This is a genomic window from Snodgrassella sp. B3088 (genome assembly GCF_026535815.1).
Lineage (GTDB): Bacteria > Pseudomonadota > Gammaproteobacteria > Burkholderiales > Neisseriaceae > Snodgrassella > Snodgrassella alvi_E.
In genome coordinates, this window is record NZ_JAFNPG010000007.1 from 234,764 (window position 1) to 282,683 (window position 47,920).

The 47,920-nt window shown below is 43.8% G+C and carries 46 protein-coding genes, 1 tRNA gene and 1 riboswitch; of the genes, 32 read left to right on the forward strand and 15 right to left on the reverse strand.

The window, feature by feature from the left end:
- The first annotated feature begins 73 nt into the window (after positions 1–73).
- The 4 genes from J3U75_RS05770 (at position 74) to J3U75_RS05785 (ending at position 6,118) form a co-directional block, all read left to right on the forward strand.
- Positions 74–2,476, forward strand: a complete 2,403-nt coding sequence (locus tag J3U75_RS05770) for a YadA family autotransporter adhesin (protein WP_267391036.1) — start codon at positions 74–76, stop codon at positions 2,474–2,476.
- A 97-nt stretch (positions 2,477–2,573) separates the two neighbouring features.
- A complete protein-coding gene (locus J3U75_RS05775) occupies positions 2,574–3,719 on the forward strand; it encodes a DUF2827 domain-containing protein (protein ID WP_267390981.1) in 1,146 nt (381 codons plus the stop codon).
- 3 nt (positions 3,720–3,722) lie between these two features.
- Entirely contained in the window at positions 3,723–4,853 is a 1,131-nt protein-coding gene (locus J3U75_RS05780; protein ID WP_100141028.1) for a DUF2827 domain-containing protein, read from the forward strand.
- A gap of 77 nt (positions 4,854–4,930) precedes the next feature.
- On the forward strand, positions 4,931–6,118 hold the full coding sequence (locus J3U75_RS05785) for a DUF2827 domain-containing protein (RefSeq protein WP_267390982.1): 1,188 nt from the start codon (positions 4,931–4,933) through the stop codon (positions 6,116–6,118).
- Between the two features lie 6 nt (positions 6,119–6,124).
- Here the strand turns inward: J3U75_RS05785 and J3U75_RS05790 are convergent, their stop codons facing one another.
- Positions 6,125–7,057: a D-2-hydroxyacid dehydrogenase gene (locus J3U75_RS05790; protein ID WP_267390983.1), complete on the reverse strand. Its 933-nt coding sequence runs from the start codon at positions 7,055–7,057 to the stop codon at positions 6,125–6,127.
- A 100-nt stretch (positions 7,058–7,157) separates the two neighbouring features.
- Here J3U75_RS05790 and J3U75_RS05795 point away from each other — a divergent pair, with 100 nt between their 5' ends.
- Positions 7,158–7,484, forward strand: a complete 327-nt coding sequence (locus J3U75_RS05795; protein ID WP_100151477.1) for an FKBP-type peptidyl-prolyl cis-trans isomerase — start codon at positions 7,158–7,160, stop codon at positions 7,482–7,484.
- Positions 7,485–7,562: 78 nt separating this feature from the next.
- Complete coding sequence (gene mnmE, locus J3U75_RS05800; protein ID WP_416384692.1) at positions 7,563–8,936, forward strand: tRNA uridine-5-carboxymethylaminomethyl(34) synthesis GTPase MnmE; 1,374 nt, start codon at positions 7,563–7,565, stop codon at positions 8,934–8,936.
- A 73-nt stretch (positions 8,937–9,009) separates the two neighbouring features.
- On the opposite strand, the gene J3U75_RS05805 is transcribed toward mnmE, so the two are convergent.
- Positions 9,010–9,219, reverse strand: a complete 210-nt coding sequence (locus J3U75_RS05805; RefSeq protein WP_267390984.1) for a DUF1653 domain-containing protein — start codon at positions 9,217–9,219, stop codon at positions 9,010–9,012.
- Between the two features lie 132 nt (positions 9,220–9,351).
- Between J3U75_RS05805 and cysI the strand changes: the two genes are divergently transcribed.
- Positions 9,352–11,121, forward strand: coding sequence for an assimilatory sulfite reductase (NADPH) hemoprotein subunit (gene cysI, locus J3U75_RS05810; RefSeq protein ID WP_267390986.1), 1,770 nt, complete (start codon positions 9,352–9,354; stop codon positions 11,119–11,121).
- Between the two features lie 99 nt (positions 11,122–11,220).
- On the opposite strand, the gene J3U75_RS05815 is transcribed toward cysI, so the two are convergent.
- On the reverse strand, positions 11,221–12,240 hold the full coding sequence (locus tag J3U75_RS05815) for a sulfate ABC transporter substrate-binding protein (RefSeq protein ID WP_267390988.1): 1,020 nt from the start codon (positions 12,238–12,240) through the stop codon (positions 11,221–11,223).
- Between the two features lie 202 nt (positions 12,241–12,442).
- Between J3U75_RS05815 and J3U75_RS05820 the strand changes: the two genes are divergently transcribed.
- Positions 12,443–13,738, forward strand: coding sequence for an MFS transporter (locus J3U75_RS05820; protein WP_267390989.1), 1,296 nt, complete (start codon positions 12,443–12,445; stop codon positions 13,736–13,738).
- A 90-nt stretch (positions 13,739–13,828) separates the two neighbouring features.
- Here J3U75_RS05820 and secB read toward each other — a convergent pair whose 3' ends face one another.
- Together secB and grxC are read right to left on the reverse strand one after the other, a co-directional pair.
- Positions 13,829–14,293 (reverse strand): protein-export chaperone SecB, encoded by a 465-nt coding sequence (secB, locus tag J3U75_RS05825; protein WP_267390990.1) that lies wholly within the window; start codon positions 14,291–14,293, stop codon positions 13,829–13,831.
- 85 nt (positions 14,294–14,378) lie between these two features.
- The gene (grxC, locus tag J3U75_RS05830; RefSeq protein WP_100141223.1) at positions 14,379–14,636 is read right to left on the reverse strand and encodes a glutaredoxin 3; all 258 of its coding nucleotides are present in this window, start codon (positions 14,634–14,636) and stop codon (positions 14,379–14,381) included.
- A 144-nt stretch (positions 14,637–14,780) separates the two neighbouring features.
- Between grxC and ftsE the strand changes: the two genes are divergently transcribed.
- Both ftsE and ftsX read left to right on the forward strand, forming a co-directional pair.
- Entirely contained in the window at positions 14,781–15,434 is a 654-nt protein-coding gene (ftsE, locus tag J3U75_RS05835) for a cell division ATP-binding protein FtsE (protein ID WP_100141019.1), read from the forward strand.
- A complete protein-coding gene (gene ftsX / locus J3U75_RS05840; RefSeq protein WP_267390991.1) occupies positions 15,431–16,342 on the forward strand; it encodes a permease-like cell division protein FtsX in 912 nt (303 codons plus the stop codon). Before ftsE ends, ftsX begins: the two co-directional genes overlap by 4 nt.
- 330 nt (positions 16,343–16,672) lie before the next feature.
- Here the strand turns inward: ftsX and aroG are convergent, their stop codons facing one another.
- Positions 16,673–17,728, reverse strand: a complete 1,056-nt coding sequence (gene aroG, locus J3U75_RS05845) for a 3-deoxy-7-phosphoheptulonate synthase AroG (RefSeq protein ID WP_267390992.1) — start codon at positions 17,726–17,728, stop codon at positions 16,673–16,675.
- 269 nt (positions 17,729–17,997) lie between these two features.
- A riboswitch (PreQ1 riboswitch) is annotated at positions 17,998–18,042 on the forward strand.
- Between the two features lie 6 nt (positions 18,043–18,048).
- Between aroG and queF the strand changes: the two genes are divergently transcribed.
- The 5 genes from queF to purB all read left to right on the forward strand — a co-directional run bounded on the left by queF (position 18,049) and on the right by purB (position 22,820).
- Complete coding sequence (gene queF, locus J3U75_RS05850) at positions 18,049–18,519, forward strand: preQ(1) synthase (protein WP_267390993.1); 471 nt, start codon at positions 18,049–18,051, stop codon at positions 18,517–18,519.
- 93 nt (positions 18,520–18,612) lie between these two features.
- Entirely contained in the window at positions 18,613–19,272 is a 660-nt protein-coding gene (locus J3U75_RS05855; RefSeq protein ID WP_100141015.1) for a 7-cyano-7-deazaguanine/7-aminomethyl-7-deazaguanine transporter, read from the forward strand.
- 129 nt (positions 19,273–19,401) lie between these two features.
- A protein-coding gene (gene prfB / locus J3U75_RS05860; protein WP_267390995.1) for a peptide chain release factor 2 occupies positions 19,402–20,506 on the forward strand; the annotation gives its coding sequence in 2 pieces (ribosomal slippage) (positions 19,402–19,482 and positions 19,484–20,506; 1,104 coding nt in all).
- Positions 20,507–20,567: 61 nt separating this feature from the next.
- Complete coding sequence (locus J3U75_RS05865; protein ID WP_267390996.1) at positions 20,568–21,380, forward strand: glycosyltransferase family 2 protein; 813 nt, start codon at positions 20,568–20,570, stop codon at positions 21,378–21,380.
- Between the two features lie 69 nt (positions 21,381–21,449).
- Complete coding sequence (gene purB / locus J3U75_RS05870) at positions 21,450–22,820, forward strand: adenylosuccinate lyase (protein WP_267390998.1); 1,371 nt, start codon at positions 21,450–21,452, stop codon at positions 22,818–22,820.
- A 149-nt stretch (positions 22,821–22,969) separates the two neighbouring features.
- Here the strand turns inward: purB and J3U75_RS05875 are convergent, their stop codons facing one another.
- From J3U75_RS05875 to J3U75_RS05900, 5 genes are all read right to left on the reverse strand, one after another.
- Positions 22,970–23,359 carry a VOC family protein gene (locus J3U75_RS05875; RefSeq protein WP_267391000.1) on the reverse strand — a complete coding sequence of 130 codons (390 nt, stop codon included), beginning with the start codon at positions 23,357–23,359 and terminating at the stop codon, positions 22,970–22,972.
- Between the two features lie 341 nt (positions 23,360–23,700).
- On the reverse strand, positions 23,701–24,990 hold the full coding sequence (hisD, locus tag J3U75_RS05880; protein WP_267391002.1) for a histidinol dehydrogenase: 1,290 nt from the start codon (positions 24,988–24,990) through the stop codon (positions 23,701–23,703).
- 48 nt (positions 24,991–25,038) lie between these two features.
- Positions 25,039–26,526, reverse strand: a complete 1,488-nt coding sequence (locus tag J3U75_RS11400; RefSeq protein WP_180297423.1) for an NYN domain-containing protein — start codon at positions 26,524–26,526, stop codon at positions 25,039–25,041.
- Positions 26,527–26,556: 30 nt separating this feature from the next.
- A complete protein-coding gene (gene hisG, locus J3U75_RS05895) occupies positions 26,557–27,210 on the reverse strand; it encodes an ATP phosphoribosyltransferase (protein ID WP_100141009.1) in 654 nt (217 codons plus the stop codon).
- 99 nt (positions 27,211–27,309) lie between these two features.
- A complete protein-coding gene (locus J3U75_RS05900) occupies positions 27,310–27,960 on the reverse strand; it encodes an SCO family protein (RefSeq protein ID WP_267391005.1) in 651 nt (216 codons plus the stop codon).
- Positions 27,961–28,165: 205 nt separating this feature from the next.
- Here J3U75_RS05900 and J3U75_RS05905 point away from each other — a divergent pair.
- From J3U75_RS05905 to nfsB, 3 genes are all read left to right on the forward strand, one after another.
- Positions 28,166–28,250: transfer RNA gene (locus tag J3U75_RS05905), tRNA-Leu, on the forward strand.
- A gap of 273 nt (positions 28,251–28,523) precedes the next feature.
- Positions 28,524–29,462: a nuclease-related domain-containing protein gene (locus tag J3U75_RS05910; protein ID WP_267391007.1), complete on the forward strand. Its 939-nt coding sequence runs from the start codon at positions 28,524–28,526 to the stop codon at positions 29,460–29,462.
- 270 nt (positions 29,463–29,732) lie between these two features.
- Complete coding sequence (nfsB, locus tag J3U75_RS05915) at positions 29,733–30,377, forward strand: oxygen-insensitive NAD(P)H nitroreductase (protein ID WP_100151464.1); 645 nt, start codon at positions 29,733–29,735, stop codon at positions 30,375–30,377.
- A gap of 189 nt (positions 30,378–30,566) precedes the next feature.
- On the opposite strand, the gene J3U75_RS05920 is transcribed toward nfsB, so the two are convergent.
- Positions 30,567–31,169: a 5-formyltetrahydrofolate cyclo-ligase gene (locus J3U75_RS05920; protein WP_267391010.1), complete on the reverse strand. Its 603-nt coding sequence runs from the start codon at positions 31,167–31,169 to the stop codon at positions 30,567–30,569.
- Between the two features lie 200 nt (positions 31,170–31,369).
- Between J3U75_RS05920 and rpsB the strand changes: the two genes are divergently transcribed.
- The 13 genes from rpsB to lpxA all read left to right on the forward strand — a co-directional run bounded on the left by rpsB (position 31,370) and on the right by lpxA (position 44,162).
- A complete protein-coding gene (rpsB, locus tag J3U75_RS05925) occupies positions 31,370–32,119 on the forward strand; it encodes a 30S ribosomal protein S2 (RefSeq protein WP_100141004.1) in 750 nt (249 codons plus the stop codon).
- A gap of 114 nt (positions 32,120–32,233) precedes the next feature.
- On the forward strand, positions 32,234–33,106 hold the full coding sequence (gene tsf, locus J3U75_RS05930) for a translation elongation factor Ts (protein ID WP_100141003.1): 873 nt from the start codon (positions 32,234–32,236) through the stop codon (positions 33,104–33,106).
- Between the two features lie 171 nt (positions 33,107–33,277).
- Positions 33,278–33,997, forward strand: a complete 720-nt coding sequence (gene pyrH / locus J3U75_RS05935) for a UMP kinase (RefSeq protein ID WP_100141002.1) — start codon at positions 33,278–33,280, stop codon at positions 33,995–33,997.
- A 130-nt stretch (positions 33,998–34,127) separates the two neighbouring features.
- Entirely contained in the window at positions 34,128–34,685 is a 558-nt protein-coding gene (gene frr, locus J3U75_RS05940; protein WP_267391012.1) for a ribosome recycling factor, read from the forward strand.
- Positions 34,686–34,713: 28 nt separating this feature from the next.
- Positions 34,714–35,463 carry an isoprenyl transferase gene (locus J3U75_RS05945; protein WP_267391013.1) on the forward strand — a complete coding sequence of 250 codons (750 nt, stop codon included), beginning with the start codon at positions 34,714–34,716 and terminating at the stop codon, positions 35,461–35,463.
- Between the two features lie 3 nt (positions 35,464–35,466).
- A complete protein-coding gene (locus tag J3U75_RS05950) occupies positions 35,467–36,276 on the forward strand; it encodes a phosphatidate cytidylyltransferase (protein ID WP_267391014.1) in 810 nt (269 codons plus the stop codon).
- 7 nt (positions 36,277–36,283) lie between these two features.
- Positions 36,284–37,486 (forward strand): 1-deoxy-D-xylulose-5-phosphate reductoisomerase, encoded by a 1,203-nt coding sequence (gene ispC / locus J3U75_RS05955; protein ID WP_267391016.1) that lies wholly within the window; start codon positions 36,284–36,286, stop codon positions 37,484–37,486.
- A 14-nt stretch (positions 37,487–37,500) separates the two neighbouring features.
- Complete coding sequence (gene rseP / locus J3U75_RS05960) at positions 37,501–38,841, forward strand: RIP metalloprotease RseP (protein WP_267391017.1); 1,341 nt, start codon at positions 37,501–37,503, stop codon at positions 38,839–38,841.
- A gap of 3 nt (positions 38,842–38,844) precedes the next feature.
- Positions 38,845–41,220 (forward strand): outer membrane protein assembly factor BamA, encoded by a 2,376-nt coding sequence (bamA, locus tag J3U75_RS05965; RefSeq protein WP_267391018.1) that lies wholly within the window; start codon positions 38,845–38,847, stop codon positions 41,218–41,220.
- 24 nt (positions 41,221–41,244) lie between these two features.
- Entirely contained in the window at positions 41,245–41,745 is a 501-nt protein-coding gene (locus J3U75_RS05970; RefSeq protein ID WP_267391019.1) for an OmpH family outer membrane protein, read from the forward strand.
- An 8-nt stretch (positions 41,746–41,753) separates the two neighbouring features.
- On the forward strand, positions 41,754–42,815 hold the full coding sequence (gene lpxD, locus J3U75_RS05975; protein WP_267391020.1) for a UDP-3-O-(3-hydroxymyristoyl)glucosamine N-acyltransferase: 1,062 nt from the start codon (positions 41,754–41,756) through the stop codon (positions 42,813–42,815).
- A 4-nt stretch (positions 42,816–42,819) separates the two neighbouring features.
- Positions 42,820–43,278 (forward strand): 3-hydroxyacyl-ACP dehydratase FabZ, encoded by a 459-nt coding sequence (gene fabZ, locus J3U75_RS05980; protein WP_267391021.1) that lies wholly within the window; start codon positions 42,820–42,822, stop codon positions 43,276–43,278.
- Between the two features lie 107 nt (positions 43,279–43,385).
- Positions 43,386–44,162, forward strand: coding sequence for an acyl-ACP--UDP-N-acetylglucosamine O-acyltransferase (gene lpxA, locus J3U75_RS05985; RefSeq protein ID WP_267391022.1), 777 nt, complete (start codon positions 43,386–43,388; stop codon positions 44,160–44,162).
- A gap of 471 nt (positions 44,163–44,633) precedes the next feature.
- On the opposite strand, the gene J3U75_RS05990 is transcribed toward lpxA, so the two are convergent.
- The 3 genes from J3U75_RS05990 to J3U75_RS06000 all read right to left on the reverse strand — a co-directional run bounded on the left by J3U75_RS05990 (position 44,634) and on the right by J3U75_RS06000 (position 46,566).
- The gene (locus J3U75_RS05990; protein ID WP_100156581.1) at positions 44,634–45,047 is read right to left on the reverse strand and encodes an ExbD/TolR family protein; all 414 of its coding nucleotides are present in this window, start codon (positions 45,045–45,047) and stop codon (positions 44,634–44,636) included.
- A 3-nt stretch (positions 45,048–45,050) separates the two neighbouring features.
- Entirely contained in the window at positions 45,051–45,716 is a 666-nt protein-coding gene (locus J3U75_RS05995) for a MotA/TolQ/ExbB proton channel family protein (RefSeq protein WP_100140989.1), read from the reverse strand.
- Positions 45,717–45,798: 82 nt separating this feature from the next.
- Complete coding sequence (locus J3U75_RS06000) at positions 45,799–46,566, reverse strand: energy transducer TonB (protein WP_267391024.1); 768 nt, start codon at positions 46,564–46,566, stop codon at positions 45,799–45,801.
- 261 nt (positions 46,567–46,827) lie between these two features.
- Between J3U75_RS06000 and J3U75_RS06005 the strand changes: the two genes are divergently transcribed.
- On the forward strand, positions 46,828–47,628 hold the full coding sequence (locus J3U75_RS06005; protein ID WP_267391026.1) for a DUF3472 domain-containing protein: 801 nt from the start codon (positions 46,828–46,830) through the stop codon (positions 47,626–47,628).
- The last annotated feature ends 292 nt before the right edge of the window (positions 47,629–47,920 follow it).

The window sequence follows — 47,920 nt, forward strand, 5'->3', positions numbered from 1 at the left end:
TACCCTGCAGCAAAATGCTCTGCAATGGAATGGTAGTGCTTATGATGCCGGTAGAAATGGTGCGCCTCAGCTTATTACCAATGTAGCGGCTGGCCGTGTTTCAGTGGATTCTACTGATGTAGTTAATGGTGGTCAGTTGTTCAGTCTGTCTAGCTCCACTTCAACCGGACTAAGCAGCCTGTCTACTAATCTGAATGAGGTGACAAAAAATCAGCTGGGTAGCCTATCTACTATTGTTAATGACAGTCTCAGTACGGTAACGAAAAATGTAAGCAGTCTGTCAACTGGTTTAATTGAAACCAATAGTAATGTGACTGCATTACAGCAGAATGCTTTGCTGAGAAATAGGATAAGTGGTAATTTCGATGCCAGCCGTGAGGGTAAGGATCAAAGACTGACCGGTATTGCAGCTGGAGACATCAATATTACTTCAAGTGATGCTATCAACGGTACTCAGATGTACAGCCTGTCTACTCTGACGCAGGCAGGACTGAGTAGTACTAGTACCGGACTAAGCAGCTTGAGCAGTGCCTCATCAGCAGCTTTGACTAATGTTAATAACAAAGTGGATACGCTGACCAGCACCACTCAATTAGGACTGGCTAGCGCCAGCACAGGCTTAACCAGCCTGAGCAGCAGTACTTCAACCGGTCTGACTAGTCTGGCATCCAGTCTGAGTAGCACAAATCAGAACCTGACCACCCTGCAGCAAAATGCCTTGCAGTGGAATAGCACACTGGGTGCTTATGATGCTGGTCATGGTAGCGGTACAGCTCAGCGTATTACCAATGTAGCAGCTGGTAGCGTGACAGTAGATTCTACCGATGCGGTAAACGGTAGCCAGCTGTATGCATTGTCTGGTTCTACTTCCACTGGTCTGAGCAGTCTGTCGACTGTAGTTTCATCAACTGTGATTTCAGGTATCAATAGTATCAGTAGCTCTATGTCTACCGGATATGAGAGTCTGTCACGCAGTATGAGTACAACAAGCGATAGCCTGAACAAACTAACTTCTAGCACGAGTACAGCTTTAAGCAGTCTGTCTACCAGCTATGATCTGACTCAGAAAGATGTGAAACAGCTGAAGGATAAGAGCTTGCAATGGGATGAGGATAAAGGTGGATTTGATGCTGGAAAGACAAATAGTCTGACCCGAGCTGCTACTTATGGCAAGGTTATCAATTTAGCTGATGGCTCGGTTGATCAGGGCTCACATGATGCAATTAATGGTGGACAGCTATACTTACTGAAAAATGATGTGACCAGCCTTTCTACAGGTACCAGCACTAGCTTGTCTTCATTAAACAGTGCTTTAAGTGAGTTATCCACAGGTAATATTATTACTAACATTACCAACCTGACTCAAAATGCCTTACTGTGGAATGGTAGTGCATATGATGCTAGTCATGGCAGTGCTACGGCACAACATATTACCAATGTGGCTGACGGTAATATGGCCAAAGGGTCTTTAGATGCTATTAATGCTGGTCAGCTGTGGGCTGTAAGACAAGATTATAATAATTTGTCTACAATGGTTAATAGCCTGCCAACCAGTAATGTTTCTGATGATTCGCTGAATAGTCTGTCTACATCAGTTAGCACAATTGTTGCTAGCCAGATTGCATCGATAGCTTCGGCTCTTGGTACTTCACGAAATTCAGCAGGAAGTATCAATCCACCTAAGTATGATATTTCCACACCTACAGGTGGTAATGTATCAGCAGATAATGTCGCTGATGCACTGCAAAATCTGGAGAATTATGGTACGAAATATGTGAAGATCAACTCTGCTAAAGCTGGATCAATTGCTCAAGGCGCTAATTCAATTGCAGTGGGCGGAGCAGCAATGGCCAGTGGTACATCAGCGATTGCGATTGGTGATTCAGCCAGTGCTCCCGCAGCTAATGGTGTGGCTCTGGGTAGCAATGCTCAGGTGAAACAGACCGGAGGTATAGCACTAGGAGCTGGATCAGTTGCGAGTGTTGCTGCCGGACAAGAAGGATATATTCCAGTAACCGCAACGTCGCAGCAGGCAGCGGCAATCCGTGCCACAAGAAGTACGGAAGGAGCGGTATCTGTGGGTGATGCATCTAAAGGTGTATACCGTCAGATAACCGGTGTGGCAGCAGGTACTGCTGACACTGATGCTGTGAATGTAGCTCAGCTTAAAGGTGTGGATAATCAGGTTACCAGAGTTAATGAATATGTTAATCAGTTGAATGATAATATTCATCATGTTGAGCGCAGAGCTTATTCAGGTACAGCCATGGCCATGGCGCTCTCTGGGGCTTATTTGCCTTCACTGAGTTCTGGTGAGCAGACTGTCGGTATTGGGGTAGGTGCATATCGTAGCTATGGTGCCGTTGGTGTAAACTATAAGGCAGCCAGCAAAAACGGCAAAGTTACGTGGGGTGCAGGTGTTTCCACTACTGGTAAAGAAGTTGCTTTCAATTCAGTACTTGGCTTTAAGTGGTAATTAATCCTGACTAAACAGACTTCTGGACTTCCGTGTGAAGTCCGGAAGTCTTATTTATTCATCATTGACAGTATTTTTAATAAGAATACGGGATAATATGCGCATCGGTATTTCTGTTATTACTCATGCCAACCAGAACATCTGGGAAAATGGTATGGGTCAGAATGTTATATTTTTGGTTCAAAGCCTGAAGGCTATACCTTTTGTTAAATCAGTGGATTTAATTAATGTTGGTGGTCAGCCCCGTATGGCTGAACAAATTGATTTGAATCTGTTTGATCTGCGATTGATGTCAGAACAGGAAGCTATAGATGCTTTTGATGTCATTATTGAACTGGCTGGTGCGCTATCTCCACAATGGTTAGCCTTGCAGCGTGCTCGTGGTAAAAAGGTGGTGTTTTATTGTGTTGGCCAGCCTTATGTGGGATTATCAGAATATAATGTGTTTGAAAAACCAACTAGTTTTCCGCCAGTAGATCGTTGTGATGAAGTATGGCTTTTGCCAAAAGACAAAGCTTATATTCCCATGCTGCGGACAATGTATCGTTGCCCGATATACATTACGCCTCATTTATGGGATCCAATGTTTGTTTCCAGACGCAAACAGGAAATCAGTGAACAAGGTCTTAATTACGGCTGGCATAGCAATGTGCATGATGAGGTAAAAACACCTCTGCGTGTGGCTATATTTGAGCCCAATATTTCAGTTGTTAAAACTTCTTCTATTCCCATGTTAGCTTGTGATGAAGCTTATCGTCACGAACCGCAATCAATTGAAATGATGCATGTGCTTAACACTTTGCACATGAAAGATCATTTAACCATGCTACATCTGGCCAATTCTCTGAATCTTGTTAAAGATCATAAGGCATGTTTTTATGGCCGTCACGATATAGTCGGTTTTATGGCGCAACACGCCAATGCTGTGATTTCACATCAATGGTGTAATGACCACAATAATCTTTATATGGACGTACTGTATGGAGATTATCCATTGATTCATAATACTCCATGGTTAAAAGAGTTCGGTGCTGGATATTATTATCCAGATTTTGATGCACTTGAAGGTGGTAGACAAATAATCCAGGCTTGGCTACATCATGAAGAAAATTTGAGTAGTCAGCGTCAAGCTTCACAGGCACTTTTTAAAGCAACGGATCCTTTATCAGATGCCAATATTAAAGCCCATGTACAACTATTATCTAATTTGTGTGCTGATCGTCCAGAATTATTAAGAGGTTAACCCATGTCGTCCGTGTCTTCACTTCGTGTAGGTGTTTCGATTTATGTACGTAAAGGAGCTCAGTCGCTTTGGGAAAATGGAATTTTCCAGAATTGTCTGTTTCTGGCAATGTTGTTAAAAAAATCTCCAATTGTCAGTAACGTGGTTCTGGTAGCTGGATCAGGTGATGGTGATATGCAGGATGCTATGAATTTTCTGCAGGATTCACCAGTACCGGTAATTGATATGGCCACTGGTTTGAATGAGTTGGATGTCATGATAGAGATGAGTGCCCAGCTTTCCAAAGAATGGATGATAGAGTTCAAAGCCAAAGGTGGAAAAGTAGTCAGTATGCGCGTAGGTAATGATTATGTAATTGATATTGAGCGTATGCTGTTTGATAAACCGCCTGCCTTGCTGATTACCGGTGCGCCGTACGATGAAGTATGGACATTGCCAGAGTATGAAAAAACCTGTAAGCCATATTTTGCCAGTACATTTCGCACGCCGGTAAAGATCATGCCGCATTTATGGAGTCCGGTTATTCTTAATCGTGCTTGTGAAAAATTGCCAGAAGGCGAGCAGTTTGAATACCAGCCAGGCCGCAATCGCTGGCGTATTGGTATGTTTGAGCCAAATATGTGTATGGTGAAAACCAGTTATATTCCTATGCTGGTATGTGAAAATGCACATCGGCTGAACCCCAATTTCATCGAACATATCTATGCGTGCAATACTATGAATTTGAAGGATCAGACAGCTTTTAATCTGTTTGCTCAAAGTCTGGATATTGTCCGCCATGGCTTGACTTCGTTTGAAGGTCGCTACCCGATCTGGCAGGTGGTATCTATCTATTGTGATGCAATTGTTTGCCATCAGTGGGAAAATGCTCAGAATTATATTTACTATGAGGCCTTATATGGTGGCTACCCGCTAATTCATAATTCGCATTTGATTGGTGACTGTGGCTATCGTTATCACGATTTTGATTGTGAAGAGGGTGGCAAAGTATTGGCAGAAGCCTATAAAATGCATGATGAAAATTTGAGTACTTACCGCGAGCGTGCAAAAGTTTTTCTGGCTACACTAGATCCTGAGGCAGAAAGTAATGTCCGCTGTTATACTGATGCTCTTGAGTCATTGTTTAAAGCCTAGATTTTACTAATTTTGCTTACACTTTAGTATAATGTATACATAAAACCTGCCAGCAATCAAACATTTCTAATGAAATTATGAACTTATCTAATACTCCGAATTTAATTTCCAGCCATGGACAGGACGCTGCACCAGCACGTTTGCGTATTGGCATTACCATTGGTCTGAGTCACCCAAAAGAAACATTGTGGAATAATGGTATCAAGCAGAACGCAGTTTTTCTTGCTGACGCACTGAAAAATTGTCCTAATGTTGATTCTGTGGTGTTGGTAAACACAACTGATGTACCAATTACATCAAGTTTGCCATGGGATTTGGAGATATGGCCAACTAAGAGCTTCTTAGAGGCCAAAGATCAGATAGATGTTTTGATTGAGCTGGGTGGGCAAATTGGTGCTGAGCAGACGGCCTATATCAAAGACAGAGGAGTACGTTTAATATCTTACTGCTGTGGCTTTGAATATATCCATATGATGGAGTCGGTTTTATTCTCTCGTAATATGGGTGGCGGTAATCTATTTATCAACCAGCGTTATGATGATATTTGGATGATTCCGCAGGTAGCCAATTGCAGCAAGGCATATTTTGAAGTATTCCGACGTCATGATGCGCGTGTGGTGCCATTTGTCTGGAGCCCGGTATTTCTGATTCAGAAAACCGCTGCAATGCCATTTCAGGGCTTATGGCAGGTGCCGGTATCTCGTAAGGGCTGGCGCCTGTCTGTAATGGAACCGAATATCGATGTTGTGAAGTTCTGTTTATATCCGATTTTGATTGCGGAAATGGCTTATCGTTCCGAACCGGAAGCTATTAATATTCTGCAGGTATGCAACACATTGCCGATGGCTCAAAAATCCATGGAATTCATTGCTTTGATGAATCAGCTGGATATTGTGAAAAATCGAAAATCTGTTTTTCTGGGTCGTTATGATACACCAACTTTTCTGGCAACCAATACTGATGCAGTAATTTCTCATCAATGGGAAAATCCGCTTAACTATTTCTATTTGGAAGTATGTTGGCAAGGTTATCCGTTAATTCACAATGCTGAGCTGATTTCAGATTTGGGTTATTATTATGCTGGTAATGATGTGGAAGCTGGTGCAAAACAATTATTTGCAGCAATGAGCGATCATGCTTATAACGCTGCTCATTATGTATATGACCAGCGTCAACAGATTGCTCGCTTTTTACCAAATAATACTGATCTGGTGGCCAGTTATTCTGCATTGCTGACAGAAGTAATGGCCAGACCATTGCGTTAATAGTTTTTATTCACGCATAAATGTATTGATATTATTTTCAAGCATGGTGCAGATACGCTGTATAGCTTCTTCACTGCCCCATGCCATATGCGGAGTAATAATCAGATTGGGCAGGCGGGCACTCAATAAGGGATTGCCATGTACCGGCGGTTCTTCACTTAGTACATCCACGCCAGCTCCGCCCAACTGCCCGTATTTCAACGCTGCTACCAATGCCTGCTCTGCCACTAGACCACCACGCCCAACATTAATCAGTACAGCCTGTGGTTTCATTGATTTCAATTCTGTTTCATCTATCATGTTGCGAGTTTGCTCATTCAGCGGACAATGTAAAGAAATAACATCTGCTTGCTGTATCAGCTGAGTAAACGGTGTGTAGCCATTACGACAATCTTTTGCATTTTTATGTTCACCCCAGAGGACATGCATGCCGAAAGCTTGAGCACGTGCTGCCAGCGCTTGCCCGATACCGCCTTTGCCGAAAATACCCAGCGTTTTACCATTCAGGTCGCGGATTGGGGCGCCGAAATGGCAAAAAAAGGGACTGCTTTGCCATAAGCCGGCGGCTACATCTCGCTGATAAGCCGGTAATTGGCGCATTAGTGCCAGAATCAGCATCATTGCATGTTCGGCTACGGTGTCATTACCGTAGCCGCGCACATTTCGGATACCAACGTTATGCTGTTGAGCAGCCTGTTGATCAATGTGGTCCAGTCCGGTGGCGGGTACGGCAATCAATTTCAATTGCGGGCTATTTTTGATGGCTTCTGCATTAATACGAACTTTATTGGATATGACAATATTCGCTTGAGCAATACGGCCTGCTACCTCATCTGGATTGCTGTGGCTGTAGGTTGTGATGTGATGAGGAAAATCGAATTTGAATGGAAAGTCTGGCAGGGTGGCGCGGTCAAGAAAAACAATTTCGCTGGTACTCATGTTGTCTCCTAATATATGAAAAATGCTATATACAATCACATGCATGGGTCTAATGTCTGTGTTACAGTGTACGCTAATTTGTTTGTAAGGATAAATGTGTATGGATTTGGTAATTGAAGATTTAGAGCAGGGAACAGGCCCTGAGGCTGTGAAGGGTAAAGAAATTACGGTGCATTACACAGGCATGTTAGAAGATGGCACAGTTTTTGATTCTAGTATTACCCGCCAACAGCCGCTGTCGTTTACGTTGGGGGCCGGTATGGTAATTGCTGGCTGGGATGAAGGTTTTAATGGAATGAAAGTAGGCGGCAAACGTAAATTGACTATTCCTCCTCATATGGGGTACGGCAGCCGTGGAGCTGGTGGGGTGATTCCACCTAATGCTACACTGATATTTGATGTGGAATTGTTAAAGGTTGATGATTGATTTGCAGTGATATGCAGGTTTTGTTCAGGCAGCTTTTTTCGGCTGCCTGAACTGTTTTATTTAGCTGGAGTTTTGATAATGGACAATAATCCGACTATTGCTGCTATTGCAACTGCACCGGGACGCGGTGGTGTAGGGGTGGTGAGGTTATCCGGCAAAAATCTGCTTCCTATGGCTCAAAAATTAAGTGGAGGCAAAACGCCGCAACCACGTAAAGCGTTATATACCGATTTTGTTGATGTAGAAGGCACGGTTATTGATAATGGTTTGCTGCTGTATTTTGCAGCTCCGGCCAGTTTTACGGGTGAAGATGTAATTGAACTACAGGGCCATGGAGGCCCTGTGGTATTGCAGATGTTATTGCAATGCTGCCTGCAACTGGGTGCCCGATTGGCCGAACCGGGGGAATTTACTAAACGAGCATTTTTAAATAATAAACTAGATTTGGCTCAGGCAGAAAGTGTGGCTGATTTGATTGATGCTTCTAGTCAGTCGGCAGCACGTATGGCGGTAAGGAGCTTAAAGGGTGTATTTTCACAGGAAATACACCGATTAGTAGATGATCTGATTACGTTGCGTATGTTGGTCGAAGCAACTTTAGATTTTCCGGAAGAGGATATCGATTTTCTTCAGGCTGCGGACGCTAGTGGTAAGTTGGATCATTTGTGTATTCAGTTGGATAAGGTATTGCGGCAGGCGCAACAGGGTGCGCTTTTGCGTGAAGGTATGAATGTGGTGCTGGTGGGAGCACCTAATGTGGGTAAATCCAGTTTACTTAACGCTCTGGCAGGTGATGAGGTGGCCATTGTGACTGATATTGCTGGTACCACGCGCGATACCGTCAGGGAACAGATTACGCTTGAGGGGGTGCCGGTACATATTATTGATACGGCCGGATTGCGTGAAACCGAAGATGTAGTCGAACGGATTGGTATTGAACGAAGCCAACAGGCGGTACAGCAGGCAGATGTGGCGCTGGTGCTGGTTGACCAACGCGAAGGGATTAATGCCACTACGGCGGCGATTCTGGCGCAGTTGCCAGCCGGTTTGCACAAAATTGAAGTACATAACAAGATTGATTTAACTGGTGAAGCTGCATCCAGTGTTTCACGTGAAACTGGCGATTTAGTTGCCTTTACAGACGCCAGTCAGGTAATTGCTTTGTCTGCTAAAACCAGTACTGGTCTGGATTTGTTGCGGCAAGCGCTGTTGCAACAGGTTGGTTGGCAGGGTGAAAGTGAAGGGCTGTTTTTGGCACGCACTCGTCATATTCAAGCACTAGAGACGGCTCGGAAAGAGCTTGCCAATGCAAGTTTATGTCAGAATAATCAGATTGAATTATTTGCGGAGCATTTGCGGTTGGCACAGAACGCTTTAAACGAAATTACTGGTGAATTCAGCGCTGATGATTTGCTAGGGGTAATTTTTAGCCGCTTTTGTATAGGTAAATAAATATTTGACTGAATCCGTTTTTTATCGCACTGATTATTGCTCGTAAATAGTCAGTGTTTTTTTTCTGCTTCTTTTACAGTGGCCGGATCAGGGCAAAGCGAGGCTGTGTCTGGCCATTGTGGGTAATGATTTCGTTGAACATGCTTTTGGGACGTGCCCAGAACGAATAATCACCATATAGACACTGATAAATAACCAATTCTTCTTCGGTTTCACTATGGCGTGCGGTGCCAGTTACCTGATACAGGTTGCCTTTGTAATGTTGGTAGATGCCACGTTGCATGTGTGTGTCCTGTATGGTTGATATAACTAAAATCTCTTTGATTACAACTCGGTATTCTTTTGGCTGTTTGCTGATTGATTATACAATGTTTTGAATGAATTATAACAATATGCATATTAAGGAATACAGAATATGAATAATGATCAGCGTGCCCAAATACCGGATGCACCATTGTCGGATAATGAGCGTCTAAAAGGAGAAAGTAATTATTTGTATGGTGAAATTGCCGCTGATTTGAATGATGGTATTACCGGTGGATTTAATGGTGATGATTTTCAGTTGATTCGTTTTCATGGTATGTATGAGCAGGATGACCGTGATGTGCGTGCTCAGCGGCAGGCAGCTAAACTGGAACCATTGAAAAATGTAATGATGCGTTGCCGGTTGCCTGGTGGCATTATTACGCCGCAACAGTGGCTGGGTATTGATGAGTTTGCTACGGCGCATACTTTGTATGGCAGTATCCGGCTGACGACACGGCAAACATTTCAGTTTCACGGGGTGTTAAAACAGGATATCAAGCCGATGCATCAGTGGCTGCATCAGCTGGGGCTGGATTCGATTGCAACTGCCGGCGATATCAACCGCAATGTGTTGTGTACTAGTAATCCGGTTGAAAGTAGTTTGCATCGTGAAGCTTATGAATGGGCGTGCCGGATTTCTGAGCATTTATTGCCTCGCACCCATGCGTATGCTGATATTTGGCTTGATGGAGAAAAGGTACTCAGCAGCGAACTGGATGCGCCGCTGTCTGCGGGTGTGAGCGGGGATGCGGTAGAACCGATTAATGGCAAGACTTATCTGCCGCGTAAATTCAAAACTGCACTGGTGATTCCGCCATTGAATGATGTGGATTTACATGCCAATGATTTAAATTTTGTTGCTATCGGTGAAAACGGTCATCTCGTAGGATTTAATGTGCTGGTGGGCGGTGGCCTGTCTATTGATCATGGTAATCAGCGTACTTTTCCAAATACTGCTAAGGATTTCGGTTTTATTCCGGTAGAGCAAGTATTGCGTTGTGCAGAAGCGGTGGTGACTACACAGCGCGACTGGGGTAATCGAAGCGACCGCAAGAATGCGCGCACTCGTTATACTTTGCAGCGGGTGGGTGTGGATGTATTTAAACAAGAAGTTGAAAGGCGGCAAGGGTTTGCCTTTGCACCAAGCCGCCCGTATACGCTCACGGAGCGCGGAGACAGGATTGGCTGGGTAGAAGGGGAAGATGGGCGCTGGCATCTGACTTTGTTTATTGAGAACGGCCGCTTGCTAGATTATCCGGGACGGCCATTGAAAACGGGTATGCGTGAGCTGGCCAGAATTCATCAGGGTGATTTCCGCCTTACTGCCAATCAGAATGTGATAGTAGCCGGTGTGCTGCCTGAGAATAAAGAAAAAATTGAGCGCATCGCACGTGAATACCGTTTGATTGATGATGAAGTGACAGAGCAGCGCAAGAATAGTATGGCGTGTGTGGCTTTACCAACCTGTCCGCTGGCCATGGCTGAATCGGAACGTTTTTTGTCGGGCTTTATTGATCAGGTTGATGAATTAATGGCGAAAAATGGGCTGGCTAAGGAGCATATTATTCTGCGTGTGACTGGCTGTCCAAATAATTGTGGTCGTGCATTGCTGGCTGAAATCGGGCTGATTGGTAAGGCCATCGGCCGTTATAATCTGTATGTCGGTGGTAATCGTGCTGGCACACGGATTCCGCGTTTGTTCCGTGAGAATATCGACGTAGACGAAATTATGCTGATTTTGCAAGAATGGATTGCACGCTGGGCACAAGAACGACTGGATGCTGAGGATTTTGGTGATTTTGCTATTCGTGCCGGTATTGTTAAACCGGTAGTGGATGCGGCAGTAGATTTTTGGGATCCAGATAAGGTGCCAGTATAGCACTCTATCTGATAGGGACAATGTGGTGTTGTTGATTATGGTCTGAACTACTAAAAGATTCAGACCATTTTTATTAGTTGGAAGTATTCGGGCTTTTGTTTAGGGCTCTGGTTTGGCATAGAGCTGGTCAAACAGGCCGCCGTCACTGAAAAAGCGTTGTTGTGCTGCACGCCAGCCGCCAAACTCTTGATCAATGCTGACCAGTTGCAGGTTGGGGAACTGGTGGCGATATTCTGCCATGATTTTCGGGTTAACCGGCCGGAAATAGCTTTGTGCTATTAGGCGCTGGGCGCTGTCACTGTATAGATGTTGCAGATAGGCGTTAGCCAATCTGCGCTTGTCAGCACTGGTGATATTGCCGTCAACTACGGCTACGGGAGGTTCGCACAGTATAGATAGTGACGGTGTGACGATTTCAAATTCATCCGGCGCCTGTTTCATGGCGAGTTGGGCTTCGTTTTCCCACGCCAGCAAGACGTCTCCTAGTTGTCGATGGGTAAAGGTAATGGTGGCAGCACGGGCTCCGGTGTCCATCATCGGCACATGCTGAAGCAGGGCACGTAAATAAGCTTCTGCGCTGGCATCGCTTCCACCAGGCTGGTGTTTGGCCCATGCCCAAGCTGCTAGAATATTCCAGCGTGCGCCACCGGAGGTTTTCGGATTAGGGGTGATAATCTGTACATTGTTTTGAATCAAGTCACCCCAATCGTGGATGTGTTTGGGGTTGCCTTTGCGTACTAGAAATACGATGGTTGAAGTATAAGGGGTGCTGTGGTGGGGCAAGCGCTGTTGCCAATCAGATGGCAGTAACGTTTTTTTACCACGGTTGATGGCGTTGATGTCGCCGGCCAGAGCTAAGGTCACGACATCGGCTTTTAGGCCGTTCTGTACAGCTATTGCCTGTTTGCCGGAGCCACCATTTGACTGACGAATATGTATTTTTTGCCCAGTTTGCTTGTACCAGTAATGCTGAAAATCAGTATTGTAATGCTGATACAGTTCGCGCGTGGCATCATATGAAGCATTGAGCAAAGTAGTGTTGCTGTTGTTCTGGCTGTTGCATGCGTTCAGACCCATTGCTACTGCCGCTAGCAGACCATAACGCCAAAATGTGTTCATACTTGAAAATTTATTGTGCCGTCAAAGTTTTAATGTAGCAATGCAATTGTGGGGACGGAAATACTGTTTTTTTGTTTGTTTATAACTAAAAGCAAGTTGTTGGACGGTTTGTTGCTGCGGTAATCGGCCTAAATTTGAAAAAGTTGGCTGGGGCTGTTATAAACCGCATTTGATTTTTAATCTGTTTGATTGAGAAAGTTAGATGAAGAGCGGGAATACAGAGGTTGCAGCACACAGAAAGCTGCTGACACGGGAAGATGTGCGTACGTTGATGCTGTCATCCTTTGGTGGCGCGCTGGAATTTTATGATTTTGTAATTTACGTATTTTATGCCAAGGTGTTGTCTGAGCTGTTTTTTCCAGCTGGTATGAATCCGTTTTGGGCGATGCTGAATACTTACGGTATCTTTGCTGCCGGCTATTTGTTCCGACCGCTGGGTGGTATTGTAATGGCGCATTTTGGCGATTTGTTTGGGCGTAAACGTTTGTTTGCCCTGTCTATCATGATGATGGCTTTGCCAACGCTGCTGCTGGGATTGATGCCTACATTTGACACAATTGGCTATGTTGCGCCTGTGTTGCTGCTGGTATTACGCATGATACAGGGTGTGGCCATTGGCGGTGAAATTCCGGCGGCTTGGACGTTTGTATCTGAGCATGTGCCTGAAAAACATGTGGGTATGGCCAATGGTTTTCTTACCGGCGGGCTGTCGCTGGGTATTTTATTGGGCTCGTTGATTGCACTGATGATGTCCAGACAGTTTACCAGCGCAGCTATTCTGGATGGTGCATGGCGTATTCCTTTTATTCTGGGAGGTTTATTTGGTCTACTGACCTTGTATCTGCGTAGTTATCTGCGAGAAACACCGGTTTTCAAGGCGATGCAGCAGCGTAAGGAGCTGGCTACGGATATGCCATTAAAATTACTGGTGACTCAGCATAAGACTGCCGTGATTATTGGTATGCTGCTTACTTGGTTTTTGACCGGATGTATCGTTGTGATTTTGCTGGCCATGCCACAATTGCTGACTGCGGGCTTTGGTTTTTCCAGTGCGCTTGCTTTTGAAATGCAGAGTATGGCGATAGTGATGCAGATGATCGGCTGTGTGCTGTATGGTGTTTTAGCCGACCGTGTAGGCAGTGGACGCATGCTGATTTGTGGGATTGTATTGACTGGTGTGATGGCAGTGTTATTCTATCCGGCACTGGGAAATAGCAGTGAAGGTATGGTTTTTGCTCTCTATATGCTGTTGGGACTGGCTGCCGGGGTAGCCGGTATTGTATCTGCTGCGATGATTAAAATGTTTCCACCCGCTATTCGCTTTACTGGTATTTCTTTTTCCTACAATGTGGCTTATGCGATTGTCGGTGGCCTGACTCTGCCTGTCGTGCAGTGGTTAAGCAGCTATAGCCCTATTGGTGCCATGTATTACATTCTGCCATTGTGTGTGGTGGGTTTGCTGGCGGCTTTTGCATTCCAATTTCGTTATCAGCGCTAAAACTATCGCGCCAAAAATGTTAGACACAAAAAAACTGCTTTATCCATAAGTGTTCATCATGTCAGGATAAAGCAGCTTTTTTATTAACAATCAGGCGTTACCGGCATTAGCTTGTTCGGCCTGATACATGGCTTCGAAGTTAATCGGAGCCAGCATCACTGGCGGGAAGCCTGAACGGGTGATGGTATTGGATACGGTTTCACGGGCATACGGGAACAAAATATTCGGTGCTGCTACTGCCAGCAGTAATTCCACATCATCTTCTGGAATATTGGCAATGCGGAAAATACCGCTTTGAGCCACTTCGTTCAGAAATAGTACTTTTTCTTCGGTCATCTTGGCAGTAACTGTCACTGTTACGGTAACATTATAGAATTCATCCTCTAGTTTCTCAGCAGCAGAAGTCACGCGCATTTCGATTTGAGGTTCTCCGCCTTCAAGAAAAATTTGTGGTGCATGGGGCACTTCCAGTGACAAATCTTTCAGGTAGATTTTTTCAATGCTGAATACCGGCTGTTGTTCGTTTTTTTCTGGTGCTTGTTCTTTTTTGCTCATGCTTTTCTTTCAACAAAGGGATAAGGGTTAGGGTGGCAGAACTATCCGGCACAACCGGATAACGGAGAAGAGAAATAGTCTGCGCTTAGCCTGCCAGTAAAGGATCTAGTTTACCTGCTTGGTTCAAAGCATTCAAATCATCAAAGCCGCCAACGTGTACTTCTCCGATATAGATCTGTGGTACGGTACGGCGACCGGTACGCTGCATCATCTGCTCGCGCGCCTGCGGATCGGTATCAATGCGGATTTCATTGATGGCTGTGACGCCTTTCTGTTTCAGTAAGGCTTTTGCCATCTGGCAATACGGGCATACACCCGTGGTATACATGGTAATCGCTTGCATCGTATTTTCCTCGTCTGCGTACAGATACTGATTAGAATAGCCTAGCATACCGCGAACTGAAGCTACTGAACAGGTGCAGGCTTTCTTTGCGAGTATGCTGCGGTATAATTAGTGAATATTTATATCACAAACGGACACCTACAGATGATTCGTTTTGAGCAGGTATCGAAAACGTATCCGGGCGGTTTCACCGCAGTGAAAAACCTTAGCTTTTCTATCAGTAAAGGGGAGATGATTTTTATTGCCGGCCATTCCGGAGCAGGTAAATCAACCATTCTGAAACTGATAAGCGGCATTGTGAAGCCTACCAAGGGAAAAGTGTGGCTAAACAATCAGGATTTGGGACGTCTGAACGACAATCAACTTGGTTATCTGCGTCAGCATATCGGTATTGTATTTCAGGACCATAAACTGCTGTTTGACCGCAATGTGTTGCAAAATGTGATGTTACCTTTGCGAATTACCGGTTATGAACGTAAGCAGGCAGAGCACCGTGCCCGTATAGCAATTGAAAAAGTTGGCCTGAAGGGGCGAGAAATGGCCGACCCAGTGACCTTATCTGGCGGAGAGCAGCAGCGCCTGTGTATTGCTCGTGCAGTGGTGCATCAGCCTGGTTTGCTGATAGCTGATGAGCCCTCAGCCAATCTGGATCGGGCGTACGCACTGGATATTATGGAATTGTTCAAGACCTTTCATGAGGCTGGTACCACAGTAATGGTAGCCGCTCACGATGAAACTCTGATGGCTGATTACGGCCATCGCATTATTCGATTGCAGGAAGGCAGGTTATACGCATGATTCAGTTTGTTTCCCTGCATACAGAAGCGGCGTGTAAAGCATTACGGCAGTTACTGCGCCAGCCGGTGGCCACGCTGTTGATTCTTGTTATGCTGGCAATCGCCATGACATTACCACTGGCATTGTATCTCGGTGTACAAAGCGGACAGCAGGTGCTGGGACAGATTAACGATGCGCCCACCATGACTCTGTATATGCAGATGGAAGCGAAAGCCAGTGATAATCAGGCTGTAGAAAAAGCCTTACGGACGAATAAACAGCTTGAAAAAGTAGTGTTTGTGAGTAAGCAGCAGGGGCTGGAAGAATTGCAGCAGAGTATGGGGAGTCAGGATCTGGTTTCTATGCTCGATAGTAACCCGCTGCCGGATGCGTTTACGGTCACACCGCAAGTGGACACTCCAGAAGAATTGGCGGCATTACAGACGCAGCTGGCGCAGCTGCCGATGGTGGAAAGTGTGAAAATGGATGCGGAATGGATGCAAACCCTGTATCAGATTAATCACTTTGTGCATCAATTGTTGTGGTTTCTTGCTATAACGCTGGGACTGGCGTTTGCGCTGGTGGCGTATAACACCATTCGCTTACAGATTCTTAGCCACCGTGAAGAAATAGAAATTACGAAGCTGCTCGGTGCACCAGCTTCTTTTATTCGCAGGCCTTTTCTGTATCTGGCCATCTGGCAAAGCCTACTTGCTGCCGCCATTAGTACCGGCTTGTGTTACTGGCTCTGCTATATGACTCAGCCTATAGTCAGTGCCATTCTCCAACCTTACGGCGTGCATATTGCCTGGCGGTTTTTCAACCCCTGTGAAATAGTGGTAATTTTATTGCTGGTTTGCGGACTGGGTGTTGTGGGTGCATGGCTGGCTACGCGTCAGCATCTGCTTAGCTTTAAATCTGTACGCTAAATATTTTGTCTATCAGTAACAGAAATCCTCAGTAAACTTGCTTTTACTGAGGATTATTTTCAAGAAAATTTTCTACAATTTCTATCATAAAAAGCCTGCATAATGTTTTGCCAAATTTAATTATGTCCTTTCACTACAATACTAACCATTATTGAATATTCAGCAATAATCGCTACCATTCCTTTATTCATAAATTTGTTGCCCAGTATCTAACAAAACAGATTTTTTATTTGCTTATACATCGCATATCAGCAGGCATAAAAAAGCGGCACTGATTCACCCTTAAAGTGATTCAGCAACCGCTCATGTATATTTTCAATGTGTTAAAGGCTATTGATTCTGACGAACCTGCGCTGCCTGTGCCAGTAGTTGCAGCATCGTTTCTGTTTCTTCCCAGCCAATGCAGGCGTCTGTAATACTCTGACCATAATTTTCTGGATTATCCTGCCTGCCTGCCATCAGGTTGCTTTCCACCATAACGCCCATTATATGCTGCTCACCGGCCTGAATCTGTGCGGCGATATCCTGAGCCACTTCCATCTGCCGACGATAATCTTTGCGGCTGTTAGCATGACTGCAATCAATCATCAAATATGGTGTAACCTGATGTTTGTTTAGCTCGTCTACTGCGGCCTCAACATGCTCATGGCTGTAATTAGGTTCTTTACCACCGCGCAGAATAATGTGGCAATCTGGATTACCGCTAGTACGCACAATAGCCGAATGGCCGGCTTTGGTTACCGAAAGGAAATGATGTGGATGGCTAGATGCGCCAATGGCATCAATGGCAATTTTCAAATTACCGTCGGTACCGTTTTTAAAACCTACCGGACAGCTTAAACCAGAAGCCAGCTCGCGGTGTACCTGACTTTCCGTCGTACGGGCACCGATGGCACCCCATGAAATCAGATCGGCAAAATATTGTGGAGTAATCATGTCCAGAAATTCAGTTGCAGCAGGCATACCCATATTGTTTAATTCCAGAAGCAGTTTGCGAGCCAGACGCAGACCATAGTTAATATCGTAGGAACCATCTATTCGCGGGTCGTTAATCAAGCCTTTCCAGCCTACAGTGGTACGTGGTTTTTCAAAGTATACGCGCATCACAATCAGCAATTGATTTGCATATTTTTCGCGTAATACATTCAGCCGCCGGCCATATTCCAGTGCAGCGACTGGATCATGGATGGAGCAGGGGCCGATAATGACCAGTAAACGTTTATCATGTCCATGCACCAATGCAGCAATTTCCTCACGAGTATCGTGGACTACTTCAGCAGCTTTATCGGTAATCGGCAATTCATATAAATGGGCAATCGGTGGCAACAATTCTTTAATTTCTTTAATCCGGACATCATCTATTGGTCTGGTTACTGCCTGATTCATAATTTTTCCTGTCGAATGCTATTATTTTAAATTTTAATGATTTACCTATCAGGCTATAATGAATAAGTTTAAAAAGCAAGATTCAAACTTTTGTATCGCTACAATATTGCTTAAATATCAAATTATCTAGCATATAATTATATTTCAAATCTAATATATATCGGTTATTGGCAGAATATTTTAATAAAAACCATTATATTGTTCTGGCACCTTGATTAAAAATTTGCAAGTGCTGTTTTAAGCACGTATGGGTTTCGGGTACAATCGCCTCCCCTGTGGTTCGTAAACCTCCCACATTAAAAAACTAGGAAATCAACTATATGCGTGCACAAAATAATCTGGGCACAGTTAGTCTGCTGGGTAATCAGCACACGCAGTATTGCAGCGATTACGCACCGGAGCTACTGGAAGCCTTTGATAATCAACATCCCGATAACGATTATTTCGTTAAATTCATCTGTCCTGAATTCACCAGTCTGTGCCCGAAAACCGGTCAGCCAGACTTTGCCACCATTTACATCAATTACCTACCCCGCTTGCGCATGGTAGAAAGTAAATCATTGAAACTGTATCTCTTCAGTTTTCGCAATCATGGTGATTTTCATGAAGATTGTGTCAACATCATCATGAAAGATTTGATTGCATTAATGCAGCCTAAATATATAGAAGTATATGGAGAATTTACGCCGCGGGGCGGCATTGCCATCCATCCGTATGCCAATTACGGCGAACCCAATACACGCTACAGTGACATGGCTGCTCAGCGTCTGCTGCAGTTTCAAGTGAAATAAACCTGTCACTGCTGAAAGATACTTTCTGTATGGCTAGCTCGGGTTTTCTGATGATTACCTGTTGCGCAGCCGCATAAATAAACAGGATTACCTATGTATGAATTTTCCGATGCGCAGCGTTTTAAGGCGTTGCGCTGGCTGACTTTCTGGCACATGCTGGTTATCGTGGCCAGTAATTATCTGGTGCAGTTTCCCTTTACTCTGTGGGGGCTACACAATACTTGGGGCGCATTTACTTTTCCGTTTATTTTTCTAACTACTGACTTAACCGTACGCATATTCGGCTCAGGTCTGGCGCGAAAAATTATTTTCTGGGTGATGTTGCCTTCATTGTTGTTTTCCTATGCCATCTCCGTATTGTTTCAAAACGGACACTGGATGGGCTGGGTGGCATTAAGCCATTTTGATTTATTTGTAGCGCGTATTGCTCTTGCTAGTTTTACCGCTTACGTAGTCGGACAGCTGATGGATATTCTGGTGTTTAACCGGCTACGCCAATGCAAGCGCTGGTGGCCGGCTCCAAGTGCCTCCGCTGTGCTGGGTAGTGCCGTCGATACATTACTGTTTTTCGCAGTAGCATTCTATCATTCACCAGATGCCTTTATGGCGGCCAACTGGTTACAGATATCCTTTACAGATTATGCATTTAAAATCACTGTGGCCGCACTGTTTTTCCTGCCCACGTACGGCGTGATACTGCGTTATTTACTCTATCGGTTGACCGCCTTAGCGCCGCGTACCGTAAACGGTTAAAACGCATCAAAAACGTTGTTACAGCGTAATATCTTAACTTCAACAGGCCGCTTGATAAGTGGCCTGATTGCCGTGAAGGCATCTGTTATAATACGCGCCTATTTTCAAATACCTGGCTGAGAGAACATCATGGAAGCGGAGCAGATTAATCAGTTAAACAATATTCTGGATGATATGGCATCCCGTAGTCACGATTTACGGAGGTATCTTTGACTACGCTGGCAAAAAAGATCGTCTGGAAGAAGTAATCGGTCTGTCGGAAGATCCTGAACTCTGGAACGACCCGAAAAAAGCACAAGAAGTTGGCAAAGAGCGTAAAGTACTGGAAGGCATTGTGCTGACGCTGGATCATCTGCACAGCGGGATCGAAGACAACCGCATACTGTTGCAAATGGCTGTTGAGGAAAACGACAGCGACGGTTTCGCAGCAGTGCAGGCTGATATTACCGCATTGCAAGAAGAGCTGGCGCAGCTAGAATTTAAGCGCATGTTCAATCAGCCAGCCGATGTGAATAATTGCTTCATAGATATCGTGGCTGGCGCAGGTGGCACCGAGGCCGAAGATTGGGCCGGTATGTTATTGCGCATGTACGTACGCTATGGCGAACGCAAAGGTTTCAAAGTAGAAATCCTTGAAGAAGACGAGGGCGAAATTGCAGGGGTTAACCGCGCTACCATCAAGCTAGATGGTGAATACGCCTACGGATTGCTGCGTACCGAAACCGGTATTCACCGACTGGTGCGTTACTCACCGTTTGATTCTAATAACAAAAGACATACATCGTTTGCTTCCGTATTCGTTTATCCGGAAGTGGATGACAGCTTTGAAATTGAAATTAATCCCGCAGATTTGCGTGTCGATACCTATCGCGCTTCCGGTGCCGGCGGCCAACACATCAACAAAACCGATTCGGCTGTTCGCATCACGCATGAACCAACTGGTATTGTCGTACAGTGTCAGAACGACCGTTCCCAGCACCGTAATCGCGAAGAGGCGATGAATATGCTCAAAGCCAAGTTGTTTGAGCTGGAAATGCGTCGCCGCAATGAGGAAAAACAGAATCTCGAAGCCAGCAAGGATGATGTAGGCTGGGGACATCAGATTCGTTCCTATGTATTCGATTCATCGCGTATCAAGGATTTACGCACTGGTTATGAAGTAGGCAATATCAAGGCCGTAATGGATGGCGACCTTGATGGCTTTATCGAAGCCAGTTTGAAACAAGGTGTATAAAAAATATGTCATAAGGCTGCCAGCTATCAGTTAGGCGGCCTTAATTGTTAAGGTAGCCTGTATGAAATCTATTGATGTCATTATTCCCTGCTATAACGCCGAAAATACATTGGCACGTGCAATAGACAGTGTATTGGTACAGCCGGAACTGGGCTGTCTGTGGCTGGTGGATGATGCGTCTGCAGATGGAACAGCCAGTTTGATTCGGCAGTGGCAGCAGCGCCATCCACAACTTATACGAAGTGAGTTTCTGCCCACAAACCGTGGTCCGGCTGTGGCGCGTAACTGGGCGGCCTTGATGTCTAGTCGTAACCACATAGCATTTCTGGATGCAGATGATGCCTACCAGCCGCATGCATTACAGGCGGCCAGCGCCGTGTTCAGTTTCCGGCCGCAAACCGGTTTATTGCGTTTACCGGTCAAGGGACATAATATCCCTGAACGATACCGAAAGCATGAAAAATTTGCTGTGGCATGGCGTACGTTTGAAATGATTACTGCCACCAATACAGTTTTCAACCGTGCCTATTTCCTCGCCTGTGGCGGTTTCCCAGTTGATGCTCTGTTTCGGCAACTTGGTGGCGAAGATGGGGCGCTGGGGCTGGCCACAATAGAAAGCTGCATGGTGGCCACACTGTTTGATGAAGCTGGAATGCCTGATATCGGTGTCGATTTTTATGGCCACGATGGGATGTATGTACGCAAACTGCTTGATGCTATGCTTTATGGACAAAAGCGGGAGGAATGCGATGATACAGCGATGCAACAGGCCGATGCGGTAACACAAAGTATTGTGCAGCGGTTACACGATTTGCATGAGATACTTGCTTACCCACACCCTGGTAAACAACCCCTGAAATTGTTTACCAATTAAGCATGGCACTCAAAATGCCAGTGAATTAACTGAATTTAGTCTTATCATTACTCTGGAAGTAGAAGAAACATGATCAATCCATTAACTGCCTTGTCACCGCTGGATGGGCGATATGCCTCGGCTGTCTCTGAATTACGGCCAATTTTTTCTGAATACGGTCTGATACATGCTCGCATAAAAGTTGAGCTGGAATGGCTCAAAGCACTGGCTGCCGAAGCCGCAATTAGTGAAGTTCCACCCTTTACAGCCGCTACTATTGCTGAAATCGACGGCGTAATTGCGGATTTTTCAGCTGAAGATGCGCAGGCAGTCAAAGCCATCGAGGCCACAACCAACCATGATGTAAAAGCCATCGAATACTGGCTGAAACAGCGTTTTGCTAATGTCCCCGAAGTGCTGGCCGTGAGTGAATTCATTCATTTTTCCTGTACCAGTGAAGACATCAATAATTTATCGCATGCACTAATGCTGAAACAGGCTCGTGACGAAGTATTGCTGCCGAAACTTTGCGAGCTGATTGAGGAATTGCGTCAGCTGGCACATACTCATGCTGCCTTACCGATGATGTGCCGAACACATGGACAGCCTGCTACACCTAGTACGCTAGGAAAAGAAATTGCCAATGTGGTGGCGCGTCTTCAGCGCCAGATTCAATCTGTTCAGCAACAACAGTTTCTGGGCAAAATTAATGGAGCGGTCGGTAATTACAATGCGCATCTGATCGCTTATCCAGATATAGATTGGGAAGGCCATTGCCGCCGTTTTGTTGAATATAATCTGGGACTGACATTTAATCCATATACCATCCAAATAGAACCGCATGATTATATGGCCGAATTTTTCCAGAACATTAGTCGTATCAATACCATTCTGATTGATTTTAACCGCGATATTTGGGGTTATATCTCGATTGGCTACTTTAAGCAGAAAGTGAAAGCCGGAGAAGTTGGTTCCTCCACCATGCCACATAAAGTCAATCCGATTGATTTTGAAAATTCAGAAGGTAATCTGGGTATGGCTAATGCCATACTGGGTTTCCTGGCCGAAAAGCTTCCAGTATCGCGCTGGCAGCGTGATCTAACCGACAGTACTGTATTGAGAAATATGGGCGTTGGCTTTGGCTACACCATTCTCGGGTTAACCTCGCATTTACGTGGATTGCATAAACTGGAAATCAATGCAGCTGCATTTGCTGCTGATTTAGAGGCAACATGGGAATTACTGGCTGAACCAATTCAAACGGTTATGCGTCGCTATGGCGTAGCCAATCCCTACGAGCAGCTCAAAGAGCTTACCCGTGGCAAACACGGCATCACGCCACAGAGTTTACAGGCATTTATCAGCCAGCTTGCTATTCCGGACAACGCCAAAGCACAATTGCTGGCGCTGACTCCGTCATTATATGTTGGTAAAGCGCAAGAACTGGCAGAGCGCATTTAAAACAATACAAGTAGAAGGTGGGCATAGCCCGCCTTTTTTTATTTATGGCCGTAAAATATTTTTTATCCACAGCTATACCTTTTCCGCACAAATCTCATAGCTCAACGGTTGTTCAGCTTATTGCGGATAAATTAAAAACTAGCTCAGAATTAAGAATTTTGTGGATAATTAGCCAGTTCAATCAAATTATTATCCGGATCACGAATATAAATTGAAGTCATTTTTCCACAGGCACCATGTCGGCTACTGGGTTGCTTCTCCAGCGGGATATGATGCTCCTGCAAAATAGCTATCACTTCATCCAGCGATTGTTCCACAATAAAACACAAATCTGCTGAGCCTGGCGTAGGATAAAGTGCTTTCGGATTAAACTCATGTCCTTGCTGGTGTAAATTAATTTTCATTTCGCCAAAATGCAGAGCAGTACGATTGTCGGCAAACCTACTTTCGCGCATGCCCAGTATCTTTGTATAAAAAGCAGTTGAAGCCTGAATATCTTTAACTGTCAAAACCAGATGATCCAGCGTTTTAATCTGCATTACCGGCTCCTTAAATAGCATTCCACAGAATTTCTGCCGAAAAATAACTTTTAATTATTGATTATATTATAAAAAATAAAAATTTTTCAAACAGCAGATAAAGCAAAAATTATTGTATAAGGTCAAAATACCTTATTTGTAAGCAAATATTTTTATCAATTAGAATGCTATTTTTTTAATGATTATAGGCAGTGCTGCAAGCATTAAAAAATTCAAATGACTTTATCCAGAAACAAAAAAATAAACAATAATATTTTTATGCTTAAAGAATAAATGATTTGCCAGAAATTAATAAAAAAGCCAATGCCATTTGTAGCATTGGCTTAAATAAGTCAGGTGTTTTATTCCATACGTAATTCTGCTGCACGAGCATGAGCCGTCAGTCCCTCACCATGCGCTAGAATACTGGCAATCTGTCCCAATTGCTTCGCTCCCTGCGCAGATACCTGAATTAGGCTGCTACGTTTCTGAAAATCGTAGACACCCAGAGGAGAAGCAAAACGAGCAGTACGGCTGGTCGGTAAAACATGATTGGGCCCAGCACAATAATCGCCAAGACTTTCACTGGTATACTGACCCATAAATATAGCACCGGCATGACGTATTTTCGGTGCCCATTCCTGCGGATTGGCTACTGAAAGCTCCAGATGTTCCGGAGCCAAATAATTGGCAATTTCACAGGCTTCTTCCAGATTCTGCACTTGAATAATGGCTCCGCGATTAGCCAGCGATGCTTCAATAATGGCTTTACGTGGCATCTCTTTCATGAGCGTCTGCATTTGTGCTTCTACTTCAGATGCATAGTTTGCATCCGTAGTAATCAGAATTGCCTGAGCTATTTCATCATGTTCTGATTGACTAAACAAATCCATCGCCACCCATTTAGCCGGCGTGGTACCATCGGCAATAACCAAAATCTCGCTCGGGCCTGCAACCATATCGATACCAACCACACCAAACACCCGCCGTTTGGCAGCAGCCACATAAGCATTGCCTGGGCCGGTAATTTTATCGACTTGCACAATACTTTCCGTACCATATGCCAGCGCTGCCACAGCTTGTGCCCCGCCGATGGTAAAAACCTGTGTGACTCCGGCTACATAAGCAGCACCCAGTACAATATCATTGCGTTCCCCGTTTGGCATGGGCACGACCATAATAATTTCTTTTACCCCTGCCACATGTGCCGGCATCGCATTCATCATCACCGAGCTTGGATAAGCTGCCTTGCCGCCAGGAACATAAATACCCACTCGATCCAGCGCACTAATCTGCTGTCCCAGTAAAGTACCGTTTTCATCTTCATATTGCCATGATTGTTGTTTCTGGTGCTGGTGATAGCTCTCAATCCGTTTTGCTGCCGTTTGCAAAGCAGACTGAACATCTGCAGGCAGCCGTGCAAATGCCGCAGCCAAATCGGCCTGACTTAAAGTCAGGTCAGCCATAGATTGTGCCTGTGTGTGGTCAAAGCGGTTGGTATATTCAACTACAGCTGCATCACCACGTTTCTGTACATCTGCACATATAGCAGCCACTGCTGCATCCACTTGAGGATCCTGTGCGGTTTCAAATGCCTGAAGAGCAGTCAACTGAGCCTTAAAGTCAGTATCCTGCGAAGAAATATATTTCATACCTTTGTATAACGGGCAGCCTATGCTGCCCGATCCTGATAGATTTAATTAAATATTATTACCGAAATTATCATCATCCACATCGATAACCGGAGACTTTGTTTTAGCAGCTAGCTCATGTGCTGGAATGGTATTGCCATCTACTTCAACATCATACGGTTTGACTACCCGTACTCTCAGACCACGGCCGGCTTTGCGGCTGTCGATCCATTCATTGCTGATGGCTGAAATAGCATTATTGGCATTATCAAAGCCATAGTCTTTAGCGTTGAACCCACCATCACTGGTTACCAGCTCTCGTGCTACCGAGCTTACTGTTGCCCAGCCTTCAATATCACAGGTTCGTTCAATCGCTTTCTGTACCATCGGTACCAGACGGTTCCAATAATGCTGGCTGGAAGTTTCGCCAGAAGACCGATTGGATTTAGCAGTACGGCTGTTGAAACTAGTTTTAGCTGGCCGGCCGCGGCCACGACTGTTTTCTGATGCCGTCACCGCCGTTTCAAATACAGCTTTGCGAGGACGGCCACGTCCGCGCTTGGTCTGATCATCACGGCTTTTATCAAAGCTGGTGAATTCAGGCGCCTGGGTTTCAATTTGTACCAATACCGGTTGAGTATTCTTCGTTTTTTCTTCCGGCTCAATCTTGACACTCACTTTTTCCGCCGGTGATGCTTTGCTGACAGCCGGAATCGTAATCACCAAAGGTGCGTCATTGTTCTGCTGAAAAGCAGCTGGTTCAGCAACTGGAGCAAAAGATTTATTTTCTGTTTTCGGCAGCAGATTATTACTGCGTTTTTTCAAACGCAGCCATAAATGATTTCCATGCATCTGCGTTTCAAAAATATCGATAGCATTAATTAGATAGGACAATTTAGTATAGCCGTAATTACGAGCATCAAAATCAGAATTAACCTTATTGATATATTGTCCCACTACCCCCAGCGACGTCCAGCCATCATCATCAGCGTGTTCCTTCACTGCATTGCGAAACAGATTCATCAATGCTGTGTCCTGCTTCAGTTCAGTCGGAGATTTACGCTTGTTGCGGAATATAGGTGTCTGGGATTTGTCTTCACCAAGTTCTACTGTTGTATGGCTCAGCAGATTTTCAGTATAAATGAATTTATCACAGGCTTTACGAAAAGATTCAGGCGTTTTCTTTTGCCCGAAACCATAAACAGTCAAGCCATTTTCACGAATACGTGATGCTAAACGGGTAAAATCACTGTCGCTGGACACAATACAAAAACCATCAAAAGTATTGCTGTAAAGTAAATCCATCGCATCAATAACCATGGCCATGTCGGTAGCATTTTTTCCCTTTGTGTAGGCAAACTGCTGCACCGGTGTAATAGCATGCGGAAGCAATGCATCTTTCCATTTGGATAGGCCACTGCTCCAGTCACCATAGATACGTTTGACACTGGCAATACCATATTTAGCGATTTCTTCCAGTAGAGATTCAACCGTACTGGCTGAAGTGTTGTCTGCATCTATAAGTACTGCCAGTTTGGCCGAATTTTCCGTTGTCATTTAAATAATTCCTGTTCAATATAAATAAAACTAAATTTTTTGATTTTTTGCCTGTGCAAAAACATCAATAATTGGTTGTATACATGAATATTTCAATTTTAAAGCTGCCTTATTCACCACCAGCCGGCTGGATATATCTACCACATGCTCTACAGCCTGTAGATTATTTGCCTGTAATGTATTTCCGGTAGAAACCAGATCAACAATTGCATCAGCTAAGCCCACCAGCGGTGCCAATTCCATCGATCCATACAGCTTAATCAAATCAGTATGCACACCTTTACCGGCAAAATGTTCTGCCGCTATATTCGGATATTTAGTAGCTACCCGCAAACGGCAGCCGGGCTGCGAAGCTGCCGCATAATCAAAACCTTTTCGTACGGCTACCATCATCCGGCAGCGGGCAATATTCAAATCCAGAGGCTGATATAGCCCATCTCCATCATGTTCAATTAAAACATCTTTTCCCGCAATTCCAAAATCAGCTGCACCATATTGCACATAAGTAGGCACATCTGTCGCCCGCACAATAATCAAGCGGATATTGTTATGATTCGTATTAATAATCAGTTTGCGGGATGACTCCGGGTCTTCAATAGCCTTAATCCCCGCTGCTGCCAGCAAAGGCAGCGTTTCTTCATAAATACGACCTTTAGATAACGCAATGGTTAATTGTGCAGTCATTTTTTTATCAGTATCTAGACACTGCAAAAATCTTTAGCTATAAATTTATTATTGCGTAAAAATTAATTTGCATATTATAAAAATATTAATTACATAATTTTAATCTAACAATTGTTTCATGTCATGAGCCAATTGTGTTGCTGTCTGGCTGTGTGGTTCATACACCACGGTATGTCCCTGTTTGTCCAGCAAATATGTCCCAGTACTATGATCCAGCTGATAGTCTTTTGCACTACTGCCTGCTACTTTATGTACCGCAATTTTATATTGGGTAATCACACTATTAAGCGCCTGCAAACGCGGTTTGTCTACCGTTAAACCGATAAAATTCGGATTAAATGCTGGTGCATACTCAGCCATAACTTGCGGTGTATCGCGCAGAGGGTCAAGTGTAATAAATAGCACCTGTACTTGCTTACCCTTTTCTCCTAGCTGATTTATCGCATCCGCATAAGCTAGCAGATTAGTGGGGCATACATCTGGGCAATGCGTGTAGCCGAATACCAGTGCAACCACTTTACCGCGAAAATCACGCAAATGTACTGATTTACCTTTGCCATCCAGCAAAGAAAAATCATCTCCGCCCAGACCGGCATCGCGCACATCGCTTCCTTCAAAAGAATATTGCTGATGCTGCGGCATATCTGCACTGGCAGCCGGCTTGGCTGTAGAAGCCGGTACTTGCGGCTGACATGCTGATAGCATGATTGCCGGAACAATTAACGCCGCAGATAAATGGATTTTAAACATAAATTGATTTGTATTACAAAATTGTACTTTATAATGTTCAGCTAAAAAATACAATACAGATTTTTAATTTTAAATTAATAAGTAAAATATAAAAAAATCCAAATATAAAATCAATATTTTATTCATAAATAATTAAAAAAATTCCCTACCAAGAAAAAAACCTTTACAACTATAGAAAATCCGTTATAATGCCGATTCTTCGCTAGCCCAGATGGCGAAATTGGTAGACGCAGGGGACTCAAAATCCCCCGCCGCAAGGTGTGACGGTTCGAGTCCGTCTCTGGGCACCAGATTTAAAAAACCGCTGAAATCAGCGGTTTTTTTACGTCTGTCGCCTGTAGAGACAACACAATAAAAGCAGCACAAACTATTTGCCGCCCAAATCATTACCGTGTATAAACTTCAACAAAAACGTTTACACAAAAGTGATTAAAATAAATATTGGCAGATATGAGCAATAAACTGAGTAGAAAGAAAAATATCTTAAAAGAATCAAACATTAATCAGCAGGGCAGATATAGCTAAAATATATGCCAATCTAAATTATTAAAATTGACTACAAAATGATTATTAAGCAAATTGATAGTAAACAAGAGGATTTAGAAATATTGCAACAGCTCTTGCAGCGGCCTGATTTATCACCGCAAACGCAGCGGAAAATTGAGCAACGCATCCGTTTATTGTGTGCTGGCATCAAAGGTGAAGAAGAATCAGCCTATCTAATGCAATTTCATTTTGAAAATCACCCAGATTGGGTGATTATCAACGATTTAAGGCTGCAATTTCAAAACAAAGTAGCTCAGATAGACCATTTACTGATTAATCGCCATTTGCAGATATTTGTTTGTGAAAGCAAAAGAATAGCAGGTGAATTGATAATCAATGAATTTGGTGAATTTTCGCGCCGATATAATGGGCAAGGACAAGGCATGCCTTCACCACTGGAACAAAACAAACGCCATATCAGTATCCTGAAACAATTGTTACAGAAAAAGCTGATTCAATGCCCCAGTCTTTGCGGATTGTATTTTAAACCTTTGATATATAGTCTAATTTTAATATCAAACGATAGCTCTATCCGGCGCCCGAAAAAAACAATAGCCGGAATGGATAATATTATAAAGAATGAGCAGTTGCAAGAAAAAGTAAAGCAGTTGAGTAAACCTTTAGGCATATTTAGCATTATTCGCACTGTTTCCCGTAGCCGGCTAGAAGAATTTGCTCATCAGTTGGTCAAACTACATCATCCACAAAAGCATGACTGGTTGGCATGTTTTGGATTAAATAAAATAAATAACCATTCAGCCAATATTGCTACGTCTCCACAGCTGCAAACAGAAACCCTAACCCCAATGAAAAAGCCTGTCAGCTATTTTTGCGTAGCTTGTCGTAAAAATATTAGCCCAGATGCTGCCAATTATTGCTGGAATCATAAAAACATATTTGGCGGCAAAGCCTATTGTTATCAATGCCAGCAAATAATTAGACAAAAGCATCAATAATATCCTGTCCACTGCAATTTCCGTATACAGTCATAAAACAGTAGCATTTTGTTTAAAAAGATTTAGTAACTGCAAAAAAAATATTCAACAATACTTTTTCTAAATTATCAGATAACACCAACTACATACAGAAATTAAACTGTGGTTAGGAAATGGTAATGATTTACAGCATGGCTGTCATAGCAGCACACTACCAAGGATAATAAACTGTATAAAATTAAATATCTGAATTATTATACAAATATAGTAGTTAAGTAACAGGAGCCAACCATGAATATTGCTGATATTTCTAAACAGCGTTATACCACGAAACATTATGACAAAACCCGCACAATACCACCTGAACAATTAGCTCAGTTATTTGAAGTAATTAGAAACAGTCCCTCATCGGTTAATTCACAACCTTGGCATTTTTTTGTAGTAGATAACGATACTGCGCGGGAAAAAATCATGCCAGCCATCCTAGAACTGAATCATCCGCGTGTCGCTGATGCATCCCATACATTAATATTTTGTGCCAAAAAACCGTTGGACGAAAAGCATTTACAGCAGGTGTTGGCACAGGAAGAAAAAGATGGCCGTTTCGGTGAAGGAGAAGTAAAAGAAATGATGGACAAAGGTCGCCATTTCTTTGTAAATAAAAACAGTTCTACTCCGCAAAGCCAGCTTGAATGGGAAAGTAAACAACTTTATATCGTGCTAGGGCAACTATTATTTGCGGCCACGGCTGTCGGCATCGATTCTACAGCTATCGAAGGATTTGATGACCAGAAAATGGATGAAATACTTGGTCTACCGCAGCAAGGTCTGAAAAGCGTTTTGGTGGTATGTCTAGGCTATCGTGCAGCCCATGACAGTAATGCCAGCCGTCCAAAATCACGCTTACCGGAACAAGAGATTTTTACGCATTTATAATAATCAGATCTGACTGTCTTCAGACAGCTTCAAGGGCAGTTACATGTAGCCTATATTGCGTAACTGCCCAATTATTTTTTCATAGCTGGATTGCCGACGACTACTTAAAAGTGAATTTATGTAATCGATAAATAGCCAGTGAGAATAATAAGCACAAATAAATATCTTCATTCTGACCAGAAAATCATATTAAAAATTTCGAATTCCCTGTTCACAGATAAAAAACGGTATTCTGATATCGTGTTTTTCCGATTCTATTTTATCAATCAACTGGCATTTAAAACCCACGCCGGTCAATCTCAAATGCCATGGTGGTAAAGCTGCAAGCGTAGCATCATAATAACCTCCACCCTGACCAAGCCGGTTACCCTGCTGGTCAATGCCAAGTAAAGGGACAATAACTGTGTTTAAGCTGCGGGCGCGTAGGCGTGGTCCGCCAAACTGTGGAATTGTCTTCCGTCTGCGCTTAAGCCCATGCAAAATCAAATAGCGAGCTGTGGCAGGCTGTCGTGGTAGGTGCGGACAACGTGTAAACCATAATTGGCGCTGCTTGGGTGCAATACTGGGTAAATAGACTTCAGCTCCGCGGTGCTGTGCCGTGGCAATAAAAGACCATAATGATAATTCGCTACCAATGGCCCAGTACGCTGCAATCCGTTTGCCACGTCTTATCAAAGGATAAAGCAGGCGGTTAATTTGCGATGTGGTCTCTTTGCGGAGCTCCGGCTTTATTTGTTGCCGCTGCTGTCGCAAATAGCGGCGTAGTAATGTTTTATCGTAATGCTGGTGCATAAATTAAATAGACGGCTAAATAAATTGATTAACAGAGGTAGTATCGTGCACTTGCCGAAACAGCTTTTTTTCTGTATCATCCGAACGTTTTACCTCGGTAAAAATAAATAACGCTCGCACCGTACGCGAAAGGGTGCTCTTTAATTTACAGAGTTCTATGCGTGGCGGTGTCAGGCTTTAACCCTTTAAGGATAGATATTATGTCACAAATTACTATGCGCCAGATGCTGGAAGCAGGCGTACATTTTGGTCACCAAACCCGCTACTGGAACCCGAAAATGGCTGAATACATTTTCGGTGCGCGTAACAAAATTCATATCATCAATCTGGAAAAAACCCTGCCGCTGTTTATTGAAGCACAGGATGTTGTGCGCCGTCTGGCTGCCAACAAAGGTACCGTATTATTTGTTGGTACTAAACGTCAGGCTCGTGATATTGTTAAGGAAGAAGCAACCCGCGCTGGTGCACCTTACGTAGATCATCGTTGGTTGGGTGGTATGCTCACCAACTACAAAACCGTTAAACAGTCTATCAAACGTCTGGAAGAAAAAACCGCTGCGCTGGAAAATGCTACCGAAGCTGGCTATGGCAAAAAAGAAGTGCTGGAAATGCAGCGTGAAGTAGCCAAACTGGAACGTTCTTTGGGCGGTATCAAAGACATGAAAGGTCTTCCTGATGCTATTTTCGTTATCGATACCGGCTATCAAAAAGGTACACTGGTAGAAGCCGCTAAATTGGGTATTCCAGTTATCGCTGTAGTCGACACCAACAATAGCCCTGACGACGTTAAATATGTAATTCCCGGTAATGATGACTCAGCTAAAGCCATCCGTCTGTATTGTCGCGGTATTGCTGATGCTATTCTGGAAGGCAAAGCCCAATCATTGCAGGAAGTGGTTCAGGCTGCTCAGGCTGCTGAGGAAAAACAGGCTGCAGCAACTGCCGAATAATTAGCTCTTTCGTATTTTTCGTAAAAGAAGGGGACATTAGTGCCCCTTTTTTTAAAGTATTTTTTCAGTCTGATATCCATCGGGCTGAGTATAATCAAGTTTAAGGAGTAAAACATGGCTGCAATTACTGCAAAAATGGTTGGTGATTTGCGTGCTGCTACTGGTCTGGGCATGATGGAATGCAAAAAAGCACTGGTGGAAGCCGAAGGTAACATGGAAAAAGCCGAAGAAATTTTGCGCATTAAATCCGGTGCCAAAGCTGGTAAATTGGCTGGACGTACAGCTGCAGAAGGCGTGATTGCCGAATATGTAGATGGTAAAGTAGGTGCCGTAGCCGAAATCAACTGTGAAACTGACTTTGTTGCCAAAGATACCAGCTTCATGGCGTTTGCTCAGGCTGTGGCCAAAGCCGTTGCCGTACATAATCCAGCTAGTCTGGAAGCCTTGGCTGAAGCTAAAACCGACGACGGTGTAACCATTGAAGAAGCCCGCAAAGCTGTGATTGCCAAACTGGGTGAAAACATCACCGTGCGCCGCTTTGAACGCATTGAAACCGACAATAGTCTGGTTACCTATATGCACGGTACCAAAATCGGCGTATTGGTTGAGCACAAAGGTGGCGATACTCAGGCTATTCGTCAGGTGGCTATGCACATTGCAGCTTCCAAACCACAGTGTGTCTCTGCTGCTGAAGTAAATCCGGAAATTGTGGCTAAAGAACGCCACATTTATGAAGAGCAAGCTGCTGCTTCCGGCAAGCCGGCAAACATCATTGAAAAAATGGTGGAAGGCCGTGTACAGAAGTTTCTGGCAGAAGTAACTCTTCTAGGTCAGCAGTTTGTCATCAACCCTGACCAAACCGTGGAAAAATTTCTTAAAGAACAGAATGCCGAAATCAGCCGTTTTGTAGCTTTCCACGTAGGTGAAGGTATTGAGAAAAAAGAAGTAGATTACGCTGCTGAAGTAGCCGCTGCTTCTAAAGTATAAGGCAGTAAATGCCAAGGGCACTCTGGATTCAGATTTCTGAATCAGGGTGCTTTTTTTTGAGTTATCTCTTTCACCGCATTGAGATAGCTGAAATAAAAGTTCCCAATATATTTTGAAAATTATAGTAATAGCTGTTAAAAATCTAATGGCAATCAGATAGAAAGAATGATCATGACCAAACCAGCAAAATACAAGCGTGTATTATTAAAGCTATCCGGTGAATCCCTGATGGGGCCAGATGCTTTCGGTATCAACCGCGATACCATCATGCAAATCACCGCACAGGTTAAAGAAGTGGTCGAAATGGGGGTAGAAGTGGCTATCGTCATAGGTGGTGGTAATATCTTTCGTGGTATGGCTCAGTCTGCCAAAGGCATGGAGCGCGCCACCGCCGATTACATGGGCATGATGGCCACAGTAATGAACGCCCTTGCCTTAAAAGAAGCCTTCGAAACCCAGCAGATAAAGGCGCGTGTCCAGTCTGCCCTGAGTATGCAGCAGGTTGCCGAGACTTATGCGCGTCCCAAAGCCATCCAATATTTAGAAGAAGGTAAAGTAGTCATTTTTGCTGCCGGCACCGGCAATCCATTTTTTACCACCGATACTGCAGCCAGCCTACGTGGTGTGGAAATGAATTGTGATATTATGTTAAAAGCAACCAATGTAGACGGTGTATATACGGCCGACCCCAAAACCAATCCAGAGGCTAGACGTTATCAGCAAATCACCTTTGATGAAGCAATCAGCCAGAATTTAAAAGTAATGGATGCCACAGCCTTTGCCTTATGTCGTGAGCAGAAATTGAATATTGTGGTGTTCGGTATCTTCAAACCGGGTGCATTAAAAAAAGTCATCATGGGTGAAGATGAAGGTACACTGGTGCATGTTTAAAAATCGCCAGAAAGATTAACTTAACTTGAGTTGACGCGTATAACTGCGTTAGTATGCGCGTTTGCCATTTTCTGGTTGCCGAAATTTCAACAAATTGAAATAAATGCAATCAGTTCAGACAGGAATGTTCATGATTAACGAAATTCAACACACCGCTGAAACAAAAATGCAGAAATCCTTGGATGTATTGCGCGATAATCTGGCAAAAGTTCGTACCGGCCGTGCACATACCGGTCTGCTGGATCAGGTAGAAGTAGAATACTACGGCAGCATGGTTTCTGTAAGTCAGGTAGCCAGCATAACTCTGCTGGATGCCCGTACTATCGGTGTTAAACCCTTTGAAAGTAAAATGGCCACCGTTATCGAAAAAGCCATCCGCAATTCCAATCTCGGACTGAATCCAGCTGCCATGGGTGATTTGATACGCGTGCCGATGCCAATGCTTACTGAAGAGCGCCGAAAGGATCTAATAAAAGTAGTACGTGGCGAAGTAGAAGATGGTCGCGTTGTGGTACGTAATGTTCGTCGTGATGCCAATAATGACCTCAAACGTCTACTCAAAGACAAAGAAATCAGCGAAGATGAAGCCCGCCGCGGTGAAGAAGGCATTCAGAAGCTGACTGATAAATACATAGCTGAAATTGATAAAATGCTGGCAACCAAAGAAGCCGACCTGATGGCCATCTAAGTTTGTAAATCCCCGTAAAGGATGTATCTTGACTACCAGTAGTACCCAAACCGTGCCAGAACACACAGACATACCTCGTCACATTGCCGTTATCATGGATGGAAACGGGCGCTGGGCCAAAAAACGGTTGATGCCCCGTATCATGGGGCATAAAAAAGGTCTGGAAATGCTGGAAGACATGACAGCAAACTGTGCCCGTATGGGTGTCGAGTATCTGACTGTTTTTGCTTTTTCAACCGAAAACTGGCGGCGGCCGGTAGATGAAGTTAACTTCCTGATGAATCTGTTTCTGCAATCCTTACAGAAACGTGTACAGAAATTGCATAAAAACAACCTGCGCCTGCGAGTTATCGGTGATCGTAGCCGGTTTGCTGCAGAAATTGTACAAGGTATTGAAGATGCTGAAGCATTAACTGCAGCCAATACCGGCCTTACTCTGACCATTGCTGCAGATTACGGTGGTCGCTGGGATATTCTGCATGCAGCCAATCAGGCCATTCAGGCAGGAGCTACCGAGCTAACTGAAAGCAGCATTTTGCCCTATCTTTCACTTGGCGATACACCAGAACCAGACCTGTTCATCCGCACCGGTGGTGAAACACGTATCAGTAATTTTCTTTTATGGCAACTAGCCTACACCGAATTATATTTTACACCGGTGCTGTGGCCAGATTTTGACGAAGACCATCTGGCTACTGCCATCCGCTCCTATCAGGTGCGGGAGCGGCGCTTTGGTAGGACTTCGGAGCAGCTGCCTCTTACTCAACAGCGTCCCTGACATATGCTCAAACAACGTATTCTCACTGCACTAATCCTGTTGCCCTTAATGATAGGTATGTTGTTTGGGGCCAATAACAGCTTATGGGCTGCTTTCAGTGGCCTCATTGCATTGCTGGCTTTATGGGAATATGCCCGTATTGTCCATTTCACCCATGTACAAAACCTACTTTATTTACTGCTGAGTGCAGCAGGTGGTTTCTGCCTGTATCTTTATCATCAACAGACTTACACACCTGTATGGTTACAGATAGTTGTATTGCTGTTTTGGCTGATACTCGTACCCTTCTGGTTAAAATTTAAATGGAAAGTTAAAGCAAACTTGCTTGGTGTATTGACAGGTTGGATATTAATGTTGCCTTTCTGGCAAGCTTTAATTTCTCTGCGTCCAGATGCCAGATCAGCCACTGCACTACTGTCGATCATGGCTTTGGTATGGATTGCTGATATTGCCGCCTTTTTTGTTGGCCGGACGTTCGGTAAACGTAAACTAGCACCGACCATCAGCCCGAATAAAAGTTGGGAAGGGGCAATAGGTGCCGTATTCTGTGTTGCAATATATACAGTTATATTGCAGCAGCGTGGATGGTTACCTGTTAACTTGCCGGCGTGGCAAACCATGATTCTGGCGGCTATTTTGACCGCTGTCAGTATCTGTGGCGATTTGCTTGAAAGCTGGCTCAAACGTGCAGGTGGCGTAAAAGACAGTAGCAAGCTTCTGCCTGGACATGGCGGTGTATTCGATCGGGTAGATTCCCTGATAGCCGTACTCAGCGTTTATGCCGCTTTAGTGGTTTGTTTTAATATAAAGTGATTTACTGATGAATGGTTGTAAACCGATATCAATTACCATTCTGGGTGCTACCGGCAGCATAGGCCTGAACACGCTAGATGTTATAGGCCGCCATCCCGAACGCTTTGTTGTCTTTGCTTTGACAGCGCACCAGCAAATTGATCGTTTGGCCGAATTGTGTTTTCGTTTCCAACCGATGTACGCAGTGGTAGCCACCGCCCAGCAGGCCTGCGTATTGCAGGCACAATTACAGACAGCGGCACTGAAAACCGAAGTATTGTATGGTGAGCAGGCGCTGTGTGAAGTGGCACAGGCCAGTGAAACAGATGCTGTAATGGCTGCTATTGTTGGCGCGGCCGGACTTAAACCGACTCTTGCTGCAGCAAAAGCCGGTAAAATCATATATCTGGCCAATAAAGAGACTTTAGTAGTGGCTGGTGCCTTATTCATGCAAACTGTACAGCAGTACGGTGCGCGTCTATTACCGGTTGATAGCGAACATAATGCCATCTTTCAGTCTTTGCCTGCTGATTATCAGGGTAATCCTCAAATGGCTGGCGTGGAATCGCTGATTTTAACGGCTTCAGGTGGCCCCTTTCTGCATACACCGTTAGATGAATTTGCCACAATTACCCCAGAAGCTGCTATAAACCATCCTAACTGGAAAATGGGACGTAAAATTTCAGTGGATTCTGCCAGCATGATGAATAAAGGGCTTGAATTGATAGAAGCTCGCTGGCTATTCAATGTAACAGCTAAACAGCTGGAAGTAGTTATCCATCCACAAAGTGTGATACACAGTATGGTACGCTATATTGATGGTTCTGTACTGGCACAAATGGGTAAGCCGGACATGCGCATACCGATTGCGCATTGTCTGGGGTTGCCAGATAGAATTGTTTCAGGTGTCAAACAACTGGATTTTACGCGTTTAAGTGGCTTAAACTTTTTTGCACCGGATTTTGTACGCTTTCCCTGCCTGAAATTGGCATATGATGTACTGAACAGCAGCAATGACGCCAGCTCTTGTGTCCTGAATGCAGCTAATGAAATTGCCGTGGCTGCTTTTCTGGATAAGCAGATTCGGTTTACTGAATTGGCACAGGTCGTTGAAAGCTGCCTGCAGCAATTCAGCGGCTCTACAGCAGCATCCATCGAAGAATTTCTGTTTCTGGATGAGCAGGTGCGTAGTGCTGCTAAAACATGGGTGGCCGGTAGGGCTGCCAGCTGAATACAGGATAAACCATGTTACTAACCATAGTTGCTTTTATCGTAGCCATTTTACTTCTGGTCAGTTTGCATGAATTAGGCCATCTGCTGGTAGCGCGCTGGTGCGGTGTCAAAGTGCTGCGATTTAGCATCGGTTTTGGTAAACCCTTCTATTCTATCAAATGTGCCAATATTGAATGGTGTCTGGCTCCCATTCCGCTAGGCGGTTATGTCAAAATGGTAGACACACGGGAAGGGGAGGTCAGTGAGGCTGATTTACCTTTTGCCTTTGACCGGCAGCATCCTCTGAAACGAATCGCTATCGTCATTGCCGGTCCATTAACTAACTTGATTCTAGCGATAATTTTGTATGCGGCCAGTTTCAGCATCGGCGGTATTACTCAGATGCGGCCATGGGTTGGGATGGTAGAGCCAGCAAGTGTAGCAGCAGATGCCGGTTTTCGGTCTGGTGACCGTATCTTAAGTGTGAATGGACAGCCAGTTACCGATTGGTCAGATGCTCAAGCCAAAATCATGCTTAATCTGGATGCTGGCAAAGTTTTGGTAGATGTCATCAGCGCCGCAGGACAACCTGGAAAGCGTCTACTCAACATTGCTGGTACCGAAGCAGCGGCTAATGTAGCTAAAACAGGATATCTTGGTATCGTGCCGTTTAAAGTAATCAACCAGATAGGCATGGTCGTACCTGACAGCGTAGCTGCCAAAGCAGGTCTGCAAGCTGGGGACATATTGTTAACCATAAATGGCCGCAAAATTAGTAACTGGCAGGAATGGGTGGATAATATCCGCGCCAGTGCCGGAGCGCGACTAGATATTAGTTATCAACGCAATGGACAAATTCAACATACCAGTCTGCGCCCTGAGTCTGTACTCGAAAACGGCACCATCATCGGCCAGGTTGGTGTTGGAGCCATGCGTGATAAAGCATGGGATCGCCAGATACGCCAACATTATCAGCCCAGTTTTTTTCAATCAGTGCAGCTGGCTATGCAGCGCACATGGGATTACATTACACTCACTCTTTCCATGTTTGCCAAATTACTCATTGGTCAGGCATCCTTACATTATTTATCCGGTCCCCTGACCATAGCTGATGTGGCTGGAAAAACTGCAGCCATGGGCTGGCAGAGCTATACTGAATTTCTGGCTTTGGTCAGTGTCAGTCTGGGTGTGCTGAATTTATTACCCGTTCCCGTGTTAGACGGCGGGCATTTATTGTATTATGCGATCGAATGGATTCGCGGCAAGCCCCTCAGTTTACGCATTCAGGAAATGGGGCTGCGTTTTGGTATTGCTGCCATGTTAATGTTGATGCTGGTGGCTTTCTTCAATGATATTACCCGCTTGTTTGGATGAATGATGAAATTAAAACAGATAACTGTCAGTTTAATGGCCTTAGGCCTGTCTTCACTGGCTTTGGCAGTCGAACCGTTTACCATAAAAGACATTCGGGTAGAAGGTTTACAGCGTACCGCACCGACAACCGTTTTCAGTTACCTGCCAGTTAAAATCGGTGATACATTCAATGATGCCGAAGGTGCAGAAATCATTAAAAAATTATACGCTACCGGTTTTTTTGATGATGTTCGAGTGGAAACAATGGGGAATCAGGTTCTCCTGACAGTTGTTGAACGCCCGATTATCAGTAGCTTTGATGTTACCGGCGGTAAATCAATCAACAATAACGATATCAAGAAAAATCTTAGTAATTTTGGTCTGGGTCAGTCACGTGTGTTTAATCCAGCCACACTAGAGCAAGCCCTGCACGGCCTGCAGGATGCATATCATCAACGAGGTAAAAATGCGGTCAAAATCACTCCCAAAGTGACTCGGCTTGAACGTAACCGTGTAGCACTCGAACTAAAAATTGATGAAGGTCCGACTACCACCATTAAGTCTATTAACTTCAGCGGCAACCAACAGTTTTCCGCCCATACCTTGCGCAATCAGATGTCTTTAAGCCAGAAAAGCTGGACCAGCTGGTTGACCCGTGATGACCGCTACTCTGACAGTCAGCTACAGCAGGATCTGGATAAAATCAATAACTTCTATCAAGATCATGGCTATCTGAATTTCCGCATTGCCGATGTCAAAGTTAATAGCAGTGAAGACAAAACGGCACAAATGATTAATATCAGCGTAAACGAAGGTTCTCGCTATCGTTGGGGCAAGGTAACCATAAGCGGAGACACACGCGAAGTACCCATAGATTCATTGCAGAAGCTGGTTAAAATCAAACAAGGCAAATGGTATAACCGTTCCAAAATGATTGATATCATCAAAGCCATTCAGGAAAAAATGGGTAGTTCTGGCTATGCTTTCTGTCAGGTAGATGTTCGACCCATCCCGAATGAACAAACACACGTTGTAGATTTCGTACTCAACGTCGTGCCAGACCGTAAAGTATACGTCAATCAAATCAACATTACCGGTAACAACAAAACCCGTGATGAAGTCTTACGGCGTGAGTTAAGACAGATGGAACGCGCACCCTATGACGTATCCAAAATCAATCGTTCCAAAGAACGTATACAGCAACTGGGCTATTTTGATAATGCGCAAGTAGATGTCAAACCAGTGGCCGGTACACCCGACCAAGTTGACCTGGATATGAGCGTGAAAGAGCGCTCTACCGGCTCCATCAATGTTGGCGCGGGCTGGGCTCAAGATGACGGCCTGCTCCTGTCGGCCGGTATTTCTCAGGACAATCTTTTTGGCACCGGTAAATCAGCCAGTCTGCAATTATCACGTTCCAAGGTAAATCAGGTTGCTGCCTTATCCTTTACCGATCCGTACTTCACCCCCGACGGCGTCAGTCTGGGTTACAACGTCTATTATCGTGGTTACAACCCTAGCAAATCTGACAGTAATTCCATGGATTATAAAACCACCACAATTGGTGCAGCTATGACCATGGGTGTACCCATTACTGAATATGACCGCGTAAACTTCAGCTTGGGTGCAGAACATCTCGCTGTTAACCTGTATGGTGACTATGCCCCTCAACGTTATGCTGAATTTGTTCAGAAATACGGAAAAGATAACTGGATATTTAAAGGTACCGTAGGCTGGGGACGTAATACCACAGACAGTGCATTATGGCCTACGCGCGGCTACATAATGAATGCTAATATTGACAGCGGTTTACCAGGTGGTGATTTACAATATTACAGCCTAAGCCATGACCAGCGCTGGTATTTCCCAGTTAGCAAAAACTTTACCGTCATGCTGTACGGACAGCTTGGTTATGCCGATGGCTATGGTAAAACCAAAGATCTGCCATTTATGTATGCCTTCAATGGCGGTGGTTTGGGTTCTGTGCGCGGTTATGAGTCCGGCACATTAGGTCCGAAATATTTCAATCGTTACAGTGATGGTTCCTATAGCAGTGATTCCAGCAGTTATGGTGGTAATTATATCGCCACAGCTACTGCTGAACTGTTATTCCCGTTTCCGGGTATTAAAGATCAGCATACAGTCCGACTGAGCTTGTTTGCTGATGCCGGTAGCGTATGGGACAACAAAACTTATAACTATTTTGACGAAAAAAACCCTTATGGTGGTTCCAAAACCCATAAATCCAGCTTTGGCAACGAAGTACGTTATTCAGCTGGTCTGGCTGTAACATGGTTATCACCCATGGGGCCATTAAAATTCAGTTATGCTTATCCGATACACAAAAAACCGGAAGACCAGTTACAGCGCTTCCAGTTTCAGTTAGGAACCACGTTCTAATCGCAGTCAGATAAGGACTAACACATGCTTAAAAAAATTTTTTTAACACTAGTAGTTACTCTGTTTTCATACAATTTGGTATGGGCAGAAAGCATACAGAAACTTGGCTTTATTGATACTGGTCGAGTCTATCAGCAATCAATTCAGGCTCAATCTATTCAGAAAGACTTGGATAAAGAATTTGCTCCGAGGCAGAAAAAATTGCAAGCCATGCAGACTGAAGGTCTGAAATTAAAAGAAGCGATTGAATCTGGAAAAATTCCTGTCGCTGAACGAGAAAACAAAATTAAGCAAATGCTGCAAATGGATGAGCAATATAAAACAGCAGCAGCAGAACTAGCAGAAGATTACAATCTGCGTCGCAACGAAGAGTTTGCTTCACTTCAGCAAAATGCCAACAAAGTTATCATCGATATGGCAAGAAAAGAAGGTTATGATCTAATCATACAAGATGCCATATTTGTTAATAGCAAATTTGACATCACTGATGCCGTCATCAAAGCACTTAATGCGCAGAAACAGTAAGGTAAAAAATGGCTGAAAATCACCTAACTGCCTCAGCTTTGGTTAAACAACTGGGTGGAGAACTGCGTGGCGATGATGTCATTCTCACCCGCATTACTTCATTGCAACAGGCACAGGAGCATGATATCAGCTTCCTGAGCAACCCCCGTTTGCGGGAAGATGCAGTAGCCAGCCGTGCAGGCGTCTTAATTGTTACCGAAAAATCAGCGGCAGCACTAGTGGGACGTACACTGATCATTACTGATGATCCTTATCTCTATTTTGCTCGTGTAGCGCGTCTGTTTCATCCATTCCAACAAGCTAGGTCGGGAATTCATCCGAGCGCCATCATCGCACCATCAGCACAAATTGCCGACAGTTGTGAAATCGGAGCTAACGTTGTTATAGGAGAACGTTGTGTTATCGGTGAACACACACGCGTACTGGCAGGTACGGTCATCGAAGAAGACTGCATCATAGGTAATGATTGCGTCATTCACGCCAACGTTACCATTTATCATGGTTGTCAGCTAGGCAACCGTGTTGAACTGCATTCCGGTTGTGTCATCGGTGCCGATGGATTTGGTTTTGCCTGGGATAAACAAAAAAATGAATGGTTTAAAATCGTTCAGACCGGTTGCGTGATTTTGGGGGATGATGTCGATATCGGTGCTAATACCACCATTGATCGCGGTGCCATCGAAAACACCATTGTTGAAAAAGATGCCAAAATCGACAATCAGGTAATGATAGGCCATAACGGTAAAATTGGTGCTCATGTTGCTATTGTTGCCTGTACCGGCATAGCTGGCAGCACAGAAGTCGGTGATTTTTCCGTAATCGGTGGTGCAGCGATGATAGGTGGTCATTTAAATATACCGCCCAAAACGACTATAGGCGCAGCCACTGCTGTCAGCCACAGCATTAAAGAAAGCGGTTACTACGCCTCTATTTTCCCATTACAAAAACACAATGACTGGGTGAAAAATGCCGCACACATTCGGCATTTACACGAAATGAACCAGAAAATAAAAGCTTTGGAACACCAGTTAGCCGAGCTAAACGGCAATTCATCAAACCAACAGGATTAACGCAATGGATTGGTCTCTACCTTTAGACGTTCGAACACTTCAGAAATTATTGCCTCACCGCTATCCATTTCTACTGATTGATCGTGTCACAGCTTACGACAGTGAAGCCATGACCTTAAGTGCAATCAAAAATGTTACCGCTAACGAACCCTTTTTTCTAGGTCATTTCCCTGATTTCCCAGTTATGCCTGGTGTACTCATCATCGAAGCCATGGCTCAGGCCTGCGGTACACTGGCTATCCTGAATCACGGTGGACGGGAAGATGATGAAATTTATTTTTTTGTTGGCATAGATAATGCCCGTTTCAAACGCCAAGTCATACCGGGAGATCAGCTTAGGTTTGAAGTTAATCTTGTGGCTAACAAACGGGATATCGGAAAATTCAAGGCAGTAGCCTGGGTGGATAATCAGATAGCCGCAGAGGCAGATATCATGTGTGCTAAACGAAAAGTTGATAAATAAAAGTTATCCAACAGCCACAAATATTCATGACTCTTATAAAATTTATAATAGTATCATTAATCACTTATGATTAAACTGGTCGTAAATCACGAATGTAGGAAATATACATGACGCAGATTCACCCCACAGCCATTATTGATCCCAAAGCCGAACTCGATAGTAGCGTATCTGTGGGTGCTTATACCGTAATTGGTGCCAATGTGCAGATTGGTGCTGATACCGATATTGGACCGCATGTTGTCATAGACGGGCATACCACTATTGGAGAAGGGAACCGTATTTTTCAGTTTGCTTCGCTCGGAGCAATACCACAGGATAAAAAATACCGTGGGGAACCCACACGACTGATTATCGGTAACCATAACACTATTCGTGAATTCACTACATTCAATACCGGTACTGTTACTGGTATTGGAGAAACCCGCATTGGTGACGACAACTGGATAATGGCCTATGTCCATCTAGCGCATGATTGCGTCGTTGGCAGTCACACAGTCTTTGCCAACAATGCGTCACTAGCTGGTCACGTATTGATAGGTGACTATGTAATACTGGGCGGGTTTTCACTTGTACATCAATTTTGTCATATCGGCGATTATGCCATGACAGCTTTCGCAGCTGGTGTCCATAAAGATGTGCCACCATATGTCATGGCAGCCGGATATCGTGCTGAGCCAGCAGGACTCAATACCGAAGGCTTGAGGCGACATAAATTCACAGCAGACCAAATTGCCAACATCAAACGCATCTACAAAATTCTTTACCGGGAAGGATTAAGTTATACCGAGGCCAAGTCCAGAATTATTATAGAAGCAGATACAGCAGCGGAATTACATATCTTTAAAGAATTCTTTACTCATTCAACCCGTGGCGTCATTCGCTAAAACAGCATAAATAAATCTGGTAGATTATAAAATCTACCGGATTTATTTATTAAATCCAGCTTTGCCTGTATAAAGTTATTATCACATTTCAACTCAGATTTATTATTGTTTAATATAAATTTTATCCAGTCCAGCCGACAATTTTATTATCCTGCATAATAAATAATTTTATTTTTCTTATAAAAGTTCTGATTGGATACCTGCTTCTATAATTTCATAGCAATTACACAAAATTTTAATAAAAAAATTTAACCCTGTTTATAGTAAATACATATTTAGCTTTCCCAACAAATTGTGCAGAATATTTAAAATCACTAAGGAATTTTTTATATTCATGAGCAAATAAATGGCTTAAATTGATAACCAATTTCATTAAAAATATGAAGCTGAACAAAAAAGGACTTTCTTTTATAAGAAAGTCCATCAATCTTCCAGTAAAATTAGTCTGTATTACAAATCCAAATTAAACCTCTACTTGTCTTCTGTAACAAAGCCAACCTTCACCAAACCTGCATCCCGTGCTGCAGCCAAGACCTGAGCAACATGATCATAAGCAACATGCTTATCAGCAGCTATTGCCAATACCACATCAGGATTAGCTTGCACTTCTGAATGTAAATTATTTTGTAGTTGTGTCAATGTAAGAGACTTGTCACCCAGCTTATATTCTCCATCAGCCCCAATCGATAATCGCAATGGCGCTTTGGGCTCAGCCTTTTGCTGCGAATTTGCTGTAGTAGGCAAGGTTAATGGTATAGAGTGAGTCAGTACCGGCATGGTAATCATAAATACAATTAACAGTACCAGCATCACATCAACCAGTGGCGTTACATTGATATCTGCTGACTCATGAACCTCATCATCGCTAAAATGACCAAATGCCATCACTTATTCCCCATTATTTAATAGCTGCGCATGCAGGTCATGAGCAAAACCATCCAGATCACGACTTAAATTTTTCTTGCTGCGAACCAAACCGTTATAAAACAACAAAGCCGGAATAGCAGCAAACAAACCAATGGCGGTAGAAATCAGCGCCTCCCCTATGGGACCAGCAACAGCAGCAATACTCATTTGCCCACTATGCCCGATATTAATTAAAGCATGATAAATACCCCATACCGTACCAAAGAGCCCGATAAAAGGCGCACTCGAACTAATAGAAGCCAGAACGGTTAATCCGCTTTCATAGCGCCGTAAAATCTGCTCCATACTATTGCGAATCTGGCTGGTAAGATAGCGATTAAAAGGCATTGCCGCAGCTAAAGAATGATTAGCCTGATCATGATACAGCTTGCTCGCACGCAGAGCATCCCGGGTAAGACTTGCAACCGGAGACTGATTATCAGCCAATTCATGTTGTAACTGAGTCAGATTTTCTGCTGAAGCAAAACAATTTAAAGCAGTGCGATTATCCCGTCTGGCACACCATAAGCTCCAGCAACGCATCAATGCAATAATCCAGGTCATAATGCTCATCAGGACAAGAATGGCTAAAACAGTCAGCAAAATCCAGCCACTCTGAGCATAAATTGAAGCAATATTACCGTCCATAAGAATAATTACCTTCAAAGTTAATAATGATTTAATTAAATCATCTAAATAGATATAAAAACTAAATTACCGCTAGCCACTCTTAATTAGGCATTCTAAAAGCAACATTAAAATGATATTTATACGGAATAGGTATACCGCCACGAGTAGCCGGTTTAAATCGATATTTCAGTACAGCCTGTTTGGCTGAACGATCCAAGCGGCTAAATCCACTACTTTTGCTGATTGCTACATCTAGGGGTTTACCATCTGCAGATACTGATACAGTGATTCCAACAACGCCTTCTTCACCATTATTCATCGATTCAGGTGGATAAACAGGCCGTAAGGCAGCTAGATAGCCGCCCTGATAGTCTTTGGGTACCACTAAACTACCGCCAGCTTGGTCAGCGTTATTTTTATTACTTGTAGATGTTGAGTCAGATTTACCTTCATTATTAGAAGAAATAGAGGCAGATGAATTATTTTCAGAAGTCGGCTTGATAAGACTGGGTTTCGCCGTTGTGGGTATTAGTTTAGGCTTATCGTCTTTAGTAGGATTAACATTAAATTCACTTTGTCTTTTAATCGAAGCCACAGGTTTAATTATCGATTTATCCGATATCACTTTCTTAGTTGCCGAAACCTTCATGATTTGTTTCTGTACGACAGGTTGTTTAGTTGGTGAACTAGGTGCAACATCTGGAATAGCCTGATGTCCACTCATACCTAAATCGACAAAACTAAGGGATTGTATTTTTGTGTCAATATCAATTTTTTGAGAATGAATAGCAATTGCCCAGAATAAAAGCACATGCATGCTGAGAACAAAAACAACAATCAAAAAATTGGCTTTACGTTGGTTTTCCATATCTTGATTATGATAATAGAAACCATTCCTATTTGCAACATGACTTAACACTATAACACATGCCTATTCCGATAGTGCAAACTAAGTAATTTACGCTGATTAGAGCCAAGCTAGCTAGATATTAAGCCCCATTACCAAGCAAAAAATCTTCTTAATGAGACTAATATTTTACGATTCTAATCTCAACACCTACATATATCTAATGAAGATTTTAAGCATTTGAATAATTAATATTTTTTGATAAAATATTTAAGAGACAATATGCGCAAGCATAAAAGGCATAAGATTGCTCAGACTCAGATAATTAATAAATATTTTAAGGAGAAAGTTATGAAAAGACGAATTACGGCAATGGCAATGGCATTTACTACTGGTTATGCTTTAGCCGCTACGCCTACACTAAACTGGAATATCCCTACTAATAAAGTAATAGAGAATATAACCTTTGGTATTACCATTAATCAGGCTGCTCCCGTTGATGAGTTTTATTTTTCAAATCAGTTCGGTTTCACAGGTGGTGGCGGGATTGGGTATACCGGTATTCAGCCTACTAAAAACGCAAAAGATGGTTCTCGTCAGTTTATGGTGTTGTTTAGCAGTTTTCGTAAAGACACCATTGCCAGGCATGCAAATTGTAAGGGTGGGGCTGATGGCGCTAGAAGTGGTGCCACTTGTCGTATGTATATACCAGGAGAGTTAGGAGATACCTTTGCGTTCCGAGTACAGAAAAATGGAAATTTGCTGATGGGAACTGTAACAAATCTAACTACAGGACGCCGAGATATCATAGGACAGTGGGAAGTAAGTCCATCTGCGGGTAATTTGGCCAGTAAACAAATCTCATGGATCGAAAACTATAAAATGAATAATCCCTCCTTTCATTTGACGTGTGATAAAAAAGGTTGGCCTTACTATGAGGTTAAATTTTTGCCACCAACCGCCAACAACAACACCATTAAAGGTTCTATTTCTACATTGTCCAGAGGTTCAGCTGCATGTCCTGGGGCGATCACTTGGCAGCATGACGAAAGTGGAACCTTAGTTAAAGGCGGATATAAATAATTTATAAACCATAAGATAAAAGCACGCTGTCGGCGTGCTTTTATCTTTAATAAAATACTACTTATATAAAACATTTAACCAAAAGATTCCCGTATTATGTGAAAGGAATCGTGTCACTCAAACAAAAATCAACTTATGGCCATATTCTTGGCAAGCTAAAGCAAACTTCAATGCAGTCATAAAGACAAAAAATAAATCTTATTAGAACAGAGGTTTGGTGTATTGGATAAAAATAAGCGGAGGAAGTAGTTGACAGGGTGGATGTAGGGGCGTATAGTTCGCCTTCTTCGCT

Bases quoted from the DNA above. Each gene is read 5' to 3' on its own strand.
- J3U75_RS05775 (WP_267390981.1), top strand. From the start codon at position 2,574: ATGCGCATCGGTATTTCTGTTATTACTCATGCCAACCAGAACATCTGG.
- J3U75_RS05780 (WP_100141028.1), top strand. From the start codon at position 3,723: ATGTCGTCCGTGTCTTCACTTCGTGTAGGTGTTTCGATTTATGTACGT.
- J3U75_RS05785 (WP_267390982.1), top strand. From the start codon at position 4,931: ATGAACTTATCTAATACTCCGAATTTAATTTCCAGCCATGGACAGGAC.
- J3U75_RS05790 (WP_267390983.1), bottom strand. From the start codon at position 7,057: ATGAGTACCAGCGAAATTGTTTTTCTTGACCGCGCCACCCTGCCAGAC.
- J3U75_RS05795 (WP_100151477.1), top strand. From the start codon at position 7,158: ATGGATTTGGTAATTGAAGATTTAGAGCAGGGAACAGGCCCTGAGGCT.
- mnmE (WP_416384692.1), top strand. From the start codon at position 7,563: ATGGACAATAATCCGACTATTGCTGCTATTGCAACTGCACCGGGACGC.
- J3U75_RS05805 (WP_267390984.1), bottom strand. From the start codon at position 9,219: ATGCAACGTGGCATCTACCAACATTACAAAGGCAACCTGTATCAGGTA.
- cysI (WP_267390986.1), top strand. From the start codon at position 9,352: ATGAATAATGATCAGCGTGCCCAAATACCGGATGCACCATTGTCGGAT.
- J3U75_RS05815 (WP_267390988.1), bottom strand. From the start codon at position 12,240: ATGAACACATTTTGGCGTTATGGTCTGCTAGCGGCAGTAGCAATGGGT.
- J3U75_RS05820 (WP_267390989.1), top strand. From the start codon at position 12,443: ATGAAGAGCGGGAATACAGAGGTTGCAGCACACAGAAAGCTGCTGACA.
- secB (WP_267390990.1), bottom strand. From the start codon at position 14,293: ATGAGCAAAAAAGAACAAGCACCAGAAAAAAACGAACAACAGCCGGTA.
- grxC (WP_100141223.1), bottom strand. From the start codon at position 14,636: ATGCAAGCGATTACCATGTATACCACGGGTGTATGCCCGTATTGCCAG.
- ftsE (WP_100141019.1), top strand. From the start codon at position 14,781: ATGATTCGTTTTGAGCAGGTATCGAAAACGTATCCGGGCGGTTTCACC.
- ftsX (WP_267390991.1), top strand. From the start codon at position 15,431: ATGATTCAGTTTGTTTCCCTGCATACAGAAGCGGCGTGTAAAGCATTA.
- aroG (WP_267390992.1), bottom strand. From the start codon at position 17,728: ATGAATCAGGCAGTAACCAGACCAATAGATGATGTCCGGATTAAAGAA.
- queF (WP_267390993.1), top strand. From the start codon at position 18,049: ATGCGTGCACAAAATAATCTGGGCACAGTTAGTCTGCTGGGTAATCAG.
- J3U75_RS05855 (WP_100141015.1), top strand. From the start codon at position 18,613: ATGTATGAATTTTCCGATGCGCAGCGTTTTAAGGCGTTGCGCTGGCTG.
- J3U75_RS05865 (WP_267390996.1), top strand. From the start codon at position 20,568: ATGAAATCTATTGATGTCATTATTCCCTGCTATAACGCCGAAAATACA.
- purB (WP_267390998.1), top strand. From the start codon at position 21,450: ATGATCAATCCATTAACTGCCTTGTCACCGCTGGATGGGCGATATGCC.
- J3U75_RS05875 (WP_267391000.1), bottom strand. From the start codon at position 23,359: ATGCAGATTAAAACGCTGGATCATCTGGTTTTGACAGTTAAAGATATT.
- hisD (WP_267391002.1), bottom strand. From the start codon at position 24,990: ATGAAATATATTTCTTCGCAGGATACTGACTTTAAGGCTCAGTTGACT.
- J3U75_RS11400 (WP_180297423.1), bottom strand. From the start codon at position 26,526: ATGACAACGGAAAATTCGGCCAAACTGGCAGTACTTATAGATGCAGAC.
- hisG (WP_100141009.1), bottom strand. From the start codon at position 27,210: ATGACTGCACAATTAACCATTGCGTTATCTAAAGGTCGTATTTATGAA.
- J3U75_RS05900 (WP_267391005.1), bottom strand. From the start codon at position 27,960: ATGTTTAAAATCCATTTATCTGCGGCGTTAATTGTTCCGGCAATCATG.
- J3U75_RS05910 (WP_267391007.1), top strand. From the start codon at position 28,524: ATGATTATTAAGCAAATTGATAGTAAACAAGAGGATTTAGAAATATTG.
- nfsB (WP_100151464.1), top strand. From the start codon at position 29,733: ATGAATATTGCTGATATTTCTAAACAGCGTTATACCACGAAACATTAT.
- J3U75_RS05920 (WP_267391010.1), bottom strand. From the start codon at position 31,169: ATGCACCAGCATTACGATAAAACATTACTACGCCGCTATTTGCGACAG.
- rpsB (WP_100141004.1), top strand. From the start codon at position 31,370: ATGTCACAAATTACTATGCGCCAGATGCTGGAAGCAGGCGTACATTTT.
- tsf (WP_100141003.1), top strand. From the start codon at position 32,234: ATGGCTGCAATTACTGCAAAAATGGTTGGTGATTTGCGTGCTGCTACT.
- pyrH (WP_100141002.1), top strand. From the start codon at position 33,278: ATGACCAAACCAGCAAAATACAAGCGTGTATTATTAAAGCTATCCGGT.
- frr (WP_267391012.1), top strand. From the start codon at position 34,128: ATGATTAACGAAATTCAACACACCGCTGAAACAAAAATGCAGAAATCC.
- J3U75_RS05950 (WP_267391014.1), top strand. From the start codon at position 35,467: ATGCTCAAACAACGTATTCTCACTGCACTAATCCTGTTGCCCTTAATG.
- ispC (WP_267391016.1), top strand. From the start codon at position 36,284: ATGAATGGTTGTAAACCGATATCAATTACCATTCTGGGTGCTACCGGC.
- rseP (WP_267391017.1), top strand. From the start codon at position 37,501: ATGTTACTAACCATAGTTGCTTTTATCGTAGCCATTTTACTTCTGGTC.
- bamA (WP_267391018.1), top strand. From the start codon at position 38,845: ATGAAATTAAAACAGATAACTGTCAGTTTAATGGCCTTAGGCCTGTCT.
- J3U75_RS05970 (WP_267391019.1), top strand. From the start codon at position 41,245: ATGCTTAAAAAAATTTTTTTAACACTAGTAGTTACTCTGTTTTCATAC.
- lpxD (WP_267391020.1), top strand. From the start codon at position 41,754: ATGGCTGAAAATCACCTAACTGCCTCAGCTTTGGTTAAACAACTGGGT.
- fabZ (WP_267391021.1), top strand. From the start codon at position 42,820: ATGGATTGGTCTCTACCTTTAGACGTTCGAACACTTCAGAAATTATTG.
- lpxA (WP_267391022.1), top strand. From the start codon at position 43,386: ATGACGCAGATTCACCCCACAGCCATTATTGATCCCAAAGCCGAACTC.
- J3U75_RS05990 (WP_100156581.1), bottom strand. From the start codon at position 45,047: ATGGCATTTGGTCATTTTAGCGATGATGAGGTTCATGAGTCAGCAGAT.
- J3U75_RS05995 (WP_100140989.1), bottom strand. From the start codon at position 45,716: ATGGACGGTAATATTGCTTCAATTTATGCTCAGAGTGGCTGGATTTTG.
- J3U75_RS06000 (WP_267391024.1), bottom strand. From the start codon at position 46,566: ATGGAAAACCAACGTAAAGCCAATTTTTTGATTGTTGTTTTTGTTCTC.
- J3U75_RS06005 (WP_267391026.1), top strand. From the start codon at position 46,828: ATGCGCAAGCATAAAAGGCATAAGATTGCTCAGACTCAGATAATTAAT.